The organism is Spirosoma migulaei (assembly GCF_054776855.1).
Genome location: NZ_BAAHBG010000010.1, coordinates 288,357 through 346,027, shown reverse-complemented (window position 1 = coordinate 346,027; position 57,671 = coordinate 288,357). Strand labels below are relative to the sequence as shown.

General features: G+C 48.0%; 45 protein-coding genes and 1 pseudogene (2 of these 46 cut by a window edge). 32 read left to right on the top strand and 14 right to left on the bottom strand.

The genetic code is table 11. The annotated features are described in order from the left end of the window. The 13 genes from ACYVGO_RS12030 to ACYVGO_RS11970 all read left to right on the top strand — a co-directional run. Nucleotides 1-1,852, top strand: the 3' portion of a protein-coding gene (locus ACYVGO_RS12030) for a PSD1 and planctomycete cytochrome C domain-containing protein (protein ID WP_460969477.1). It extends 461 nt beyond the left edge of the window; only the last 1,852 of its 2,313 coding nucleotides appear in the window; the start codon falls outside the window, past its left edge; the stop codon is at nucleotides 1,850-1,852. 97 nt (nucleotides 1,853-1,949) lie between these two features. Next, a complete protein-coding gene (locus tag ACYVGO_RS12025; protein WP_460969476.1) occupies nucleotides 1,950-3,404 on the top strand; it encodes a DUF1501 domain-containing protein in 1,455 nt (484 codons plus the stop codon). A gap of 221 nt (nucleotides 3,405-3,625) precedes the next feature. Beyond that, on the top strand, nucleotides 3,626-5,689 hold the full coding sequence (locus ACYVGO_RS12020) for a c-type cytochrome domain-containing protein (RefSeq protein ID WP_460969475.1): 2,064 nt from the start codon (nucleotides 3,626-3,628) through the stop codon (nucleotides 5,687-5,689). A gap of 257 nt (nucleotides 5,690-5,946) precedes the next feature. Beyond that, complete coding sequence (locus tag ACYVGO_RS12015) at nucleotides 5,947-9,153, top strand: SusC/RagA family TonB-linked outer membrane protein (RefSeq protein ID WP_460969474.1); 3,207 nt, start codon at nucleotides 5,947-5,949, stop codon at nucleotides 9,151-9,153. Between the two features lie 154 nt (nucleotides 9,154-9,307). After that, nucleotides 9,308-10,834 carry a RagB/SusD family nutrient uptake outer membrane protein gene (locus ACYVGO_RS12010; protein WP_460969473.1) on the top strand — a complete coding sequence of 509 codons (1,527 nt, stop codon included), beginning with the start codon at nucleotides 9,308-9,310 and terminating at the stop codon, nucleotides 10,832-10,834. 314 nt (nucleotides 10,835-11,148) lie between these two features. Next, entirely contained in the window at nucleotides 11,149-13,851 is a 2,703-nt protein-coding gene (locus tag ACYVGO_RS12005; protein ID WP_460969472.1) for a c-type cytochrome, read from the top strand. Nucleotides 13,852-13,907: 56 nt separating this feature from the next. Next, nucleotides 13,908-14,687, top strand: a complete 780-nt coding sequence (locus ACYVGO_RS12000; RefSeq protein WP_460969471.1) for a 3-keto-disaccharide hydrolase — start codon at nucleotides 13,908-13,910, stop codon at nucleotides 14,685-14,687. A 99-nt stretch (nucleotides 14,688-14,786) separates the two neighbouring features. Beyond that, nucleotides 14,787-15,848, top strand: coding sequence for an aldose 1-epimerase family protein (locus tag ACYVGO_RS11995; RefSeq protein ID WP_460969470.1), 1,062 nt, complete (start codon nucleotides 14,787-14,789; stop codon nucleotides 15,846-15,848). Nucleotides 15,849-15,861: 13 nt separating this feature from the next. Beyond that, nucleotides 15,862-17,085: a class I mannose-6-phosphate isomerase gene (locus ACYVGO_RS11990; RefSeq protein WP_460969469.1), complete on the top strand. Its 1,224-nt coding sequence runs from the start codon at nucleotides 15,862-15,864 to the stop codon at nucleotides 17,083-17,085. 106 nt (nucleotides 17,086-17,191) lie between these two features. Then, the gene (locus tag ACYVGO_RS11985; protein ID WP_142771343.1) at nucleotides 17,192-18,226 is read left to right on the top strand and encodes a sugar phosphate isomerase/epimerase family protein; all 1,035 of its coding nucleotides are present in this window, start codon (nucleotides 17,192-17,194) and stop codon (nucleotides 18,224-18,226) included. Between the two features lie 116 nt (nucleotides 18,227-18,342). Continuing rightward, nucleotides 18,343-19,506: a Gfo/Idh/MocA family protein gene (locus ACYVGO_RS11980; RefSeq protein WP_460969468.1), complete on the top strand. Its 1,164-nt coding sequence runs from the start codon at nucleotides 18,343-18,345 to the stop codon at nucleotides 19,504-19,506. A gap of 105 nt (nucleotides 19,507-19,611) precedes the next feature. Continuing rightward, the gene (locus ACYVGO_RS11975) at nucleotides 19,612-21,156 is read left to right on the top strand and encodes a sugar ABC transporter ATP-binding protein (RefSeq protein WP_460969467.1); all 1,545 of its coding nucleotides are present in this window, start codon (nucleotides 19,612-19,614) and stop codon (nucleotides 21,154-21,156) included. 157 nt (nucleotides 21,157-21,313) lie between these two features. After that, on the top strand, nucleotides 21,314-22,294 hold the full coding sequence (locus tag ACYVGO_RS11970) for an ABC transporter permease (RefSeq protein WP_460969466.1): 981 nt from the start codon (nucleotides 21,314-21,316) through the stop codon (nucleotides 22,292-22,294). Nucleotides 22,295-22,316: 22 nt separating this feature from the next. Here ACYVGO_RS11970 and ACYVGO_RS11965 read toward each other — a convergent pair whose 3' ends face one another. Beyond that, complete coding sequence (locus ACYVGO_RS11965) at nucleotides 22,317-22,676, bottom strand: helix-turn-helix domain-containing protein (RefSeq protein ID WP_460969465.1); 360 nt, start codon at nucleotides 22,674-22,676, stop codon at nucleotides 22,317-22,319. After that, complete coding sequence (locus ACYVGO_RS11960) at nucleotides 22,660-22,971, bottom strand: type II toxin-antitoxin system HigB family toxin (RefSeq protein ID WP_460969464.1); 312 nt, start codon at nucleotides 22,969-22,971, stop codon at nucleotides 22,660-22,662. The genes ACYVGO_RS11965 and ACYVGO_RS11960 overlap by 17 nt, the downstream gene beginning before the upstream one ends. 236 nt (nucleotides 22,972-23,207) lie before the next feature. Between ACYVGO_RS11960 and ACYVGO_RS11955 the strand changes: the two genes are divergently transcribed. Then, nucleotides 23,208-24,161 (top strand): sugar ABC transporter substrate-binding protein, encoded by a 954-nt coding sequence (locus ACYVGO_RS11955; RefSeq protein WP_460969463.1) that lies wholly within the window; start codon nucleotides 23,208-23,210, stop codon nucleotides 24,159-24,161. Between the two features lie 153 nt (nucleotides 24,162-24,314). Here the strand turns inward: ACYVGO_RS11955 and ACYVGO_RS11950 are convergent, their stop codons facing one another. The 3 genes from ACYVGO_RS11950 to ACYVGO_RS11940 form a co-directional block, all read right to left on the bottom strand. Continuing rightward, a complete protein-coding gene (locus tag ACYVGO_RS11950; RefSeq protein ID WP_460969462.1) occupies nucleotides 24,315-25,181 on the bottom strand; it encodes a sugar phosphate isomerase/epimerase family protein in 867 nt (288 codons plus the stop codon). 109 nt (nucleotides 25,182-25,290) lie between these two features. After that, on the bottom strand, nucleotides 25,291-28,467 hold the full coding sequence (locus ACYVGO_RS11945; protein WP_460969461.1) for a PVC-type heme-binding CxxCH protein: 3,177 nt from the start codon (nucleotides 28,465-28,467) through the stop codon (nucleotides 25,291-25,293). 3 nt (nucleotides 28,468-28,470) lie between these two features. Further along, nucleotides 28,471-29,313, bottom strand: coding sequence for a ThuA domain-containing protein (locus ACYVGO_RS11940; protein WP_460969784.1), 843 nt, complete (start codon nucleotides 29,311-29,313; stop codon nucleotides 28,471-28,473). A gap of 683 nt (nucleotides 29,314-29,996) precedes the next feature. On the opposite strand from ACYVGO_RS11940, the gene ACYVGO_RS11935 reads away from it, so the two are divergent. Both ACYVGO_RS11935 and ACYVGO_RS11930 read left to right on the top strand, forming a co-directional pair. Beyond that, complete coding sequence (locus ACYVGO_RS11935; protein ID WP_460969460.1) at nucleotides 29,997-31,397, top strand: AAA family ATPase; 1,401 nt, start codon at nucleotides 29,997-29,999, stop codon at nucleotides 31,395-31,397. Beyond that, on the top strand, nucleotides 31,394-32,065 hold the full coding sequence (locus ACYVGO_RS11930) for a DUF4276 family protein (RefSeq protein WP_460969459.1): 672 nt from the start codon (nucleotides 31,394-31,396) through the stop codon (nucleotides 32,063-32,065). The genes ACYVGO_RS11935 and ACYVGO_RS11930 overlap by 4 nt, the downstream gene beginning before the upstream one ends. On the opposite strand, the gene ACYVGO_RS11925 is transcribed toward ACYVGO_RS11930, so the two are convergent. Further along, on the bottom strand, nucleotides 32,048-32,767 hold the full coding sequence (locus ACYVGO_RS11925; protein WP_460969783.1) for a pseudouridine synthase: 720 nt from the start codon (nucleotides 32,765-32,767) through the stop codon (nucleotides 32,048-32,050). The two genes, ACYVGO_RS11930 and ACYVGO_RS11925, sit on opposite strands and share 18 nt — an antisense overlap. 203 nt (nucleotides 32,768-32,970) lie before the next feature. On the opposite strand from ACYVGO_RS11925, the gene ACYVGO_RS11920 reads away from it, so the two are divergent. From ACYVGO_RS11920 to ACYVGO_RS11910, 3 genes are all read left to right on the top strand, one after another. Then, complete coding sequence (locus ACYVGO_RS11920) at nucleotides 32,971-33,708, top strand: hypothetical protein (RefSeq protein ID WP_460969458.1); 738 nt, start codon at nucleotides 32,971-32,973, stop codon at nucleotides 33,706-33,708. Nucleotides 33,709-33,732: 24 nt separating this feature from the next. Further along, nucleotides 33,733-34,506, top strand: coding sequence for a helix-turn-helix domain-containing protein (locus tag ACYVGO_RS11915; RefSeq protein WP_460969457.1), 774 nt, complete (start codon nucleotides 33,733-33,735; stop codon nucleotides 34,504-34,506). A 233-nt stretch (nucleotides 34,507-34,739) separates the two neighbouring features. Continuing rightward, nucleotides 34,740-35,096, top strand: a complete 357-nt coding sequence (locus ACYVGO_RS11910; RefSeq protein WP_460969456.1) for a YciI family protein — start codon at nucleotides 34,740-34,742, stop codon at nucleotides 35,094-35,096. A gap of 96 nt (nucleotides 35,097-35,192) precedes the next feature. On the opposite strand, the gene ACYVGO_RS11905 is transcribed toward ACYVGO_RS11910, so the two are convergent. Then, nucleotides 35,193-35,852, bottom strand: coding sequence for a Rossmann-fold NAD(P)-binding domain-containing protein (locus ACYVGO_RS11905; RefSeq protein WP_460969455.1), 660 nt, complete (start codon nucleotides 35,850-35,852; stop codon nucleotides 35,193-35,195). Between the two features lie 113 nt (nucleotides 35,853-35,965). On the opposite strand from ACYVGO_RS11905, the pseudogene ACYVGO_RS11900 reads away from it, so the two are divergent. Then, nucleotides 35,966-36,142 (top strand): annotated as a pseudogene (locus ACYVGO_RS11900) (amidohydrolase family protein); the annotation flags it as partial. 261 nt (nucleotides 36,143-36,403) lie between these two features. On the opposite strand, the gene ACYVGO_RS11895 reads toward ACYVGO_RS11900, so the two are convergent. From ACYVGO_RS11895 to ACYVGO_RS11885, 3 genes are all read right to left on the bottom strand, one after another. Continuing rightward, nucleotides 36,404-37,177: a M90 family metallopeptidase gene (locus ACYVGO_RS11895; protein WP_460969454.1), complete on the bottom strand. Its 774-nt coding sequence runs from the start codon at nucleotides 37,175-37,177 to the stop codon at nucleotides 36,404-36,406. A 57-nt stretch (nucleotides 37,178-37,234) separates the two neighbouring features. Continuing rightward, entirely contained in the window at nucleotides 37,235-38,602 is a 1,368-nt protein-coding gene (locus ACYVGO_RS11890; protein WP_460969453.1) for a DUF4403 family protein, read from the bottom strand. A gap of 168 nt (nucleotides 38,603-38,770) precedes the next feature. After that, nucleotides 38,771-39,328, bottom strand: a complete 558-nt coding sequence (locus ACYVGO_RS11885; RefSeq protein ID WP_460969452.1) for a DinB family protein — start codon at nucleotides 39,326-39,328, stop codon at nucleotides 38,771-38,773. 149 nt (nucleotides 39,329-39,477) lie between these two features. On the opposite strand from ACYVGO_RS11885, the gene ACYVGO_RS11880 reads away from it, so the two are divergent. Both ACYVGO_RS11880 and ACYVGO_RS11875 read left to right on the top strand, forming a co-directional pair. Then, the gene (locus ACYVGO_RS11880) at nucleotides 39,478-40,506 is read left to right on the top strand and encodes a S66 peptidase family protein (protein ID WP_460969451.1); all 1,029 of its coding nucleotides are present in this window, start codon (nucleotides 39,478-39,480) and stop codon (nucleotides 40,504-40,506) included. A 166-nt stretch (nucleotides 40,507-40,672) separates the two neighbouring features. Continuing rightward, nucleotides 40,673-40,909, top strand: a complete 237-nt coding sequence (locus tag ACYVGO_RS11875; protein ID WP_460969450.1) for a DUF3820 family protein — start codon at nucleotides 40,673-40,675, stop codon at nucleotides 40,907-40,909. A 42-nt stretch (nucleotides 40,910-40,951) separates the two neighbouring features. On the opposite strand, the gene ACYVGO_RS11870 is transcribed toward ACYVGO_RS11875, so the two are convergent. Then, the gene (locus ACYVGO_RS11870) at nucleotides 40,952-43,654 is read right to left on the bottom strand and encodes a M14 family metallopeptidase (protein ID WP_460969449.1); all 2,703 of its coding nucleotides are present in this window, start codon (nucleotides 43,652-43,654) and stop codon (nucleotides 40,952-40,954) included. A 185-nt stretch (nucleotides 43,655-43,839) separates the two neighbouring features. After that, the gene (locus ACYVGO_RS11865; protein ID WP_460969448.1) at nucleotides 43,840-45,297 is read right to left on the bottom strand and encodes a serine hydrolase domain-containing protein; all 1,458 of its coding nucleotides are present in this window, start codon (nucleotides 45,295-45,297) and stop codon (nucleotides 43,840-43,842) included. 462 nt (nucleotides 45,298-45,759) lie between these two features. Between ACYVGO_RS11865 and ACYVGO_RS11860 the strand changes: the two genes are divergently transcribed. The 3 genes from ACYVGO_RS11860 (at nucleotide 45,760) to ACYVGO_RS11850 (ending at nucleotide 48,758) form a co-directional block, all read left to right on the top strand. Continuing rightward, complete coding sequence (locus ACYVGO_RS11860; RefSeq protein ID WP_460969447.1) at nucleotides 45,760-47,658, top strand: AAA domain-containing protein; 1,899 nt, start codon at nucleotides 45,760-45,762, stop codon at nucleotides 47,656-47,658. 49 nt (nucleotides 47,659-47,707) lie between these two features. Beyond that, on the top strand, nucleotides 47,708-48,298 hold the full coding sequence (locus ACYVGO_RS11855) for a Crp/Fnr family transcriptional regulator (RefSeq protein ID WP_460969445.1): 591 nt from the start codon (nucleotides 47,708-47,710) through the stop codon (nucleotides 48,296-48,298). A gap of 73 nt (nucleotides 48,299-48,371) precedes the next feature. Next, nucleotides 48,372-48,758: a DUF4267 domain-containing protein gene (locus ACYVGO_RS11850; protein ID WP_460969444.1), complete on the top strand. Its 387-nt coding sequence runs from the start codon at nucleotides 48,372-48,374 to the stop codon at nucleotides 48,756-48,758. Between the two features lie 42 nt (nucleotides 48,759-48,800). Here ACYVGO_RS11850 and ACYVGO_RS11845 read toward each other — a convergent pair whose 3' ends face one another. Further along, nucleotides 48,801-49,343, bottom strand: coding sequence for an REP-associated tyrosine transposase (locus tag ACYVGO_RS11845; protein WP_460969443.1), 543 nt, complete (start codon nucleotides 49,341-49,343; stop codon nucleotides 48,801-48,803). Between the two features lie 245 nt (nucleotides 49,344-49,588). Here ACYVGO_RS11845 and ACYVGO_RS11840 point away from each other — a divergent pair, with 245 nt between their 5' ends. The 4 genes from ACYVGO_RS11840 (at nucleotide 49,589) to ACYVGO_RS11825 (ending at nucleotide 52,306) form a co-directional block, all read left to right on the top strand. Next, nucleotides 49,589-50,380 carry a 3-keto-disaccharide hydrolase gene (locus ACYVGO_RS11840; RefSeq protein ID WP_460969442.1) on the top strand — a complete coding sequence of 264 codons (792 nt, stop codon included), beginning with the start codon at nucleotides 49,589-49,591 and terminating at the stop codon, nucleotides 50,378-50,380. 72 nt (nucleotides 50,381-50,452) lie between these two features. Continuing rightward, a complete protein-coding gene (locus tag ACYVGO_RS11835; protein ID WP_460969441.1) occupies nucleotides 50,453-50,767 on the top strand; it encodes a type II toxin-antitoxin system HigB family toxin in 315 nt (104 codons plus the stop codon). Next, nucleotides 50,764-51,120 (top strand): helix-turn-helix domain-containing protein, encoded by a 357-nt coding sequence (locus tag ACYVGO_RS11830; protein ID WP_460969440.1) that lies wholly within the window; start codon nucleotides 50,764-50,766, stop codon nucleotides 51,118-51,120. The genes ACYVGO_RS11835 and ACYVGO_RS11830 overlap by 4 nt, the downstream gene beginning before the upstream one ends. Before the next feature lie 142 nt (nucleotides 51,121-51,262). After that, nucleotides 51,263-52,306 carry a proline iminopeptidase-family hydrolase gene (locus tag ACYVGO_RS11825; RefSeq protein WP_460969439.1) on the top strand — a complete coding sequence of 348 codons (1,044 nt, stop codon included), beginning with the start codon at nucleotides 51,263-51,265 and terminating at the stop codon, nucleotides 52,304-52,306. Nucleotides 52,307-52,323: 17 nt separating this feature from the next. Here the strand turns inward: ACYVGO_RS11825 and ACYVGO_RS11820 are convergent, their stop codons facing one another. Next, nucleotides 52,324-53,040 (bottom strand): DUF5020 family protein, encoded by a 717-nt coding sequence (locus ACYVGO_RS11820; protein WP_460969438.1) that lies wholly within the window; start codon nucleotides 53,038-53,040, stop codon nucleotides 52,324-52,326. 168 nt (nucleotides 53,041-53,208) lie between these two features. On the opposite strand from ACYVGO_RS11820, the gene ACYVGO_RS11815 reads away from it, so the two are divergent. The 3 genes from ACYVGO_RS11815 to ACYVGO_RS11805 all read left to right on the top strand — a co-directional run. Beyond that, nucleotides 53,209-54,384 carry a beta-xylosidase family glycoside hydrolase gene (locus ACYVGO_RS11815; RefSeq protein ID WP_460969437.1) on the top strand — a complete coding sequence of 392 codons (1,176 nt, stop codon included), beginning with the start codon at nucleotides 53,209-53,211 and terminating at the stop codon, nucleotides 54,382-54,384. Nucleotides 54,385-54,433: 49 nt separating this feature from the next. Continuing rightward, nucleotides 54,434-55,537 carry an alpha/beta hydrolase gene (locus ACYVGO_RS11810; RefSeq protein WP_460969436.1) on the top strand — a complete coding sequence of 368 codons (1,104 nt, stop codon included), beginning with the start codon at nucleotides 54,434-54,436 and terminating at the stop codon, nucleotides 55,535-55,537. 155 nt (nucleotides 55,538-55,692) lie between these two features. Then, nucleotides 55,693-57,671, top strand: the 5' portion of a protein-coding gene (locus ACYVGO_RS11805) for a COR domain-containing protein (RefSeq protein WP_460969435.1). Its footprint extends 781 nt past the window's final position; the window shows 1,979 of its 2,760 coding nt (coding positions 1-1,979); it begins with the start codon at nucleotides 55,693-55,695; its stop codon lies off the right edge, out of view.

Below are 57,671 nucleotides of genomic sequence, written 5' to 3'. Positions count from 1 at the left end.
AAAACAAACCGACTGGCCCAGAAACGAAATTGATTATTTCATTCTGCAAAAACAGGAAGAGAAGGGGATAAAACCCAACGACGAAGCCGATAAAGAGAGGTTGCTGAAGCGGTTAAATCTGGATTTGGTTGGGTTGCCGCCGAGCCTGCAACTAATGGATAGTTTTCTGGCCGATAAGAGTGCTAATGCCTATGAGAAAGTTGTCGATCAATTATTGAAGAACCCGGCCTACGGCGAAAAAATGGCCCTGCATTGGCTGGATTTGGCCCGATATGCCGATTCGCACGGGTATCAGGACGATGGCTACCGAACACAGTGGCCCTGGCGGGATTGGGTGATTCATGCGTTCAACAAAAACATGCATTACAACGATTTCGTGACCTGGCAATTGGCGGGCGACTTGATGCCTAATTCCACAAAAGAGCAACTGCTCGCAACAGGCTTCAATCGGAATCACAAAATAACCGAGGAAGGGGGCACGATTCCCGAAGAATACCGGACCATGTATGTAACGGATCGGAATGATCTGTTCGGCAAGGGATTATTGGGCGTAACCATCGAATGCGCGCATTGTCACGACCATAAATACGATCCATTCTCGCACAAAGAATATTACCAGCTTTTCGCGTTTTTCAATAATGTGAAGGAAGTGGGTATCGAATCGGTGATTGGTGGGCCTGATACCTACGCCAAGAAACCGCTGATGGAAATCTGTGATGAAGACATTCAAAGCATTTTGTCGTTCGTCAATAAACGGGATACCAACCGCCTAATCGTGTCGGTGATGGGTGATCTGGATACAACCCGGAAAACATTTGTACTGAAACGGGGCGCATATGATGCGCCCGGCGAAGAAGTTCAACCCGGAACGCCCAAAGCAATTTTACCCTTCAACGAAAGCTATCCCAAAAACCGACTAGGCTTGTCGAAGTGGCTGTTCGACAAAAAGAATCCGCTGGCAGCCCGCGTCTATGTCAATCATTTATGGCAGGAATTTTTTGGAAAAGGTATCGTTAAAACCTCCGGCGATTTTGGCATGCAGGGTGATTTGCCAACGCACCCTGCTCTCCTCGACTGGCTGGCTGTTGATTTTATGGATCACGGCTGGGATATCAAACGACTGGTTAAGCAAATGGTGACCTCGGCCACCTATCGTCAATCCGCCAAAATTACCCCGGATAAGCTAGCCGCCGACCCCGATAACGTGCTGCTGGCACGGGGGCCACGTTATCGTATTGATGCTGAATTTGTCAAAGATTTAGTGCTGAGCAGCAGTGGCTTATTGAATCCAACCATTGGCGGGCCAAGTGTAAAACCGTATCAGCCTGCCGGATTGTGGGAGGGTGCTACATCGGGCCGAGGGTTGCTTTCTGCATACAATCAGGATCATGGCTCAAGCCTGTATCGGCGCGGTATGTACACGCTCATTAAGCGCACCGTTCCCCCGCCTTCAATGGCAATTTTCGATGCCAGCAACCGCGACCTCTGTGAGGTCAGACGCCTGAAAACCAACACACCTTTGCAGGCTTTAGTCATGCTCAACGACCCAACGGTGTTGGAAGCGTCTCGAGTATTAGCCGCCCGACTATTGCAGGAAAATAGTGCGGTGAACGATAAGATCAATAAAGCCTTTCGGCTGATCGTGAGTCGGAAACCAAACGAAAAAGAAACCGATCTGCTAACGGCGTACTACGAGAAGGAGTTGAAAAAGCTGACGCCAGCAAATACGGAGAAATCGTTGGCGATTGGTGAATACCCCATTCCCGCGCAAATTGATAAGACCAAGCTTGCCGCCCTGATGCGGGTGGTAACGACCATTTATAATCTGGAAGAAACCATTACCAAGTCGTAAGAATTTTCGACAGGATTTACAGGATGAACAGGATTTAAAAAGAGAATGAGAAAATCCTGTTCATCCTGTAAATCCTGTCGAATAATCATTTCCCGATATGGAAAAAGAAATTCTCGAACACGGTCTGAATTTTAACCGGCGTCGCTTCCTCTCCCGATTGAGTTTGGGATTAGGCAGCGCGGCTCTGGGTTCGTTGCTGATTCCCGATCTGTTCAGTGGAAACGGGATGGACGAAGAGGGGCTAACGCCCGGAATCCCACATTTCGCTCCGAAGGCAAAACGAGTGATTTACCTCTTCCAGAACGGAGCCCCGTCGCAACAGGAATTGTTTGATTACAAGCCTAAACTGCGGGAGATGATGGGGCAGGAGATACCCCCTTCGGTGCGCGGGACGCAACGGCTAACGGGCATGACGGCCAATCAGAAAGAGTTTCCGCTGGTGGGTTCGTTTGTTGATTTTAAGCAATATGGCCAGTCACGGGCATGGGTCAGTGATCTGTTCCCGTACACGGCCAAAATTGTAGATGATCTCTGCATCGTGAAATCCATGTTTACGGAGGCCATCAACCATGACCCAGCGCTCACCTTTTTGCAAACCGGTTCGCAGCAGGGGAACCGGCCGAGTATGGGATCATGGTTGAGTTACGGGCTGGGTAACGAAAATAAAAACCTCCCCAATTTCACCGTATTGCTATCGCGGGGAATTGGCAACGGGCAGGGCGTATACTCCAAACTCTGGTCGAATGGGTTCCTGGACTCCATTCATCAGGGCGTTCAGTTCAGCAAGGGCGAAGATCCCGTTTTATACCTCCGCGACCCCGATGGCATGAATCGGCAGGATCGTCGGGATATGCTCGATAATCTGGCTCAACTCAATGATCTGTCGTATCAGGAGTTTGGTGATCCCGAGATAACGGCCAAGGTGAAGCAGTACGAAATGGCGTACCGAATGCAAACGGCGGTTCCTGAAGTCATGGATTTATCGAAGGAGCCGGACGATATAATCAAGCTCTACGGTCCCGATTGCCTTGTGCCGGGTACGTTTGCCGCCAACTGCCTGCTGGCCCGAAAATTATCGGAAAATGGGGTTCGCTTTGTTCAGTTGTACCATCAAGGCTGGGATCAGCATGGAAATCTACCATTTGAGATCGCCAAGCAAGCGAAAGACGTCGACCAGGCATCGGCTGCGTTGGTTACTGACCTGAAACAACGGGGCTTACTGGACGAAACCCTGGTGATCTGGGGCGGGGAGTTTGGCCGTACCAGCTATACGCAGGGCAAACTGACCAAGGATAATTACGGTCGCGATCACCATCCCCGATGCTTCACGATCTGGATGGCGGGCGGTGGGATCAAACCCGGCATCGTATATGGAGAGACAGATGAGATGGGTTATAATATCATCAAAGACCCCGTCCATGTGCATGATTTTCAGGCTACGGTGCTGAACCAAATGGGCCTTAACCATGAGAAGCTGATCTTCAAACACCTGGGCCGTCGATACCGATTGACCGATGTTTCCGGGAAAGTGGTGCACGATATTATTGCCTGATTTTTCTTTGACAGGATTACATGATTAACAGGATTTTCAATGAGTTACTGTTTCCTATCGCTATCCTGTTAATCCTGTAATCCTGTCAAAAAATTGAAATGAATAAAAGGCTCATTGGGTTTGCAGAACAGGCGTTGTTTGCCTCGACAATCTTCATCCTGTTTTTGTTGGTCTTCAACAACAGATTCGTTGTCCCTCTTTGGCTACAACCATTGGGGCGAATGCATCCATTACTGCTCCACTTCCCAATTGTGATTTTGTTTCTGGCCATGATTATGGAAGCTTTCCGCTTTCGGATGGCTAGTGCTGCGAACCCTGCCGTTTCGGAGTTTTATCGGGATTTTCTGAGTGGGTTACTACTTCTTGGCGCGTTATCGGCTGGGGTTACGGTCATTATGGGTTTGTTTTTATCCAAAGAAGATGGCTACAGCGGACAGGCGCTTCAGTGGCATAAATGGTCGGGCGTGGGTATCTTTTTTCTGGCAACGCTTGTTTACTGGATGCGTACTAAATCATGGTACACAGCCCGGATTGCCCAGCTTGGAGCATTAACAACGGTGCTATTTTTGGTTGGGGCAGGACACTACGGAGCCACCTTAACTCACGGCGATAATTTCCTATTCGAACCGGTAAGCAGTCGATTCAAACCGGCTCCAGTTGCGCTTGATAAGGCACTCGTTTATGACGATGTGATTCAACCTATTTTCGAACAGAAGTGTATCAGTTGCCATAATGAAGATAAACTGAAAGGACAGTTGAATCTTGCTTCAGTTGAGGCTATGTTGAAAGGTGGCAAAACGGGTAAGCTATTCGTGGCCGGGAAGCCCGACATGAGCTTACTCCTGCAACGAATTCACCTGCCAATGGACGAAAAGAAGCATATGCCACCGTCGGGAAAAACCCAGCTTACTCCACAGGAAATGGCCTTGTTAGCTCTGTGGATAAAAAGCAATGCCGAACATAAAAAGAAAGTAATCGACTTGCCCCCCACCGACTCGTTGCGCCTGATGGCAACTGCCTTGTTCAAACCTGTTGATCAAGTTGACGAGTTTGAGTTCGATGCTGCTGATGAAGAGCTAGTTAACGGGTTAAATAACGATTATCGCACGGTGGCCCCATTGGCCAGGGAATCCCCTGCGCTGGCGGTCAATCTCTATAATAAAGCGTCGTACACGCCCGAAAAACTGGCTGAACTAAGCCCCGTGAAAGAGCAGATTGTCTATCTGAATCTTAACAAAATGCCGGTTAAAGATGCTGATTTGAAACGGATCAGCGAGTTTGAGAATCTTAGGAAACTTGACCTCAATTTTACCGATATAAACGGGGCCGGTTTGGCCGAACTAGCCGCGCTAAAGCAGTTGCACACGCTTGCGCTATCAGGTACCAACGTGACGTATGATGCGCTGCAAAAACAACTGAGTAGCTTGAAGCAACTGAAAACAATTTCGCTTTGGGAAACAAAATTGACTCCTTCCCAGATCGAGCAATTGCAAAAGGCCAACAAGCGTATTCAATTCATTGCTGGATTTGACGGCGCCAAAAGCGAACCCATTAAGTTGAACCCACCGCAAATAAAAAACAGCTCAACTATATTTACCCAAGCCATAGCGCTCCAATTAAAACACCCGATTAAAGGCGTTGATATTCGCTATACAACCGATGGCACGGAGCCCGATAGTATTCACTCGCCACTATTTACCAATCAAACCACACTTACCCAGCCAACCCTGATCAAGGCGAAGGCCTACAAGACAGGTTGGTATGGTAGCAATGTGGCAACGTTCGATTTTTATAAGAGTACGTATAAACCCGACAGTGTGAATTTGCTCCTGCCACTCAATCCGGTTCATCAGGCCGATGGTGCTCACACGTTTTTTGATGGTCGACTGGGTACGTTCAATGCCAACAGCCCGGCTTGGGCCAATAACTGGGCGGGGTTCCGAAAAAATGACATGGCGCTGGTGTCGGAATTTAAAAAGCCAGTCACGGTATCCTCTGTTGCCTTACGGGTTATGGTTGAGGAAGAAACCGGTATCTTCCCGCCAGGCACGGTTGAGATTTGGGGAGGAAACAGTAGAGAGCATATGAAACTAATCGCCACCTTCAAACCTGACCAACCCATCAAAAAAAGTCCCCCAACATTAAAAGCGGTTAGCTGTTCCTTTAAACCACAAACGCTTTCCTTTCTGAAGATTATAGCCAGACCAGTCAATCCACTTCCCGACTGGCATGCCAACAAAGGAAAGCAAGCCTTACTGCTTGTTGATGAGGTATTTATCAATTAGAGTTAACTAACTTACTCTGCTTAATTCTCCACGTTGTAGTTGATTAGGTGACTGATAATTAGTCGCTAATAACCTCTTGTTTCTTAAATAAGAAAACAAACCATCAAATAGTAATAGATAATTTTTATAAATAATTGCACCAAAGGTGGGTAGGTATGGGAAAGTTGGTGGGGTATGATTGGTAATATTTGGGCATTAAACTGACTTTTTCCTGAATCTTCTTAACTAATTAACCTTATCACCTATCTAATACTTTTATGAAAAGACTCTATCAGTTAGTGGCACTAAGTATGGTGGCCGGCTCATTTTCAAGCTTTGCTCAGGAGCCCAAAGGGGTGTTAAAAAAAGAGCATCTGCTTCCCACAGAGTTACTGGCGCGAAATACCCCAAGCCAACATCGGGAAGTAACGGCCGACATTATCGTATCGGGTAAAGTAGTCGATGAGAAAGGGGCCGGATTGCCAGGTGTGAGTGTAGTCGTTAAAGGCACTACACAGGGTACAAATACCGATGGTACAGGTAGTTTCAAAATTTCAGCGCCCAACACCAACGCGACGCTTGTATTTAGTTTTGTTGGGTATGGCCGGAAAGAAGTAATTATTGGTAATCAAACATCGATCAACGTTACCTTAGCTCCCGATGACCAAACCCTGAATGAAGTGGTTGTGGTTGGTTATGGTAGTCAGATAAAGAAGGAAATTACGGGTGCCGTGCAAACGGTAAGTGCAGCAGAAATTAAAGATTTACCTGTTTCACAGATCGGCCAGAAACTACAGGGCCGATTAGCGGGTGTGCAGATCAACCAGGCCACGGGTAAACCGGGTCAGGGTATCAGTATCCGTATTCGGGGTCAGGTGTCGGTTTCGGCAGGTAGCGATCCGCTGTACGTAATTGATGGTTTTCCAATCACAGGGAATATTGCCCAGCTTAACCCGGATGAGATTGAGGATCTTTCGATTTTGAAAGACGCTGCTTCTACTTCGTTGTATGGTTCGCGAGCGGCCAACGGAGTTGTGCTGATTACCACTAAAAAAGGGAAACCGGGTCAGACAAACATCAGCTTTAGCGCCTATGCAGGTGTGCAGCAGGTACCGATGAAAGGCAGGGTGAAAATGCTGAATGCCGTTCAGTTTGCTCAGTTCAAAAAAGAATACTATGAAGACCAGTTGCAAACCGTACCGGATATATTTAAAAATCCTTCTGACTACGAAGGAAAAAATAACGACTGGTATGATGCGTTGCTGCGGCAGGCGCCCATTCAAAGCTATAACCTGAGTATTTCTAATAATACAGCCAAGTCCAATACATCGTTGGTAGCCGGTATCTTCAATCAGGATGGGGTGGTACTGAACAACAAATACAAACGATACTCGCTGCGTCTTAACTCAAACTATAATCTATCAGATCGGGTAACGGTTGGCTTTAACGTAGCTCCTTCCTACGTGTTCGACAATACACCCCGTACGGATGGTGATCGAGGAACCGGAATTCTGTTCAATGCCCTGCACACCTGGCCCGTTATGCCTATTTACGATGCCAATGGCGAACTAACTAAATTTAATAAATTTCCAGACAATACAGGTAATATTTTTGCTTATCCGAACTGGGTACGAGCCGCCAACGAGCTGATTAACGAGACAAAGAACACCAACCTCTTGGCGAATGCGTATATACAATACCGGCCGATTACGGGGTTGACTCTTCGGTCTACGATGAACATAGAGTACCAAAACTCTAAATTCTTCTTCTTTAACCCATCAACAGCGACAAGTGCTATCAACGTACCGATTCCAACAACGGCTGTTTCGATTCGGCAGGGTTTAGAAAATACCTCTTGGCTGAACGAAAACCTGGCAACCTATACCCGCAGCGTTGGCGAGCATAACTTTGAGTTACTGGCTGGTTTTACCAATCAGTTTTATCGACAGGAATTCAGCCGGATTCAGGCCGATACGTATGCCGATGACCGGCTTCCAACTATTCAGGGAGCGCTCAACATAAACCGGGGTGGTACAAACAATGGTGTCAATCAATGGACATTAACCTCCTACCTGTCTCGTTTAACCTATAATTACAAAGGCAAATACCTCTTTACGGCAGCTGTTCGAACAGATGGATCGTCTCGATTTGGTGCGAACAATCAGTTTGGTACCTTCCCATCGGCTTCGGTAGGTTGGGTATTATCGGACGAAGATTTCATGAAAACAGTTATGCCTGTTTCGTTTGCCAAAATTCGGGCTAGTTATGGTGTAATCGGTAATAACAACATTGGTAACTATACGTCTTATGCGTTGGTGAACAATACAACCAATGCCGTATTTGGTAGCACGGTGGCTACGGGAGCGGTTGTTACGTCGTTAGCTAACCCCAATTTAGGCTGGGAAACTACTCGGCAGTTTGATATAGGGCTTGATCTGGGTTTGTTGAACGACCGTATCCAGTTCATCTACGATTTTTATACGAAACGTACGACGAATCTGCTCTATGCCGTACAGGTGCCGCAGGAATCTGGCTTCACGAACTTCAATGACAACATTGGCGAAATTAAGTTCTGGGGTCATGAATTCTCGCTAACATCCAAAAACACAGTAGGTAAACTGAAATGGACAACCAATGCCAACATTTCGTTTAACCGCAATCTGGTCGTTTCGCTGGCTCCTGGTATCGACCGCGTATATGGTGGCACGGGTTTCCACATTACACAGGTTGGTAAGCCTTTCGGCCAATTCTATGGTTTGGTTAAAGAGGGTTATTATCAGACGGCTGAAGAACTCAAGAGTTCTCCCATCATTCCAGGTCGTTCGGCCATTGGTACAATCAAGTTTAAGGATGTAAATGGCGATGGGGTTATCACGAACGGTGGCGATGCCGACGACCGGACCATTCTTGGAAGCCCATTCCCAAAATTCACCTACGGGATTACCAATGACCTGAAATACGGCAATTTTGACTTCTCGATTACGGGTTCTGGCTCTTATGGTAACCAACTCTGGGTACGCCATTTGTATAGTACGGCTAATCTGGATGCCGTATTCAACATGGTTGAGGGTGTAAAAGACCGTTTCCGGGTTCAAAATACCATGATCAACGGTGTTGGCGTAGCCACCAATGTAATTACCAAAGGAGCAGGTCAGTTTGGTGCAACGAATAATGGTGGGAACTTCACTGGTATTGAGCGCGACTGGCATAGTTCGCAGTTCCTGGCTGATGCATCATTTTTTACCATCAAAAACATAACGTTGGGCTATAATATAGGGGCGGTCAATAAGCTCTTTAAGTCGGCACGGGTCTATGCGTCGGCTCAACAGGTCTATATATTTACGAAATACTGGGGTGGTCCGAACCCAGAAACCAGTGGCAACGGTGCAGGCGATGGACCTGGCGACAATTTGAGTCAGGGCGTTGATTTCTCGAACTACCCAGTTCCACGTACCTATACATTGGGCGTTAACCTAAACTTTTAATTCATCGTCATTCATAGTGAGTAAATGGACAATGAATAATGTAAAATGAATAATCGTTAGTATGCTATTAATCAAGCAGTTGATCGTTATGCATTGTCCATTTTACATTGCCCATTTACTTACTATGAATGACTTATAAACTCGTTCTGAATAAATGAAACGTAACCATATAGCGACCTGGCTTCTGGCAATTGCCTTGACCGGTTGCAGCAAAGATTTCCTGACAGTAGTTCCCGAAACAGCGCTGAGTTCGGCAACGTTTTTCAAAACCGAAGCCGACTTTCAGCAGGCTGTCAATGGGGCTTATGTACCTTTTCGGCAGATGTATAATGAACGCGCCTGGGTGTTGGAAGAAATGCACTCCGATAATACGTATTATGCCCGTAATACGCTCTATGGGGCTGTTGATCCAACAGAAAACGTGGCTGATTTTGCTGTTCCAACGGCCGGTGGCATTACTGCCAATGATAACGTACTGGTGCAGTATCGGTTAAACTATGTGATTATTGCCCGGGCTAACCAGATCCTGTCGCTTATTGACGGCGCTGGTGTAACATTCGCTTCAGAGGCCTCAAAAAATAACCTGAAAGGGCAGGCGCTGTTCCTGAGAGCCTTTGCCTACTTCGATCTGGTTCGGTTGTTTGGTAAAGTACCGCTCCATTTAGTCCCTATTACGGGTCGGGAAGATGCGGCATTACCCCTGGCAACTACGGATGCTATCTATACGCAGATCGAAAAAGACGCGCTCGCGGCCAGTACCGCCTTACCGGCTAAATCCGCCCAGGCTGCCACAGATTTGGGTCGGGCTACGTCGGGAGCGGCTAAAACGCTGTTGGCAAACCTGTACATCACGCAGAAAAAGTGGGCACAGGCAGAACCGATACTGAAGTCGATCGTAACCAACGATGGCTATACGTTGATGCCTGACTATAACGATGCGTTTTCGTTTACCAGCGCCAATAAGAACAATAAGGAGTCTGTATTTGAGATTCAATACATGGAAGGCTCGGCCGGGTATAATGGTAACCAGATTTACCGGTTTCTACCCTCTCCGATCTCAACTGCAGAGATTGCGCCCATTACCGGAACATCGAACCCACAGGGAACTTCTCAGGAGAGCAATAACATCCCAACACCGGACCTTATTGCTGCCTATGAAACCGGTGATAAACGCAAGGATATTTCTATTGGTTACGTTACGTTAAGCGGAAGCCTACGCGCCGACAAAACGTATCCGTATATTAAAAAATACGCCCGACCCCATTCGCAACACAACAATACCGGCCAAAACTGGCCCGTGTATCGTTATGCTGAAGTGTTGCTGTTTTTGGCCGAGTCGTTAAACGAGCAAGGCAAAACGGGTGAGGCTGCTCCCTACATCAATCAGGTACGGGCTCGGGCGGGTTTGGCAGCTACAACGGCATCGGCTCAGGCCGATATGCGAGAAGCGATCTTCAAAGAACGGCGCGTTGAACTGGCCTTTGAAAACAAACGCTGGTTCGATCTGACCAGAACGGGTCGTGTGAAAGAGATCATTGGTGCGTACGGAGCAAAAGTAAAAGCTAATCCAGCTGCGTATTATTTCCCGGCTGGAGCAGTTCCGCCACCCAATGCGTTCACTGTGTTGGATGATTATTATGGCCTGCCAGCGGTTGAGGCTGCCTTAACGCCTAATTTCTAAACTTTAGCGGGTAATGAGGCTTGCCTGCATAGTCTCATTACCCACTAATTCAGTACCCTTAATAGGCGATTCCGTAGTTGTATGAGGGACTCGCCACAAATAGTTTTATGTTGAATATAGGTTGGTAAGAATAAATCAATAGAAGCAGAATCGTTTCGGCTCTGCTTCTTTTCTTTCTCCTTCCAGCCTCCCATAAGCCGGTATATTGCCCGATCTCTACGCTTTATACGGATACAAGTAACAATCTAATCCGCTTTACAATCCGACTAATCGCCTACAAGGCATCGCTATTAATTTACTTACTCAATACGATTATGTTCTTCACGTACAAACCAGCCAGGTTGCTGCTTGCCGTATCGGCCGTCGTTCTGATTGGAGCCTCCTGGGTCAACATGGGCGGAGGTGCTTCCGAAACGGCCAACGCAGACAACCCAAAGATCGACAAACTGAAATTACAACCCGGTTTCAAAGCGGAGCACCTCTATAGCCCTTCCGATAATAAACAAGGGTCGTGGGTAGCCATGACGTTTGATAATAAAGGACGGATGATAACCTCTGACCAGTACGGCTTTTTGTACCGGCTGGAGATTCCACCCGTTGGCTCAGGGAATCAGCAGCCTAAAGTGGAGAAGCTACAGGTTGGTGTTGTTCAACCCGGCGATACCACAGTGGGTATGGGCTATGCCCAGGGCTTATTATATGCCTTCAATAGCCTCTACGTGATGGTGAATAACCGGGTGAACAAAAATTTTAATAAACCAACGGGATTATATCGCCTTCAGGACACCAATGGGGATGACCAGTTTGAGACAATAACCCTGCTGAAAGAGCTCAAAGGGCAGGAAGGTGAACATGGCCCGCACAGTATGAAACTTTCGCCCGATGGTAAGTCTATATACCTTGTTGCCGGAAATCACGTTGATGTGCCGCAAATGGATGCCTATCGCTTGCCATCGAACTGGAAAGAAGATAATCTGTTTCCGCAAATAAAAGACCCCCGTGGGCATGCCAACGACCGTATGGCACCTGGTGGCTGGGTAGCCAACATTGATCCGGAAGGAAAGCGATGGGAGCTGATAGGAGCCGGTTTTAGAAATACATTTGATATTGCCTTTAACGAAGCAGGCGATATGTTTGGCTACGACTCCGATATGGAGTGGGACTTTGGTCTGCCCTGGTACCGCCCAACCCGGATTTGTCATATTACCAGTGGGGCTGAATTTGGCTGGCGTACGGGCAATGGCAAGTGGTTGCCTGGTAATCCGGACAATTTGCCGCCTGTTCTGAACATCGGTCAGGGATCGCCAACGAACCTGATGTATGGCGATAAGGCACGTTTCCCGGAGCGGTATCGCCAGTCGTTGTTTGCCTTTGACTGGAGCTTTGGTATAATCTACTCGATTCACCTCAAACCCAAAGGCGCAACCTACGAAGCGGAGCGGGAAGAGTTTATTTCGGGATCGCCATTACCCTTGACGGATGGTATGTTTGGGCCTGATGGTGCCATGTATTTTCTGACAGGCGGTCGGCGCCTAGAGTCTGATTTATACCGGATTACCTATACAGGTACCGAGTCGGTAACGCCAGTAGCCAAAGCGCCTGTTATTACAAAAGAGCACCAGCTCAGAACGCAACTGGAGCAATATCATCAGGGGGCTAATCCGGCCGCTATTGCCGCGGCCTGGCCTAACCTGAATCACCCCGACCGTTTTGTACGCTATGCTGCCCGGATTGCCGTGGAGCACCAACCCGTAGCCCAATGGCAGGATCGCGTATTTACCGAAACCGATCCGCAACGCCTGACACAATCGGCAATTGCACTGGCCCGCCAAGGCGATCCAACTCAGAAGAGCAAGCTGCTCAGCGCCTTGGTAAAAATTAAGTACGATCAGTTGCCAGAGTCGCAGCAGTTTGATCTGTGTCGTGCCTTCGAGCTAATCTGCCTGCGGATGGGCATGCCTGAAGGAGCTGATAAGGATAAAGTAATTGCGTACCTGAACCCCCACTACCCAGCCAAGACGGCCCTGATGAACCGGGGGCTTAGCCGGGTGCTGATTTCATTAGATGCGCCGGGTGTCGTGAACAAAACGCTGGCTTTGATGGATATAAAAGACGAAGCGGGTAGTCATGATCTTGGCCTCGAAACGTCTACGGCTTCGTCGGATCTTATTCTGCGTAACCCACAATATGGGCTGGATATTGCCAAGATGCTGGAGAAGGTTCCACCCCTGCAACAGACCTTTTATGCAACCATGTTGAGCCGGGCAGATGCTGGTTGGACACCGGAACTTCGGAATAAGTACTTCGGTTGGTTTGCCAATGCGTTCAAATTTCAGGGTGGACGTAGCTATGTCGGGTTCATTGATAGAGCCCGTAAACTGGCGCTGGTACATGTACCGAAAGACCAGTTTGAGAAGTACAACAAATTATCAGGTGCCGATCTGCTGACCGCGTCGGGTAACGATTTTGTTAGCGACTACTCCCCCAAAGGCCCCGGTCGTCGTTGGGAGTTGGATAAGGCGGTTGCGGTTGTCGATAGTGGCTTAGGGAATCGTGATTTTGCAACCGGCCAAAAGATATACTCGGCTATTTTGTGCAGCCGTTGCCACTCAATGGGTGGACAAGGTGGCGATATTGGCCCTGATCTGACGCAGCTAGGCACTCGTTTCTCGAATAAAGACATCCTGGAAGCCATCATTAATCCTGATAAAGCAATTTCTGATCAGTACGTATCCAGCATTTTCACTCTGAAAAATGGAGAATCTGTTTTGGGTCGATTAGTTAATGAAGATAAAACGAGCTATTCGATTTCTCAGAATCCATTTGCGCCGGATCAGCTCCGTAAAATTGCGAAGGCATCGGTGGTTTCGAAGAAAAACTCGACTGTTTCAATCATGCTGCCCGGCCTGATCAATAGCCTGAATCCGAATGAACTGAAAGACTTGGTTGCCTACCTGAAATCGGGTGGTAATCAGGCAAATGATGTCTACAAGGCAACAGGAACGAAAGGTAAATAAAGTGTAGCGCGGACAGGATGTCCGCGCTACATAAAACACGTTAACGTGAAATTGACATGCTAAAAAGAAGAAATCTCAACTTTATCCAGCTAGGATTATTACTGGCGGTTATGGCAACCGCTACTATGAATACATCCTGCGTAGCACAAAAAAAGAAAGACGGCTTTGTTCAGATTTTTGATGGGAAAACGCTCAAGGGCTGGGATGGTGACCCTACATACTGGCGGGTCGAAAATGGGAATCTGGTGGGTGAAATCACGCCCGCTACCTTGCTGAAAACCAACTCCTTCATTATCTGGAAAGGTGGCGAGCCCGCAGATTTTGAATTTAAAGGGGAGTTTAATATTACCGAAGCGGGTAACTCGGGCATCAACTACCGCAGCGACCAATTAACGGATGTGCCCTTTGCCCTGCGGGGTTACCAGGCCGACATTGACGGGAAAGTCCGTTACACAGGCCAAAACTACGAAGAGCGCAAACGGACAACGCTGGCGTATCGAGGACAAAAAACAACGATACCCCCTTATACCGGTGCCGCAACGCCCGAAGCGGTACGCGCAAATGTGAAAAACAATGCCTGGGGCGGCTTGACCGTAACGGGCTCATTAGGTAGCTCAGATTCCCTAAAGACGCTTATCAAAAGCGAAGACTGGAACACGTTTCGGCTAGTTATAAAAGGCAATCGGTTGCAGCATTACATCAACGATGTGTTGATGAGCGATGTCACCGACGAAGACACCGTTAACGGAAAATCAAAAGGGCTTCTGGGCGTACAGGTACACGTAGGTCCACCTATGAAAGTACAGTACCGAAACCTGATGTTGAAGCAGTTGTAAGATTGATTAATGGATAATGAATAATGTAAAATGTATAATTGCCAGTGCCTTACCATTTTACATTATTCATTATCCATTATCCATTAATCCCTACCAATCTTGACTCAACAATCCTGGACAGATAAAGTATCCAATCCGGCCCAGATCGGCGGTATCGAAACGTCGATCATGGACAATGGATCTGGTCGCGGCACCCGAATTGCATGGATCAATACCGGCACGGGCTTGCGTTATAAAGTGGTCATCGACCGGGCAATGGACATTGCCGACGCCTTTTACAATCAACATAGCCTTGCCTGGCTCAGCCATACGGGAGTAACTCCACCCCAACCGTTTTCGGATAAAGGTGCTGACTGGCTTCGGACATTTGGTGGGGGCTTACTCACAACTTGTGGACTCTCGCACGTGGGCGGCCCCGAGCAGGATGCCTATGGCGAACGAGGACTGCACGGGCAAATAAGCAATTGCTCCGCCGAAATCGAATCCATTATCCAACCCGACCCACTAACCGGCAGACTGGACATGAGCATTACCGGACGAATCAAGGAGACGAAAATATTCGGTCCCAGTCTGGAACTGCGACGAACCATCTCCGGTACGTTGGGGCAACCTTATCTTCGGATTCATGACGAGGTGATCAATCGGGGAAATACGCCAACTCCGCACATGCTGCTTTACCATTTTAATTTCGGTTGGCCCTTAGTGGATGAAGGCACCGATATTATCTGGCAAGGTGCCTGGCAAACGCGCGAAGGAGGTATCAATGCCGACATCTTTCAGGAAGGCAACGACTTTCGTAAATGTCCCGCTCCGTTAGATACGCATAGCGGCACGGGCGAAGCGGTTGCCTCGATTGATGCCACCCCCGATAGTTCTGGTCAATGCACGGCTGGGCTCTACAATGCCAAACTGGATATTGCCATGGCCCTGCGGTTTCAGAAAGCACAATTACCCTGGTTGATCAATTGGCAGCATTGGGGAAAAGGCGAGTATGTAACGGGGCTGGAACCAACAACTAATCCCTTGATTGGGCAGGCCAAGGCCCGCGAACAGAACGAATTGCTGTTCCTGGCACCCGGCGAAATCAAGTCGTATGATTTAGAAATCGAAATTTTACATGAGAAAGCCGCTATCAATGACTTTCTCTCAAAACATCGTTAAGCATAACCCCTGTATGGAAACAACGCCAACACTCAGTGTAATTGAAAAAGCATTAGAACAAGGAAAAGGAGTTTTACGGCTGACCCCCACCTGGGTTCCCCGGTCGTTTTGCGTACCAGGCCGACGAATTAAGCTGCATCCCGACGATTACTACGTATTAGGTGGTGAACGGGGCGGCATCGACGAACGCTGGTTCTCCTCAACCACGCCTGCTAAAAATGGTCCGCTAACGGGTGAAAATGAAGGGCTCAGCCATGTTGTCTTTAACGACGATGGCAAGGAGGTTCAGTTTCTGCTGAAAGACGCCGTTAACGAACTGAAAGGCGAATTGATTGGTGATCGGTTGTGGAATGAATATGGAGCCTGGCCAATGTATTCCAAGTTTTTCGACAACATGGGACCCCTGCCGCACCACCTGCACCACAACGATGAGCAGGCAGCTTTGATCGGCCAATTGGGTAAACCAGAAGCCTATTATTTCCCACCACAAGTCAATAACCACGGTGGTGATTTCCCCTATACGTTCATCGGTATCGCTCCCGGTACATCGAAAGAGCAGATTAAAGAGTGTCTGCAAAACTTCACCAAAGGCGATAACAAGATCACCAATTACTCGTCGGCTTACCGGCTGGAGCCAGGAACGGGTTGGGATGTGCCACCGGGGCTGCTCCACGCACCGGGAAGTATGTGTACCTACGAACCGCAGAAAGCGTCGGACGTATTTGCCATGTATCAGTCGCTGGTGAACGAAGCCATTATTCCTGAAGAGTTGCTCTGGAACGGTACCCCTAAAGATCGCATTGGTGATTACGACCAACTGATGGAAGCCATCGACTGGGACTTGAATACCGATCCGCAAATGATGGCCAACCGGTTTATGAAACCGCTTCCTGTTCGGGATGCGGAAGAAATGAAAGCCGCCGGATATAGTGAGGTCTGGGTCTGCTACAAGTCTGATGCGTTCAGCGCTAAAGAATTGACCGTATTTCCTGGGCAAACCGTAACCATCAAAGACAGTGCTGCCTATGGCCTGATCATGATGCAGGGACATGGCAAACTAAACGATTGGGCTGTTGAAACTCCCACCATGATTCGCTACGGTCAGTTGACCAATGACGAGTTCTTTGTGAGTGAAAAAGCCGCGCTGGAGGGCGTTACAATTGTTAACCAGTCGACTACCGACCCAATTGTCATGCTGAAGCACTTCGGTCCAAGCAATCCAGATTTAGTATTATAACTAGTGTATACGGTTTACGGTTTGTGGTTTACCGTTGGCTGACGCGTCGCTATTTATGCGTCAGCCAACGGTAAACCACAAACCATAAATCTTAAACCATACTTTCATGAACGAGAATAATTATCCTAAACTCCACAACGCCATGTGGCCGGGTGTTGTTGGTAAAGGCCCCGATTCCGAGCCCGTTGTTGGTTTTGATACGATGCTGGAGCTAACAGCTGCGGCTGAGGTAGATGGGGTAAAATTCGATGGGGTCGATCTGGCGCTCTTCGAACATATTGATGTCAATATATCGGATGATGAGATTAAAAAACTAGCCGACAAAGTAGGCGGCTATAACCTGAAAATTGGCTCGTTGGTGGCACCAATCTGGGGCGGCCCGGCGATGGGTAGCAAAGAAGACCGCGCCAACTTTGTCGAGATGGTACGTAAATCATGCCACATCGGTCAGAAACTAACCGAACTCGGTATTCGTCCTAGTGGCGTCGTGCGTATCGACTCCGCCAGCTCTCCACACGATTGGGATGCTGACCCAACCGGAAACACAAAACTAATTGCCCAGACGTTCCGCGAAGCCTGCGATGTAGCCGCTGAATACGGCGAAAAGTTGGCTGCTGAGGGAGAAATCTGTTGGGGTGGCATGCACAGCTGGAAAACCATGCTCGAAACGCTGGAAGCTGTCGATCGCCCAAACATGGGTTTCCAGGCCGATATGGCGCATACGTTGTTGTACACAATGGGCTACAACCGCGAACAGGACCGCATTTTACCCCCCGACTTCGACTGGAGCGACCGGGCCGCGCTCGAAGAAGCCCTTAAAACCTTAACGAACGCATTACGTCCCTGGACAATTGACTTCCACGTAGCCCAAAATGACGGAACGGTCTTTGGCTCTGGTTCGCACGATAAGACGGGTCGCCACTGCCAGGCATTGGATCCTAATGGCAAACTCGATGTTGTTCACGATGCGGGCTACTGGCTCCGCGACGAAAACGGCGTGCTGACCAAAGCCTTCAAGCACATTTGCTGGGATGGTTGTATGTTCCCCAATTCGGTGATGACGAATCAGCAGACCTGGAACGATATTCTGGCGACCATGATCAACGTCCGCAAAGCACACGGCTGGTACGAAGCGAGTTAATTAGTTTGAGGTTTGAGGTCTGAAGTTGGCTGACCGCACCGGCGGACCGGCTTCAGCAGTTTGTGCTGGTTTGCCAACTTCAGACCTCAAACTCCAAACCTCAAACCCTATAAAACATGTCAACTAAAAAAGAACTACGAATTGGTTTAATCGGCACCGGATTTATGGGCCGAACACACTCCAACGGCTATAATCGAGTCCCTAATTTCTTTCCCGATCTGGAATACACGCCGGTTTTGAAAGCCGTCTGTTCGCGCAATGCCCAAAAAGTGCAGGCGTTTGCTGACCAGTGGGGGTACGAATCCATCGAAACCGATTGGAAAGCGATGATTGCCCGGGATGATATCGACGCCATCGATATCTGCACACCCAACGATTCGCATGCAGAAATCGCGATTGCTGCTGCTAAAGCCGGGAAGATGATCCTGTGCGAAAAACCACTGGCTCGTACAGTGGCCGAAGCGCAGCAAATGGTTGATGCAGTTGACGAAGCGGGTGTTGCCAATACCGTCTGGTATAACTACCGGCGTATTCCTGCCGTCTCGTTGGCGAAACAAATTATCGATTCGGGTAAACTAGGCCGGATTTTCCATTACCGAGCCAATTTTCTGCAGGACTGGACAATTAGCGCCGAGGTTCCGCAGGGTGGCACGGGCACCTGGCGGATGGACGTTGAAGCAGCCGGGTCAGGTGTAACGGGCGATTTGCTGGCCCACTGCATTGACACGGCTATGTGGCTGAACGGTACCATCAAAGACGTATCGGCAGTTACTGAAACCTTTGTGAAAGAGCGCTTTCACCAGGGAACCGGGAAAGTGGAACCAGTCGGCATCGATGATGCCTGTATCTTCCATTGCCATTTCGAGAATGGTTCGTTAGGCCTGTTCGAGTCGACGCGCTATGCTCGTGGACACAAAGCCCTGTACACGCTGGAAATTAATGGTGAAAATGCTTCCATTCGCTGGGATTTACACGACCTGAATCGCCTGGAGTACTTCGATTATGCCGATGACGGAATTGTACGCGGCTGGCGGTCGATTCACGTAACGGATGGTGATCAGCCCTACATGGATAAATGGTGGGTTCCTGGATTAGGCATCGGCTACGAACACAGCTTTATTCATCAGGTAGCCGATTTCCTGAAAAGTCTGGAAACCGGTACGCCCTGTTCGCCCAACTTCCAGGACGCACTGGAAACCCAGAAAGTCTGTGAAGCCGTCATTGAATCAGCCAACTCCAGAAGCTGGAAGGATACAGGTGTTGAGGAGTTTACGCAGTAAAAGATTGAATTTTTAGGAATAGAAAAGACGTTGGTTTTGTCATTCCGACGAAGGAGGAATCTCAAGTTCCATAATAAGCAAGCTTGAGATTCCTCCTTCGTCGGAATGACAAAACCACGTTTATTTTTGATCAATATTCGCTACGCTATTATGGTTTCTCCCCAAGACTACATCCTTCAGGTACGTGGACTGACGAAGATATTCGCCGGTGTGGTGGCGCTGGATAATGTTCAACTGGACATTCGTAAGGGTGAAGTGCACGCGCTGATGGGGGAGAATGGAGCAGGGAAGTCTACGTTAATGAAGATTCTGATGGGTCTTCTGAAGCCCGATTCTGGCGAAGTAAGTTTTGATGGTAACGACTTAACGACCAGCCATGTCAGGGATGTTATCAAGAAGGGTATTTCCATGATTCATCAGGAAATGCTGGTCGTTCCTGAACTGACGGTCGCGCAAAATATCTTCCTGGGTCGGGAAACAAAAGGCAGGCTGTTTAGCTGGTTGAATGATCGGAATTTAACTGAACAGGCAGGTCAGCTCCTTAAAGAGATGGGAGTGAGTATACGCCCTGATATCCAGATGAAATACCTGAGCGTGGCGGAGATGCAGATGGTCGAAATTGCCAAAGCCATCTCGAACAATGCCAGGGTAATTATCATGGACGAACCCACCTCCGCCCTATCCGACAAAGAAGTGGCTACGTTGTTTGGTATCATCAGCGACTTGAAGCAAAAGGGGATTGCCATCATTTATATCTCCCACAAAATGGAGGAGATATTCACCATCACCGATACGATTACCGTGCTTCGCGATGGAAAATACATTGCTACCAGACCTGCTGCCGACTTCGATATTAATACGCTGATTACAATGATGGTGGGTCGCGAGATCAACAGCCTCTTCCCGACATCCAGCGTACATCCAGGAAAAGAGGTGTTGTCTGTGAAGAGGCTGGGTCGAAAAGGTAAATTCTCCGACATTAGTTTTACGGTTCACGAAGGCGAAATTCTGGGTATTGCTGGCCTGATGGGCGCGGGGAGAACAGAGGTTGCCTGTGCCATTTACGGTCTCGATCCGGCCGATAGCGGTGAACTATATATCAAGGGTGAACAGATTTTTATAAACACACCGCAGGACGCTATTCAACATGGAATCGGCTATGTGAGCGAAGACCGGAAGAAGTTCGGCTTTATTCCCCGCTTGTCGGTTCGGGAAAACATCACGTTAGCCAGCCTGCCGAAACATGCTAAAGGGTTGTTGGTTCAGGCGAAAAGCGAGTCGGAGACTGCCAATACTATGATGGCTGATTTACGGATAAAAGCGTCCAGCTCAAGTCAGCCAGTAACGCAGTTGAGTGGTGGCAACCAGCAGAAAGTAGTCATCGGCAAAATACTGCTTTCGTCTCCGTCGCTTATCATTCTCGACGAACCAACCCGGGGCATCGATATTGGCGCAAAAGCTGAGATTTACAAGCTCATCAACCAACTGAAAGAATCGGGAACGGCAATCATCCTGATCTCATCAGAACTACCCGAACTGCTTGGCATGAGCGATCGGATACTCGTGTTGGCGAAGGGAAAACAAACGGCTATGATATCGGCGAAGGAAGCCACGCAGGAAACGATCATGCACTATGCAATGGAACCTTGATTAAGTGATTCTGGAGAGAGCCTAGACGTTGAGTTTTGTATAACCCCGATGGGGTCAACTATTTATAACATATAGCTTTCTATAAACGTGTGACCCCATCGGGGTCAAATTGGGCAACAGATGATAGAAGCTATATAGACCAGGTTACTTACACTACATGGAAAAAGACTTTACGTTAATTAAGGGCGAAGACTACGGTGGCATACGCATTCGAAACGTTGGTAAATATGTACTCTTGATCGTACTGGTGGCAATTTGTATTGTCCTTTCGATGACCACATCACGGTTTTTTACGGTTCAAAACCTGATGATTATTGTCACGCAGGTGTCCATCAATGCGTTACTGGCCTTTGGCGTTACGTTTGTGATCATTACGGGCGGCATCGACCTGTCGATCGGTTCGATTGTTGCCGTTACGGGCGTGGTAGCCGCTTCGTTTGCACACCCCGACACCTATCCGGTTATCGTTCCCATTGGGGTTGGTTTGCTGGCAGGTTTGCTTTTTGGGGCGTTTAATGGCTTTGTTGTTACCCGTACAAAAGTGCCTCCATTTATTGTCACACTGGGTACGATGACCATTGGCCGGGGATTGGCCCTGATCCTGAGTAAAGGGCGCCCAATCTCTAACCTGTCTGATTCATTCAACTTTATTGGGGGTGGTAAAATATTGGGTGTTCCTACCCTGATTATTATCCTCGTAGTATTCTTCGTTATCTGCACGGTCATTCTGAAGAAGACCGTCATTGGTCGCTACATGTATGCCGTAGGCGGGAATGAGCAGGCGGCTAAAGCATCAGGAATTCAGTTGAGTACGGTAAAGATGATTGTTTATACACTATGCGGAGGATTGGCTGCTCTGGCGGGTATCCTGCTGACATCCCGTATTACAACCGGCCAGCCGAATGCCGGAGCCGGGTTTGAGCTGGATGCCATTGCCGCTGCCATCATTGGCGGAACTAGTACCTCGGGCGGAGCTGGAACCATGACCGGAACCTTGCTGGGTGCGTTATTGATCGGCGTAATTAGCAATGGGCTGGATTTGCTCAACGTAACCTCCTATTACCAGCAAGTGGTGATGGGTATCATTATCATCGGAGCCGTGGTGCTGGATAGTTTGAAACATGGAAAGAATGGTTGAGAAGGCGTCTCTGTGGTAGCTTTTAATAGGCAGTTATCAGGCTTTCTGCAGGAATATGAAGGACGGCGTGAAGTTTGCGAATCATGTCCAGACTAAGTTTCCGTTTTCCACTCAATATTTCTGATTGCCGGGAGCGTGTGCCTAAAATCTTAGCCAATTCGCTTTTTTCCTTTCCTAATTGCTCCAGTCTGAATGTGATCGCTTCAATAGGAGTTGGTGCTGCTATAGGATAGTGTTTATGCTCATAGGCCTCAACAAATAGGGCCAATACATCAAGCTCATCCGATTCTGGGGAATCATCGACCAGATCCAGCTGCATAAGCTCGTAAACGCGTGCTAAAGCGGCTTCATATTCCCGCTCGTTCTTAATCACTTTTAACATAATTGACAGTCTTTACGTCTATTTTGTCATACTCCACGTGCGTACCAATCCAGACGATAAACACAAGCTTTTTTTTGAATTCTATATCGGCAATCAGCCGATAGGAGTTGCCTTTAATGTTGAAGACAAATCGCTTGCCCGTTATTACATCGGCACTTGGATAGGCGCTAATAACATCATTGGGTTTCTCCCAATCGGCTGCTTCAACTTCCTTGTAAAATGCTTCTAAACTAGCTTTTGAGGTTGAATAAACACTGTAGAAACTGACAATGGTTTTCCGGGCGATCAATCTCATTGCAAATGATAGTTTCTCGAGGGTAGGTCGACTGTCTCATAGGCGATAGCTCCTTTGTCTACTATGGTCATTAGAGGTTTTTTTTGATCCCAATATGGGAACAAATATAGGTAATGAAAGTTCATATTGCTTTTATCTAAGCCAAAACCAGGCGATTGTTTATCGAAACTTTATGATAGGTCGGTTAGAGCAGGCGGGTAAGGGTGCTTTATAGAAACAGATAACTTTTGATCAAAATGCGACATACCTACTCGAGCTTTATTAGCTATTCTCTTTTCTTTATAACTCTATTAACAAGCTGTAGTCAATCATCATCCAGCGAAAAAGGGCAGGGTGGTGATAGTAAAAAGCTCGTGGTGGGTGTCTCCATGCTCAGCATGCAGAATGAGTTTATCGTTAATGTTCACGACGCGATGGTGAAAAAGGCTGAAGCTGATGGTGTTGAGCTGATTACAGTCGATGCGGAGCGGTCGGCGTTGAAACAGGTTGAGCAGATTGAAAGCTTCATTGCGCAGAAAGTGGATGCTATTATCATGAACCCCTGCGAAGTAGAAGCCAGTTCGCCCGCAGTGACCAAAGCGTTGGCTGCGAAAATTCCAATCATTAATGTAAACTCAGAAACCAGCACGAAGCCTTCGGCTTTTGTGGGATCGGATGACGTAGAGTCGGCCCGGATAGCCATGAAATACATTGCGGAGAAACTGGGCGGGAAGGGTAATGTATTGATGATGCACGGCTACATGGGGCAGGCCGCGCAGATCAAACGGGAGCAGGGTGCCCGGGAAATTCTGAAGCAATATCCCAACCTGAAACTCCTTGCCCATCAAACCGGCGAATGGGATCGGGCCAAGGCGATGTCGCTGATGGAAAACTGGATTCAGTCGTACGGTTCTCAGATCAATGCTGTTTTTGCGCAGAATGACGAAATGGGCCTGGGAGCTGTAAAAGCCTTAACGGATGCGGGCCTGAAAGACAAAGTGATTGTGGTAAGCATTGATGCTATTCCCGACGGGCTACAGGCCGTTAAGAAAGGAACACTGGACGCCACCGTTTTTCAGAACGCTGAGCAGCAGGGCTCAAAAGCGATTGAAACCGCCGTGAAAGCCGCGAAGGGACAGGCGTATGATAAAGAAACCCTCATTCCGTTTCAGTTAGTGACGAAGGAGAACCTGGCTAAGTTTTTAAAGTAAAGAGAGGGTTTTTAACATAGAGAGCCGTTTTTTTGTCATCCCGACCTTAGGAGGGATCTCAAGCTTGATTTATATGGGAGCTTGAGATCCCTCCTAAGGTCGGGATGACAAAAAAGCCAAGAAACAAAAGTTCAAATACAGCATCCTCTGTGCCTAGCTTGAATACTTCGCCTGCATGGCCTTGATGAATTTGAGGCCGTTTTCAGCAATGTCCCAGGGATCGTTGTACTCGCGCCAGACGTTGATCGAATTGGCGAAATCAACGTCATTGCGGGTAAACGCTTCGATCGTCATCCAGCCTTTGTAGTCGATTTCAGCCAGTGTTCGGAAGGCATCATCCCAGGGGATATGTCCATCACCGGGTGTGCCCCGGTCGTTTTCGCTGATGTGCACGTGCGCCAGTACGGGGGCAATGGTCTTGATTGCTTTCGGAAACTGCTTTTCCTCCATGTTGGCGTGGTGCGTATCGAACATGGCCCGAACATTCGGATGATCAGCCATACGGACTAGTTGCAATAACTGCTCCATGGTATTACAGAGATAGCACTCGAAGCGATTCAGGGCTTCCGGAGCCAATATGATGTTCGCCTGTTTGGCGTAGTCGCCAACGGTATGTAGCACGTCGGCGCTGTGGGCATATTCATCGGGTTGGGGTTCCCGGCGCGTGAAGGTGGCAAAGGCAGAATGGAATGGGCCACAAAGAACCGACGCGTTCATGGCATGAGCCCGGTCAATGACACCCTTTAAAAAGTCGACAGCCTGCTCCCGAATGTTGGCTGATTCGCTGGCCGGATTCGAGTCGGGGCCAACCACCACTACGCAGGTACTTTGTAAACCCAGTTGGTTCAAATGATCGCCAAACTGGCGGTAGGCGGCAACATCCGTATTATCGACAAAGCATTCGATTCCGTCGTAGCCGATGGTTTTAAGACGCTCGGTAATCGGATTCAGTTTTTCGGACATGACGGCCGTCCAGGCCAACACGTTGAAGCCGATAGGTGAAACTAGTGAATTGGGCATTGGTTAAAGGTATTAGGGCACAAGTAAATGAATAATGGATAATGTAAAATGAATAATGATAAGGTCAGTACATTTCCTATCCATTGTTCATTTTACATTATCCATTCGCTTATTTCTCCATCGGATGCTCTTTCAATAACTGATCCGGCGAGTAAAAGTCTTTTTTGCGTTCCGTCGCGGCTCTGACTTGCTTCACCTTTTCTGGCGTGATGGCAGGAGCATTATTACCAAACGAATTCCGGACATAGGTCAACACGGCAGCTACCTCATTGTCTTTCAGCAACCCACCAAAGGGGGTCATCGGAACCTGACCGGGGTAATTCTTTCCAACTACTTCGATGGGCCCCATTACACCTTTTAAGACTATTTTTATCAGCCGCTCCTCATTGCCAGACACCCAATTCGTCCCCGTAAGCGGGGGGAATCCAGAGGCTGCAAGGCCTTTTCCATCAGGTTGATGGCAGGTCGTGCAGTAGCCTTCTTTGGCATAAATTTGCTTGCCCAAATTGTACAAAGCCAGTTCCGATCCTTTTAGCGTTGACTTCTCGACAACCTCTTTTTCCTTCTTCACATTTTCGCCTTTCAGGTGGGCAACGGCAGCGTCGTAGGCGTGAATCATCCAGTCGTCCAATGGCTTTTTCGCGGCTTCGGCCAGGATGGGTAGTCCCTTTTCTTTCCCGATCCAGGATGCTGCCACAATCGCATCTAACCGAACCCGGCTGTTCTCATCTTTAACGGCCTGCATCAGCAGATCGGCCTGATCCTTCACCTGATGGCCCGTATACCGAACCACCTGAACGGCAGCGGCTCTGGCGTGATAATCTTTCGCCTTTAACACTTGCCGGAGCAAGTTCTGATCGACTTTGTCCATGCCCCAACTCACCCATAAACCTTCCAGCAGATGGTGTTCGTAACGGGGATCTTTTTTGTCCAATCCAGCGACCCAGGTTTTCAGCTTGGCCAGAACTTCCGAAACATCCCGGCCTCTGAGTTCACGACGGGTACGGTAGCGGGTGCGGTATTCAGGAAGTTTGAGGTTGTCCAATAGTTGCTCAACGCTAGCACCGTCTATTTTGGCCGGTGTCACCAACGGTCGTGATGGATACGTGATCCGGTACACCCGACCGTGCGAGTGATCGCGCAGCGGATCGCGTGCGTTGTGTTGCATGTGACCGATCAGGATATTGTGCCAGTCGATCAGGTACAGCGAACCATCGGGCGCAAACTCCATATCGACGGGGCGGAAGTTACGGTCTTCGCTCACAACCAGATCGGCGCGGTGATGACTTTTATAACCCGTGCCATCGTCCGTTAAGGTATGCTCTTTCATACCCAGAAATCCGATGGTGTTGTTGATCAGGAAGTCGCCCTGGATATCATCCGGGAAGTGGCGGCTGGACACAAATTCCAGTCCGGAAGTGGGACGAACCCGATGAGCTTCTTCCACCAACTGTACCGATTTATGGGTGGCTTCACCATAACGGGGTAACACAGAGCCGGGCATCATCCAGCGAACATCCGGGCTTGAGGTTTCGGCGAAGAACGGCTGTCCCCAGTCATCAAAGGCAATTCCCCAGGGGTTTGGGATGGAGAGTTGCGCCGTGCGCTCCAGCTTATGCAGTTGTGGCGCATAACGGTAAAATCCACCATTGGTCGCACGAACGGGGCCGTAAGACGTCTCGACGTTGGTGTGCAGGAACACCCCTTCGCCCGAGTAAATGGCACCGGATGGATCGACGCAAAACGCGTGACTATTGTGGTGCGTATCGTGGTCGTCGTAACCACTCATCAGAATCACACTTTTGTCGGCTTTGTCGTCGCCATCTGTATCCGTGAAGAGCTTCAAATTAGGCCCTTGTGAGATATAAACGCCTTCTTTTGCGATTTCGAAACCGAGGGGAAGGTGCAGGTGATCGGCGAAAACCGTTTGCTTATCGGCCTTCCCATCTCCGTTCGTGTCTTCCAGAATCAGGATTTTATCATTGGGTTTGGGATCACCGGGTTTGTAGTGTGGGTAGCTGGGCATGGCTGCCACCCACAGTCGCCCCTTGTTATCGAAGGACATCTGCATGGGTTTGGCCAAATCAGGAAACTCGGCTTCGGAGGCAAACAGCTCAATTTTATAGCCCGGTGGTACTTTGAGTTTGCTCAGTGCTTCCAGCCCGGACAGATACGTCAGGCTACCGTTTTTCTCCGGGTTGAAATTAGTTTTTACTTCGGGCAGTTTTCTCGTTCGTTCATCGGCAGCGGCAATGTCCATTTTCTCTCCTTTAGACGCGGCCAGCCATACCGCTGTGTCCCGAATGGCGGTCATCTGGCGGATTTTCTCGATTTCGGCGGGGTAGTTGTCCGGTCCGAACGGGTTGTACCGACGACCATAGACGTGAACGCCATTGGGAATTTTATAGTCGTTATGGAACATCCAGTCCTTCTCCATAACGGCCTCATAAATCTGTTTCCGCCTGGCTTCGGCTTTGGGAGACGATTTGCCGAAAATCTGATCGGTTAGTAGAACGCCAAGCTTTTTGTACCCTTCGTCCGTAAGCTGAGAGCCATCAATCGTTAGTGGTTCGGCGCTGTCGGTATACCATTGCTGAGAAGGCGTGTAAGCGTCGACGAAGAGAACATTGTTTTGATCGGCCACTTCCTTCATCGCTTTCGCGTACAGGGAAATGTTCTCGTTTTCGACTTTGCCGTTCGGCAGATCAAGAGTTGCGGATAAATCCTCGAACGCGATGGGCGATACAATGGCCAGTTGTGGGGCCGTATTGCCGTTGTACTTCTGGCTAAGTGTGTGTTTGATAAACGCATCCAGTTCAGCCTTGTAATTGGCTAGTCCTGCTTTGCCCTGGAAGGATTCGTTGTAGCCAAAAAAAGCAATGATCACATCGGTCTTAAGCCGCGTCAGCCATTCATCGGGTGATTCAAACTGGCCCTGACTATCCGACGGATTTGCATATTCTGTTTGAAATCGTTCGGCTCCAGGAAATGCCCAGGGCGAGAACCGGCTTGAACGGGGCCTGAAGCCAGGCGTATCGCCCGGATCGCACATGTTACGAATGAAAAGCTGGTCATCGGGGTATCGGATCTGCATTTCGGTTTCAAAATGATCATAATTCATCATCCTCGACCCCAGATTGTTACCTATTAAACTAATGTGCGCCCCCTTTTTCAGCGTGAGCGGATTCGCAAAATAGAACTTAAAGGCGCTAAACACGATGATTCCGACTCCAACGGCAAGGAGCAGTCCATACAGGTTAGTCTTCCTGGAAACAAATGCTTTCATAAATCAGGGTTTTTGGGGGTGGCCATAGGGCACATTGATATCAATTTTTCCTTTCCATCGGTCGGCGCCCCGATTTTTGGGTATTGGCAAGCCCAGCTCCCAGTGAATCGCATTGATGACTAAGTGCTGAAAGGACTCTACCTGAAAATCTTCGGGATGGCCCAGCGTGGTCATAAAGGCTTTGCCACCCCATTCGTTTTTCCAGGTCCAGGCAACGGGGTTTTCGATAGCCGCTTTATCGGGATTGACGGATTTTCCCATCAGCAGCCAGGTCGACCCTTTGGCCGGGTAATCGGGTTGGACACGGTAGAGCCAGGACGAGGCATGGAAACTCGGTTCCACACCAGTCAGGATCGGGTTTTTTGCGGCCTCAGGAATGATACTCACATCGGTCGTGCTTTTGTGGCCGTAGTGCGTATGCTGTGCTTTGCCACCCCATCCTGGAGGAGCGCCAAAGGCAAACTCGCCAAACGAATTCCAACGGATACGTGGATCACCTTCGGGGTAATTAAAGGCATGAGTCGTTGTTCGAAAACCCATCACCGGCTTGCCTGACTTCAGATAGGCGTCAATGTAATTCAGCTGTTCCTGAGGTAGTTGCCGCCAGCGGAGATAGAAAACAGCCAGGTCGGCTTCTTTCAGGGCTTCAAGGCCGGGAATATCTTTTTCACCGTTATAATCGGGGTAGGCTTTCAGGACTTTGGTCCGCATGCCGTAGTTTTTCTCCAGCTCAGCGGCAATAAGCGGCAACGTCAGTTCACCGCTGTATTCATGATCGCCGGTGACAAATACCACCAGCGGTTTCTTAGGGGCTTTTGCCGTTGCCAGGCCTGGTAGGGCACTCAGACTGACTAATCCGGCGACTGTCTGCAGAAAAGTTCTACGTTTCGTATTCACGTCTGGTTTTTATAAGGAAAAGCGAATTTTTGGGTTGGCCTACTATTATTGACACAACGGTTATTGGTATTGACTGGGGGATAGACAGGCAGGTGTACACAAATTCACTGCGAACGCAAAATAAGGAAATGAAGCGCTTATACTTGAACCTGCCCAACCGGAAATAGACTTTTTGTGTTTTTATTGTCAAATATTCTTGTATAGGTTACTTTTAGCCGTACTGACGCTGAATTTTTATTAGCTGCGAGCGCCCTAACCGTAACCCTTACAATGGAAGTAAACTACACTACTTTTTAACAGGAGCTTAAAGACCATATCCTGCAAAGTCGCTACCGGGCTGCCCGACTGGTTAACCGTGAGTTATTGATGCCCCATATACTCTATGGGGCGCTAAAGTAGTTGCTCAATTATCTGCTGACTTGTAAAAGCAGTTGCAGGAGGGTAACAGTTTTCGTGTCAGACTTTAATCCAAGCGAAATTAAAGTCGTCTCTAAATTGATCTTTCTGATATGCTGAGCTACAAGAACTGGTCAAACGTTGTTAAATTGGTACTTTCGCATTCAACTAGAATTTTTACAGTATCCAATGTCTTAGTTGATAGTTGCTGAGAAATTCTAAAAGATATATAGTCTATGATTACTCGAATCGAAATAGATGGCTTCAAGAGTTTTCGAAAATTTCAGATGGAATTTTCACCTCTAACAGTCATTGCTGGGGCTAATGCCTCTGGTAAGAGCAATCTTTTCGACGCCTTACATTTATTGTCGCGGTTGGCTGAGGTAGACTTGAAAACGGCGTTTAGTGGCCTGCGTGGAGAGCCAATAGAACAATTTACATACTACGGAGACGGGAAGTATGCTGAAGAAATGTCGTTCGAGGTGGATTTATTAGTGAATCAACAAGTGCGTGATAATTGGGAGAGTGAAGCTAGTCTCACGTACACACGATTACGATATTCAGTAACAATTCGGCGGTTAGCTGACAGTCAAGATTTAACGATTGTCAATGAATGGCTTTGGCCGATTTTAGCTGGGGACTCGTGGAGTGAGCGCTATTTATCTTCGGTGACTAAATCTGTTTGGATACCAACTAAATATTTAGATTATAAACTTCAGTTAGAGACCAGTCAGAGTGGAGATGAGGTATTAGGCGTTTATGCAGAAGATGGATTATATAAGCCGTTTAATGACAAAAACTTTCAGGGTACAACAGCTAAACGCATCCGTCAAACGTATCTCAGTAGTTTTAATAAGGCAGATACCCCTCACTTTCTAGCAGCTAGGGAAGAAATGCGGAACTGGCGCATGTACAACCTAAACCCAGAAGTGTTACGAATTCCCAGTGGGTATCTGGCTGATAGCACTATGCTGCCAACCGGCGAAAATTTGGCCGCTGTATTGCACCGTATCAAAGTTACCGATTCGTTTTCGTTTGCCAGTATCCGGCGTCGGTTAGCCAATTTGCTGCCTGGTCTGACTGATTTGGATGTTGTTGATGATAAAGCCGATCGGCGCTACATCATTCGCATAAAAAATAGCGACGGTCTCGAGTTTACATCTCGTGTCTTATCAGAGGGGACATTGCGGCTATTGGTGCTTTGTGTGCTGCAATATGACGAGGAACATAAAGGTGTTACTTGTCTGGAAGAACCAGAAAACGGTACGCACCCCTTTCGGTTGAAATTAGTAGCGCAGATGTTGAGCGACTTGAGCGATAATTTCATGGATACGGATTTCCCATTGCGGCAAGTTATTGTTAATACTCATTCGCCCTTGCTGATCAATGAGGTGCTACAGGTGGAGCTACGTCAGTTTGTATCCGTCTGGTTTTCACAATTAGTAACGCAAAATTTTCTACTAAATGATCAGCGAGTAAGTATCCAGGCCACCCGAATACTACCCGTAGATACGGAGAAGGATAGCCATTATTCATCCGTGTCAGAAACCGAAAGGCGGATTTCGCTTCGGCAATTTCAGCAGTATTTACAAAGCGCTGATGTCGAAGATACGCTTAATGACCTATCCCATCTATGAGCCAAATAGTTACAGTAGGCTTCATCACCGAAGGAACCACCGATGTCCGTTTCCTGAGCGGTATCATTCGGCGAACATTCGAAGACCTAACTTGGGAGTGTCAACAAGCAATAGAAGTTTATCCACCAATGGCTTTGGCCGTATCGAAGCTGGGGCTAACTTTCTCTGATTACGTTCTAGAGGCAGCCAAGTCAGCAGAAACTGATAAGCTGATGGTTCTCTGCGTACATACCGATGCTGACGATGATCGCGACACTGAAACATTTAACAATCGAATTGCTCCGGCTTTTGTATATACGCGACTCAAATTAGCTCCACAAATAAATCCTAATATGGTTGCAATTGTTCCTGTTCGGATGACCGAAGCATGGATGCTGGCTGATAAGGATGCATTAAAAGCCGAAATCGGTACGGACAAAACAGACGCACAATTAGGGCTGATACGTTCGCCAGAAAGCGTAGCCGACCCCAAAGAGACCATTAAGGAAGCTATCCGACTCGCGTTTGATCACCGAGCAAGGCGTAGCCGTAATCAGGTTTCTATTAGTGACTTATATGAACCGCTGGGCGCAATGGTTAGCCTGGAGCGTTTGGCATTGTTGCCTTCATACCAAAAATTTAAAGAGGCCGTACGAGAAGCATTCCGGCAGCTAAACTATCTGCATTAATCTTTCGGCTCCCCCAAACAACTCCCCCAACATCCGCTCAAACTCCGCCTGAAAAGGTGCCGTAATGGTAATCTGTTCCGACGTAACAGGATGCACAAACTCAAGCTTCTGAGCGTGTAATAGCATCGTGTTCATCTCAAAATGGGCCTTGAATAACTTGTTCTGCTTATTGCAGCCGTGGGGCCGATCGCCGATAATGGGGTGGAGAATGTGCGCCATGTGCTTGCGCAACTGGTGCATTCGCCCGGTAGTTGGGGTTAGTTCAACCAGCGAATAGCGGGAGGTAGGGTGTTTCCCGAAGGGTAGGGGGATTTCGGTGCGTTGACGTGTTTTTAGGTGGGTAACAGCATCCTGAGATACGCCCGTTTCATCATTTCGAAGTGCATAATCGATGGTCTGTTCATCGGGTGTATAGCCGCGTACGATGGCGATGTATTTTTTGTCTACCAGTGCGCCCATAAACTGCTGCTGCATGATGGAATTCATGGATTCGGTTAGCGCGAAGAGGAGCACACCTCCCGTTTTTCGATCCAGCCGGTGAACGGGGTACACACGTTGACCCAACTGATCGCGGAGAATCTGTACGGCAAATTCACTGGCATCGCTGGCAATCATGGACCGGTGAACCAACAGTCCGTGTGGTTTATTGATCGCGACTAACTCGGGAGATTGATAGAGAATGGGAAGCGGTTTCGACACAATGGCTTAATTTTTTTGACAGGATTAACAGGATTTACAAGATGTAGTGCCTAATTACGACTAAATAATCTGAAACGTCGGCCCGGCTGTAAAATCCTGTTAATCCTGTCAAAAAAACAATGCAGTTTCACCTAAAAACAATGCAGTTTCACCTATTACTCAGAATAGCCATTTTATTGCTATATCTAACTAGTTCAATGGCAAGTATGGCTCAGAAGGCGACCGAAATTCGTCGGTTTCAATTAGCCCAGGTGCAGCAGGGCGTTGCTGTCGATCAGGCACATTTTTACGTTATTAACAACCATTCGCTGACGAAACATACAAAAGCTGACGGAAAGCAGGTTGCGGCCTGGAGCGATACGACGGGTCTGTTAAAGCACATGAACAGTGGGGTCGTGATTGGCCAGAAGCTCTATTGCACCCACTCGAATTACCCCGACGTACCCATGGCGAGTTCTATTGAGATTTTCGATACACGAACGCTTCGACACATTGGGAGTCATAGTTTTGGGTTGTTTCCTGGCTCTATGACCTGGGCTGATTTTCATGAGGGTTATTGGTGGGTAGCCTTTGCCAATTACTCAAACAAGTCGATGGCCGAAGGGCGCGATAATCGCTGGACCACGCTCGTTAAATTCAGTGAGAATTGGCAGCAGTTGGAGTCCTGGGCATTTCCGGCGAATGTGCTGCAAGCCTTTGCGCCTTATAGCACATCGGGCGGAACCTGGGGATCTGATGGCCTGATTTATTGCACAGGTCACGATAAACCCGAACTGTATGTGCTAAAACTTCCTGAGCGAGGACATACTCTGCAATATGTGAAAACCATTCCGACCCTCAGCGAAGGGCAGGCGTTTGCTATTGACCGAAGCAGCAAAAACAAACAGGTGCTCTATGGAATTACCCGGAACGACAATTACGTTATTGTCTCGGTGATTGAGTGAATCTTGTCTAGTTGAAACGCGAAAATGAAAACAGAGCGATTTCTGCCCGTTGATCGTCTGCGACCATTTATCAAGACGTTCATGATCATTGAGAGTGAACAGGGGATGGTTAATAAACTATTGCCCGGCACGTCTATTGTCATGGCGTTCAGATACAAAGGAAACGTTCGATATGCGGAAGGGACGGGCAAAACATCAATGCCAACAGCGGTGATAACGGGCTTACGAAACTCATTGCGTTTGGTCGACTATGCCCAACAAACAGCGACACTGTTGGTCATTTTCAACGAAGGGGGCGCGTCGGCCTTGTTTAAAGAATCCTTGCACGAATTGTTTGGCCTTAGTGCGGCCCTGGAAGAGCTTATTCCGCGTCGGACTGTAAGCGAGTTGGAGGAGCGGTTGGCTGAAGCTAAAACGAATCGACAACGAGTTACGATTGTAGAGCAGTTCCTGGTATCCAGACTGCATGAAACGTTAACCGATCTGCTGATAAGAAAGGCCATTCAACAGATCCAGCTTTCTAAAGGCACTGTTCGTATCAACGACTTACTGGCCGATCTGCCCATTAGTCAGGACCCTTTCGAGAAACGGTTCCGACGAATGGTAGGCACCTCACCGAAACAGTTTTCGAGAATCGTACGACTACGATCGGTTATCAATCAGTATTCGCCGGAGCAGAGTCTTACCGAAATCGCCCATCAGGCGGGCTACTTTGATCAGGCTCATTTCATAAAAGACTTCAGGACGTTTACCGGGCAAGTGCCTCACCTTTTCTTTCAATCGGGAGGATATTGGTGAAAAGGAACGCAGATGACGCTGATTGTTATGATTGATTACGATTTTCTTTCGGTCATAAGATAGCTTTGTTACGAATTATTTATAAAATCATAACTTATCTTTTGAATCATAAAAATCAGCCGGTCCGCCGGTGCGGTTCTATATGTAAGTCAGTGATTTTTTACAATTCTCAGCTTGCTCATGCATCTAGTTTTGTATCAGCCAACCAGGCCGTAAACAAAACGAGAACGAGCATGAACGAGTATGTTTTTTTGATACGATTCGGGATAGGGAAGACCTTAACACCGGAGCAACAAACGCTCAATACCGAAAATTGGGGCAACCTGATTCAGCGATGGACAGAGCAGGGAGTTTTTGTCGGAAGTAGCCTGATTACCCAGCCGGGATTTGTGGTTTCGGGGGCGGAGCGAACCATTAGTCAGGGGTTTGTGGCCGATGCTGATTTTCGAATGTCCAGTGTCATTCGCGTGTTGGCGGCTAATCTGGAGGAGGCCGTAGAAATGGCCAAAGCCTGCCCAACCCTCGATTATGACGCCACCGTTGAGGTCAGGGAAGTGCAAAATCGGCCTTTCCCACTAAAAAATAGTTAACCACAGAGCGGTGCGCCGTTGCGACACAGAGAACACAGAGAAAAATTAAACTCTTTTTTTCTCTGTGTTCTCTGTGCCTCTGTGGTTATTTAAATATTATCGTTTCGCCAAGGCCACAATGTCCTTCACCTCCAGAATTTGCTTTTCGTACCCAATCGTCGCCGATTTGATCATGGCCAGTGCCAGTTCCTGCAAGGTTGAAAAGCCTGCTGGGTAAAGCGCTCTTCCAATAGGATATAGCCAGTCCAGGTATTTATAATAACTCTTCACGTTTTTCTGTCCGGGCGTGGCTTTCATGAATCCCGGCCGCATCATATACGCGTTTTTGAATAGCCGCATCAGCGCATTTTCGGTGGCCCCTTTTACCCGCGCCCACGCCAGACGGCCTTTCTCCGTACTATCGGTGCCACCACCCGACACATACTCGAAGGTCAGATCAGGGTTGAGTTTTGCCAGAAGATTGGCAAAGTTCATGGTCAGATCGTAGGTCATGTGCTTGTATTCTTCATCCTTCATGCCGACGGACGATACCCCCAGACAGAAAAAGCAGGCATTATAACCACTCAGTTGACTCTCGATGGGTTTCAGATTGAAGAAGTCCTTGTGGATAATTTCTTTCAGTTTGGGATGCGATACGCCACCCGGTTTTCGGTTGATCACCAGCACCTGTTCCACATCTGGATGTTGCAGGCATTCCATTAGGACACCTTCGCCGACCATGCCGGTGGCACCCGTTATAATTGCGTTGATTTTCATAAAGCAGATCGTTTTACAGAAGCTAACACTCGTCGGTTATTCGTGCTGAATTGAATAAATTTACCGAGCTGATGGCTATTAGTCAAAATCAGAACCAACCCGAATAGGTTCACAACAAACCAGATTGGGGCACGATCAAAACCGGCAACGTGTCGGACCTGGTGCTGTTGAGTGGCAACCCGTTGACAGACATCACACAAACCAAAAATATTGAAGGGGTGATGATGGGAACGAACTGGCTATCGAAAGCATACATCCAGAACGAGTTGAAAAAGCTGGAGAAGCAGTAGAGTCGTGAACTAGCGCGAGCATTGGCTTGTGCCTTTTCATTTTCACCAGTATTCACTAGTGTAGGCTTCACGTTCTCACGTTCTCGCTTGGCTACGCCGAGTGAGGACTATTGCTTTAACGGCCTCTGGCCGGAGTAACACGTTAAAAACGGGCCAGAGGCCCTTGAAATAATAGGACTCACTTGGCGTAGCCAAGCGAGAACGGACGTCAGCGAATGCTGACTATGTTAAAAGGCACGGGCAAATGCTGGCACCGGCACCCTATTCTTCCAGCGGATTCTGGCGGAAAATCTCTTCCAGCCTTGCGAACAGTTCCGGGTGTTTTTCCTGTAATAAATCAGGACGTTTGAAGAAATACTCGGATACGACGGCGAAGAACTCCGCTTCGTTGGTGATGCCGTAGGGGTTGATATCCGAGTGATTGGCTTTGATGTCGTTGATGCTCTTATGAATCAGTTGCAGCCACGGTTTAATGTGGTCTTTTGTCAAAAGGTATTCTGGTAAGCCATCCGTGGCACCATCAACTTTATCGAGCAGATGCACAAATTCATGGATACCTGTATTGCCTTTGCTGCTTTCGTTAGCAAAACCCTCGTGCAATGCTGGTTTCGATAGCACCATTGTACTTTGCAAGGCACCACCTTCGCCGACCATACCCAGAATATTTCGGCCCTCTCCGGTAGTCTGGTAATCGGCGTTGAAGCTGCCTTCGTAGAGCAGCACATTCGTTAGTGGGTAATACCAGTCGTCGAAGCCGAAGATAGGGATGATGGCACTACTGGCTACTAAAACTTTATCGAGATCATTGACCGTTGTACCTACCCCTTCAATTTTGATATGGTTCAGAAACTGATTGACCCGATCCTCAAATACCTTTTTTCTTTCCGCACTCAAATCCTGATAATAGGATACATGCGCTTGTAATAATTGCGGATAGTTGGTCGGTAAAGGTTGTTCATCTACCTGCTTCCGTTGTAGATACTGCCAGCCAAACCAGCCAATTATCAATACTAGTATACTGATCAGAACAATCATGTTGTGTTTGGTTTTCGCTGGCACGAGCCAATGCTCGCGCCAGCGTTCGAGCAACGTTTATAACTGATTTACCTTCAATAGGACTTTTGATTCTACATTAATCAATGCCTGAATGCCATCGGGCCGAATCGCTATTTTCTGGGGTGTGAACCGAAAAGATTTTATACCCAGATCCGTTTTCTTGCCAGCTCCCCCTTTTTCAAAAGCCTGGTTGATTGTCTGGGGCAACTTGGCAATGTCATCGCCTAAACGGATGATCAGCAACTTTTCCAGTAAGTTGCGTAACCCATCGTGCCATACCGCTCCTGTGCTTTTTGATAGAATATTCCCCGATGCTGCATCGAAATCTAAATTGTTGATTTTTAGGGTATTGGTTAAGGTGTCAAAAGTAGGTTTGCCGCGTAAATAAACGGTTCCGTCCATAAGTCCATCCAGATCAGCTTTTACGATCAGGGAATGTTGCCCTCCATAGACCGATATATGCTTTATCGTCAGGCTGCCCAGCGCCAGTTTCTTGTTTTGAACGGTCAGTTCCAGCATCCGGTTAATGTCGGCGTAGGGGATAAAACTCATGAGGTGCAAATCCGATAGTTGTGAAACTTCGTCTCGCTTTTGTAACAATGGTAACGGTGTCCGCGCGTGTACGGGCGACGTTGGCTTTAGCTCCGTTTTCGTTTCCAAAGCAATCCGAACAGGCGTGGTTAATTGTTTCCCATCGCCACTCACCGGACCAGCCACAACACTGACGGGCCGGGGAGTTAGCCACAGACCGTAATCCTTGTCAATCAGCAGCGGAGTTTGCATATCATGCCAGATGGGAGCCACCATTTTATCGAGTCGTAACTCCTTATAAACCGCCGAATCAATGGCCATTTCGATTGCCGTCTTATGCTTTTCCAGCAGGTTCTGAACCAGTTGCGTCAGCGAAAAGCCGAGAACTTTGGGTTGAACAATCCACGTATAATTTGTGAAGTTTGTATGGCTGGCTAGTCGCCAATTGGGCGTAACGCTCAGTGGACTTTTGAAATTGACATTTATGGCACAAAAAGGATTTTTAGGCGGAGTCGTATCCCGGCTGAACGGTTTTGTGAGCCACATTTGTAGGGGTGCCGAGAGTTTTATCTGCTGATCGGCGTATTCAACATGAACGGGACCCAGGCGTTTGACACGAAACGAAATAATTCCTTTCGTTTTGCCGTCTTTCGACTGATTACCCACCAATACCGGGTCAAGTTCCTTATTGATTTTCTCCTGTAATTCCGTTAACTGAAACGTAATTGGTCCGGCCACATACGACATCGTTTGTGGAATGGGTGGGTCAAACCCCTCGGCTTTGGGCGCATCGGGCTTTTTTGTCTGGCATTGTGTCAGTAGTCCCAAAAGGCTCAGCGCAATGAAATAACAGTGTGATGGTGGTGTTCTCATTAACTGGAAAATAACCAATTGGCTGCAAACCAAATTGTCAGTGTAGGCAGGTTAGCTAATAACCGATGTTTTGTTGTGGATGTTTTCGTCGGCTACCCTTTCCACTTGGTACGCTATACGTTAAAACGATGAAGGCCCGCTAGTGGCGGGCCTTCATCGTTTTTGTGATTAAAACAATTTTTCTTGCGGTGGCTTAACGCCTTTCATCCGAATGTAGATAGTGCATTGTCCCCGATGGTGGGTTTGGTGTTCAAAGGCTTTCGACAGAACGACTTCTTTCGTCATTTCTCGCTGTCCCATTTTCACCGATTCCCCCAATTGCGCATCGGTCATGCCTTTCACGGCGTCGATCATGAAATCGTAGCTGTCCATAACCGCTTTGGTGAGAGCGGCTTTGGTTTTAAACTCAGCCATTTCTTCCAGTTTTTTACCCTGCATCGGATTCGGTTTGCCACTGGCCAATGCACCAAAATTGTAGTTAGCTGCCGACAGGTGCAACATCTGCTCGGCAAAGCTCCGAATTTCGGGAGTTGGTTTGAAGTTTACGCCATCTTCTGGCATCGCATCCAGATACTCTTTCGTGTACTCTTTGGCACGCTGCCAATCGGCAGTTAGTTGCGAGATGGTTGTCATGGGAGCAGCCGCCTGGACCGTAGATAATGCCCCAAGCAGACTCAGGAAAGCGAAAACGAAGCGTACGAATCGTAAATGTGTTTTGGTTAGCATAGCTAGTTTGGTTGGTTTGGTAGTCAGATTGAAAGTAAGTCTTTCGTTATCAACCTAAAAGGTAGATGGATCGCCAAGCTACTTTGTTCGCTTGACCGATAGCCTGTTTTCCGCTATCTTTCAGCAACTGACGAACCTTTTTATAGCCGATGTCTTCACGTCGTTCATTCCTTCAGGCCACGACGCTGGCACCTTTTCTGTCGTTAACCGACACCCAGTCGGCACCTGCGCTTATAAAGCCTAATCGCTTGAAACCCGGTGATACGATTGGGCTATTTTGTCCGGCGGCACCAGCCTACAGTCAGGAAACGGTGAAGATTGCGCAAGAGTCACTGGCTGCGCTTGGGTTCCAAACGAAACTGGGCCCGCACATCTACGACCGCTACGGCTACCTCGCCGGACGAGATGCCGACCGCGCTTCGGATTTACATGCGCTGTTCGATGACCAACGTATTAAGGCGGTCATGGCGATTCATGGCGGTTGGGGCTGCGCCCGATTGCTCCCTCTGCTTGACTACAACCTGATTCAACGCAATCCGAAAATTCTGATTGGCTATAGCGATATTACGGCCTTGCTGCTGGCCATTTATGCCAAAACCGGCCTGGTGACGATGCATGGGCCTGTTGGGTCCGCGACGTTCAATGCGTACACGGTTGACTGGTTCAAGCGGGTACTGATCGAAGGCGAGCTGGTAACCATGCGCAACCCCACCGAAAAAGGCGATAACCTGACGCAGGTTGAGAATCGAATCACCACGATTCATCCGGGTCTGGCTCGTGGTCGACTCGTAGGGGGTAACCTGACTGTATTGAGTCATCTGGTTGGTTCGTCGTATCTGCCCGATTGGAAAAACACGATCTTGTTTGTTGAAGACACGCACGAGGACGTTTACCGCATGGATCGAATGTTGACGCACCTCAAACTGGCGGGTATTCTGGATCAGATTTCGGGATTCGTTTTCGGTAAATGCAGCGAATGTGGCCCCGGAAGCGGTGGCTACGGCTCGTTGACATTAGATGATGTGCTCACCGAGCATATTATTCCATTAAACAAACCGGCTTATTCGGGAGCCATGATTGGCCATATTCGTGATAAATTTACCGTTCCTTTGGGCATCGACACCGAAATTGACGCCACGGCGGGTACGATAAGACTGCTGGAATCGGCAGTGAGCTAATTAGATGTTCTGAAGGTTAGTTCTCGCTTGGCTACGCCGAGTGGGGGCTATTGGTTTAACGGCCTCTGGCCGGAGAAGTACAATAATTGTATCAAACGGGCCAGAGGCCCTTGAAAGAATAGTCCTCACTCGGCGTAGCCAAGCGAGAACGCGAAGAGAACGAAACATGGCAATAGAACCAGCCCACGGCAACCCCGAACTGTTAAAAGAATTACTCCACTATCAGATGCCCTTTGGCAAGTACAAAGGGCATCTGATCAAGTCGTTACCCATTTCGTATTTGGAGTGGTTCGTACAAAAAGGTTTTCCGGCTGGCAAGCTGGGCATGTTGCTGCAAACCATGTACGAAATCAAGCTGAATGGATTAGAGTATTTGCTGGATGGTGTTCGGCGTAGTCTCTGACTGGGAGCGACAGCCCGAAACACTGAACGCCACCCAGTTCACTTACGGCTTCACTGCTACCGCGGGAGCTTTCCAGAACTCCGGCGTTCCGTATGTGCCTCTGGTGATCTCACCACCGTACAGCACTGAATTAAGCAGTACCCGATAGGTTCCCAACGGTTGCCCACGCCACTGAGGTCGGAAACCATGCAGAATGACGTGCCCCTTGCCCTGTTTTACATCCAGCGAAGCGGCATAGCCTTGTAAATACTTTTCACCCAGCAAATAACCTGACCGCAAGGGCGAACCACTCGTGGCAAACTTGGCCAAAGCCTGGCCTTTGAAACCCTCAAGGGTTGTAAAAACGGGACTATCGTCCACAAAAACAGCGGCTCGGGTAGGCATACCGGCCATGACCGGATGCGTGGGATCGGTTTCTACTTCCAGTATCGAACCGCCCGTGAAGAAGTCTTTAGGATTGACACCCGCCACAACGTTTTTCACGGGTAAGTGGAGCGCTTCAATGGCGTAATCGCTGCTCTCATTCAGGCAGACGAGCGTTCCACCCTGGTTTACAAAATTGGCCAGGTTCGCAGCCCCCAGAGTTCCTAACCCACCTTCGTAAGCGGGCGGCACGGCTCCTTTCGCGAAACCATCTTTGATGTTCCGGGGCCGATCGGACGCCATCAGGATTACGTCGAAACGGTCGCTGAGGTCGCTGGCCAGCACGTTGGTATTGTTGATGACGACAAACGGGAATTCGAACTGCTCCAGAATCCACTGCGACCAGCCTTCGTCCATGCTGGCGGTCCAGGGTTTGTAAATGGCAATGCGGGGTTTCACCGTTGCCCCGGCCGTGTTAGCGGTCAGTTCTGCGGTGACGCCTAAGTCCTTAATCCAGGACTCCAAGGTTGTTCTGGCCAGCCCGCTGATAGCATACCGTTGGTTCTCCTTATTGAATTTGACCGACGCGTCTGCTTTCAATGATCGGGTAATTACTTTAAACGCATTATTTTCGGCCGGATTGACCAACACCACCGCGCCCGTACCTGTTAGTTTTCCTTCTGGGGTTTTAATCCCCGCCGAAACCGGGTTCGTGTCAAAGCCGATGCCTGTTACAAAATCCGCTGGAGTTGCATCCTTCTTATCATCGGTTTTCCAGTCTTTACCCGTTCCGTTTACTAGCTGAATAGCGCTTTTCAGCTCGTCAGATAAAGGGGTTATGGCTGGGATTACATTCAGTTCAAATTGCAGGGGAAGTGTCCAGCCGGCGGCATCATACGGTTGTTCAGGTGGGCCGCCGGGAAATTCGCGCAAATCGGGGTACGCCTGTACATCGAGCAGTTGTTTGGTCAATTCACCGTATTCCTGATTCATGGGTATCACCCAGGTTCCTTTAGCGTAATTCCGTCCGTCAAAGGCAACATCTTTCGAGAGCTGACCAATGCGAATTCCGTGAAACGCTAATCGACGGAGAAGCTCTGCGGGTCGGGCAGGATCGCGTTGTTTTTGCGGAATAAAGTACGCATAAGGAGGTTCCTGTTCGTATTTTTTGATCGTGTTTCGCCCCGATTGGTAGCGGTTGTACAGAAGCACATCACCGTATTTGGCGGCATAATCGAGCGTGGCCAGGGAGGCCGTTTCCATGTACGCCATCGCATCACTGATGCGCCACCAGCCACCGGGCCACGGACTGGAATACAACGACTCGACCCGGAACTCTTTTTTGTCCTGCGGAAAATCGCGAACGGTGTAAAAATGGGGGGTCGCGTAGTTGTATAAAGCCGTTTCGGTCCAGAAAGCCGGAATGTTTTGCAGCACGGGCATGTAATCGATATAGCCGGGATACCAGGCATCGAAGCCCGTGCCCATGTGCGTGGCTCCCTTTTGGCCGTTACTTTCCAGTGCCTGCGCCATCGCCATCCCGATCATATTCACTTCTCGGGCAATGATAGGCGGTGTTTGCGACGCAATCGGTTCGGCAAAGGGTGGCAACCAGATGCGTGTTGGGAAAGGCGAGGTTTGGTGGTGCACAAAAATGATATTCGGCTCCCACTCGCGCCAGGTACGCGCCACCACCCGCGACTCGATCATGTTGAGCATGTAGGCGTCGCGGTTGTTGTCATGGCCAACGTATTTCTGGTACAAGAACGGGGGAGGAGCCACCTCGAAAGGCGTGCCCACATTTGATTTGTACCAATCGCCAATCATCGTCTGGCCGTCGGGGTTGAGCGACGGCCAGAGTAGCAGAATCACATTATCCAGAATGTTCCTGATCTTGGGGTCGTCGGCTTTGCTGAGCATGTCGTAGGCCAGCGAAATGGTGTGTTGTGCCCCTGCCACTTCGGATGCGTGCAAACCGCCATCAATATGTACCAACGGTTTTCCTTCCATCGACAGCTTTTTGGCTTCGTCGTCGGTAAGTCCGGCCGGGTGCGCCAGTCGTTGCGCAATAGCCCGGTATTTGTCGATGTTATCGAGATTTTTCTTCGAGGAAATCAGGGCAAAATACCAGGGGCGACCTTCTGAGGTTTCGCCGACATGCACCAGTTTGACCATATCGCTGGCTTCATCGAGTTTCTTAAAATAGGCCAGCGATTGCTCGTAGGTAGCCAGATGGAAATCAGCGCCTACCGGAAACCCAAGCGTTTCTTCGGGTTTGGGAATGGGTTTTTGCTGGGCTATAACGGATGAGGCTGTTAGCCAGCAACAGCCTATGGTCAGGAGGGAAATATGTTTTAGGGCATACAGTGGGGGGATGTTCATTGATGTATAGTTCAGGTTGTAAAGATGGTAATGTTGATGGAGTGTGATGCGTTCTGCTGTGGTATGCCGTGGTGTCGGTTACTCTAACCGACACGTGAGGTTTCTCAAAACCTACTATTCGCACCGTTAGGTTTTGAGAAACCTCACGTGTCAGGTTGAAGAACCTGACATCACGGCTACACGGGTCATTTCCCCGCCACAGGCGGCTTGTCGGCGTCGAAACCATCGGGCAAACGCATCAACCACAGGTTCCGAACACGACCGTTGGAGATACGCAGACCGGCAACGGCATTTTTGGGATTTCGGACAGCGTCGATCGTTGAGGCAAACCACCAGCCTGTCGAGAATTTGTCTTTATCGACAGGCTTCAGCGCTACCTCGCCATGATGCACATGCACCAGTTCGAGCGCATCACCCTTCTGCCGGATGGTGTAAATCGTTTCTAATTCCGGGCTGTAATACCGACCGATATAGTCCGCGTTTACGATCTTATCGGACTTGGTATCCGTTGTGGCTGGTTTGGGTGGAGCTGGAGCCTCTTTGGTTTTCTGTAGATAAGGTGCCAGATACAGGTCGGCCATTTCCAGTACTTTGGCGGTCGGATTCGCTTCGGCCTGATTGCTTAGCACAATGAACCCATAATCTTCTTTTGGGAAATAGCTGATGCTGGATCGGAAACCGGCGTCGGCCCCGTTGTGACCGTAATAGGCTACGCCTTTATGGGTGCCGTGTACCAGCGCAAACGCATAGGGGATGGAATCTCCATTGGTCAACTGGCCACGCTGTAGCATTTGTGTCATCGTGGCGGCATTGCCGATGGTAGGATTCTTGAAATTATTGATCCATTTAGCCAGATCTTCTACGGTTGTGAATAAACTGGTCGCTCCGGCGTTGGCATAGCTGAGTACGCTTTTCTTAAAGAAACCTGCCGACATGTCAAATGATCTATGAAACGAATAGGCTCTGCCTTTTACAATGCGTTCATCATCGTCGTAGAACAGCGTATTTTTCATGCTCAGGGGTGTAAATACCTTCTGTTTCATCCACTCCCGAAAGGGCTGTTTACCGACACGCGCCACAATTTCGGCCAGTAGCGTATAGCCCGTATTGCAGTATAATGATTCGGCTCCGGGTATGAAATTCAGTTCTTTCTGTCGCCGAACGAGGTTGAAAATGTGCTCTTTGGTAATCACGTCGCTCATACCCCAACCCGCCATGGTCAGCAAAGCCCACTGATCGCGCAGGCCACTAGTGTGGTGAATCAGGTGGCGAATGGTGATTTTCTGACCAAAATCCGGCACCTCGGGCAGATATTTGTGAATATCATCATCAAGGGAAAGCTTGCCTTCCTGCGCCAGCAGCACGATTCCATAAGCCGTAAATTCCTTGGAGACAGATGCTACGTGGAAAATCGTTGTGGGCGTAATGGGCGCGCCCGTTTCAATGTCGGCATCGCCGAAACCTTTGGCATAAATCAATTTGCCACCATGCACAACACCCACAGCCGCGCCAGGGCGTCCGGTCCCGTTCCATTCCGAAAATAGCTTATCGACTTTGGCGGCCAGGGTATCGGGTGGGGCTTGCGCGAAAGATATAGGGCTGGTTAGTAGGGCGCAGGCGAGTAAGAGAAGCGGTTTGGTCATAATGAGGAAGGTGTTTTGTAGAGACGCAATCCCTTGCGTCTCCTCATGCGTCAGCAAAAACCATCCGGTCAGGGAGACGCAAGGGATTGCGTCTCTACACAGGTTACTTGCTCACAGGCAGAACAACCTCGTGCTATCCCGCATTGGCTCCTTTTTCGTGTAGTTATTTCTAAACTAGGTTGAATCTGGCGTTTGTGCAGACGAGCACACTGATAGGAGTATCAGTAGCAGACAACAAAGTCGATTCATGATTGTATTCTAGCTTTTGGAAGATTCTACACAAGTATAAGCACAACAACTGTAATTTCACTTTGAATCGACTAAAAGCAGCCAAACAGAAGCGAAAAAGAAGTGTAAAATTTGCTCTATTTGAATTTTATTGATAGAAAATATCGGGATGCCAGTTTCTTGCGATGTGTTGGATTCTGGAAGGCTAGTCCCGCGAAGTCGCTACCTTTGTGAATGGATTATTTTAAAAATCTGCTTGATTTACTCAAGGTTGAACGAGAAGAAGACCGTACTCAATACCGTAAACTCACCGAAACAACCTCCGTTGCTGAACGTCGGGCCAACGGATTAACCTGGTATCCAATCGCTATCCGGGGTTCAGAAATGAGCCGGGGTGATTACCTGACGGTAGAAGTTGAACGGACGACGCATCAGGATATACCGCACCAGCTCCGATTTGGCATGCCCGCCGTGTTTTTTAGTAATCACGACCCTAAAACCGACCGGGTCGAAGGAACGATTTCGCACCAGAGTGGCAATCGGCTCAAAATAACCCTGAAGGTAGATGAACTGCCCGACTGGTCGCGGGATGGGAAACTAGGCGTTGAAGTGCTGTTCGATGATAACAGCTACAACGAAATGGAGGAGGCCCTTAAACAGGCTAACGCCCTGGGTGAGAAGTCTGATAACCGTTTGATTTCGATTCTGACCGGAGAGAAATCACCTACTTTCCATCCAGAAATCCCGACCTTACATTTACCAAAACTGAATCCCAGTCAGGTTTCGGCAGTTGGTAAAATACTGTCGGCCAATGAGCTGGCTATCGTGCATGGGCCTCCAGGTACGGGCAAGACCACAACGCTGGTGCAGGCAATCAAAGCCCTGATCGCGCAGGATCATAAGAAGATTTTAGTAGTTGCCCCCAGCAATACCGCCGTCGATTTGCTGAGTGAAAAGCTGCACGACGAAGGGCTAAACGTGCTTCGGGTGGGCAATCCGGCTCGTGTATCGGAGCGATTAATGGCGCTAACGCTGGATCATAAAATGAGCGAGCATCCCTACATGAAGGAGGCCAAGAAACTGAAAAAGCAGGCCAATGAGTTCAAGAATATGGCGCATAAGTACAAGCGCAATTTTGGCAAAGCCGAACGTGATCAACGCAAAGCCCTGTTCGATGAGGCCCACCGGATTATGAAGGAAGTCGGTAATTCGGAACAGTACATTATTGATGATCTGGTGGCAAAAGCACAGGTGATTACGGCAACATTGGTTGGGGCAAATCATTATACAGTTCGGAATCTGACCTACCATACGGTTGTGATTGATGAAGCTGGGCAGGCGTTGGAACCCGCCTGCTGGGTACCCATTCTGAAAGCGCAGAAAGTTGTGTTAGCGGGCGATCACTGCCAGTTGTCGCCCACCATCAAATCGGCCGAAGCGGCCCGGAAAGGCTTGAGTACAACCCTGCTCGAAAAATGCGTGACGCTGCACCCCGAAGCGGTTACGCTACTGGACGAGCAATACCGAATGCACGAGCACATCATGGGCTATTCGTCGCAGGTATTTTACGAGAACAAGGTACGAGCGCATGCTTCTGTGGCCCGCCATTCGTTGTTCGATGGCGATACATCCCTGGTATTTGTGGATACCGCCGGTTGTGGTTTCGACGAAAAACTGGAAGGTACCAGTTCGACAAATCCCGAAGAAGCCGCGCTGTTGATCAAGCATTTAACCCAATTGGTAGAAGGCCTCAGCACGCGCTATTCGAAACAGGACTTTCCGACGATCGCTATCATTTCGCCCTACAAACAACAGATAAATATTCTGAAAGACCAGTTGTTGAGCGCCCCTGATTTGCTGACTTATGGGGATAAAATCTCGGTGAATACGATTGATAGTTTTCAGGGACAGGAACGGGATATTGTCTACATATCCATGACCCGAAGCAATGCCGAAGGGGAAATTGGTTTTCTATCCGACATCCGCCGAATGAACGTAGCCATGACTCGCGCCCGCAAGAAATTGATCATCGTCGGCGACAGTGCTACGTTAGCCGGGTTCCCGTTTTACGCTGATTTTATTGCGTATTCTGAAGGGCTCGATGCGTACCAAAGTGCCTGGGAGTGGATGTAAATTACTGGCGCGAGTGAATACTCGCGCCAGATCGACGCCATAGAAATCCATGAACACAGACTACACAGTATTAACGCGAGCTATCCGTCATTGGATAACTGTTCCTCAGGCGGAAGAGTCGATCATTTCTTCGCTGTTTGAACCTCGGCATATACCGGCTAATGATTTTTTTCTACAAGCGGGCGATGTTTGTCGACATGTTGGGTTTGTGACGCAGGGGCTGTTGCGTTATTATATTCTTGATGACGGGCAGGAACATACGTATGATTTCTCGCCCGAGCAGCAGTTCACCTGCAATTACGAGAGCTTTCTAACCAAGACGCCTTCAACTCGATTCATTCAGGCCATTGAAGATACCTCGCTGCTGGTTATCAGTTACGATAATCTCCAACGGCTGTATGATCGACTGCACGAAGGGCAAAAGTTTGGGCGGCTGGTTGCGGAGGAGTTATTCGTCGGTATGTTGCAAAAGCTTACCTCGTTTTACAAAGAAACCGCCGAAGAACGCTACGATACGTTTCTGCACAGTTTCCCCGATTTGCAGGAGCGAGTGCCCCAATACGTTATCGCTTCGTATGTCGGGATTAAGCCGCAGTCACTCAGTCGAATTCGGGCCCAGCGGGCGGGCAAACAGTATTGATCGATCTTCACCTAGGTGAATGCATACGTCTGTACGGACTAGGACCTTTGTTGCGTCACTAATTCATACAACGATGCTTACAGAAAAACTGCCCCTCTGGGCCAAACTCATCGGCTATTTCTTCGGTGCCGCACTTATCTTTATTGGCGGCCGTTTTTTGCTCCTGCCCGAGCAGGCTGAACTCGGATTCGGACTCCTATACGCCCAACCGAATGAATCGTTTCATTACATTAAAGGCATTCGCGATCTGACGTCCGGCTTGTTTTTCACAGCGTTCACCATAGCGGGTTGGCGCAAACCCCTCGCTACTCTGTTTTTAATTGGATCGTTGACGCCGGTTGGCGATATGATCATTGTGCTGACATCACCAGCGGCAGTGTTAACTACGGCCTGGATTCATGGCCTGACGGCGTTAACTGCCTGGATAGTTGGTTATTTTTTGTTGTGGCAGAAAGGTTAGTTACACGGGCCTCCGGCCCGTATCTGCCCCGTATTTCATGTATCAATAAGCGTCCAGAACAACCAATGGAGATTCAGGACAGGCACTGCTGAACAAATATTGATGAGGCTCCAGAACAATACCCGCTTTCACCGGATTCCAATGAATATAGCTGAGTTTCTGGTCAATCATTTTCCTGGAAAAAAGCTCCATCGGGTGCGATGTCTTTTGCCAGAACATAAGCTCACGATTTTGTTTTTCAACGTTTGCATAATACTTGAACAAATGCATCAGCCATCCCTTTCGACTTTCTTCGGGATTTTCATCAATCAACTTGATGAGCTTTTTGGCCGTCGCACTTTTGAAATCTCGTAGCAGATTACTCAATAAGCCATGTTGTACCTGCCGCCGAACAATCATGTGGATATGACTTGACATAATGACGTACGCGTAAATTTCTAAGCCACGTTCCTGCTGGCAAAACTGTAAGTTTTTGATAAGCTCATAGCAATACGTTTGCCGAGTGAAGATGTCTATCCAACCTACAGTTGTTAACGTGATAAAGTAGGGTGCATCTTCTGTATTAGCTTTTAAAAATTCAGACATGTTTTTTAGGTTTTAATAGTAGTGATTTACGGGCCGGAGGCCCTATGATAGGACACACTCGGCGAAGCCAAGCGTGAACATGGAGGCTTGGTCTCTCGATTAGAGTTTAACGATACGCAACGTTCACGCTTGGCTTTGCCGAGTGTGTCCTATCATAGGGCCTCTGGCCCGACGCTTTGGCGGGTAAATTCTAAGACGGATATCCTTACAGGAGGACACGTTACTATCAAATCAAATTTGCCCTTATGAAACTCTTCAGAAATACACAGTTTGCTGTACTGCCTGCCTTACTGCTTCTGGGCGCCAGCGTAGCTATGATTCCCAACGCCAAAGAGCCGGTTGGCGTTGGGGTCAAAGTGCCCAAAGGTGCCGAAGTGCTCTTCGATGGCTCGAAGAAGATGCTCGATGAAAAGTGGACGTACTGGGAAGGGCCTCGGCTTAAGGCCAGTCTGCCCATCAAGTGGAAGATTGAGCAAGATCCGGCGGGTAGCGGTACGGTCATGAATACGAATGATCCGGCAGCTGCGGGTGGCCTGTATGGTGCGGCCGACATTGTGACCAAAGAAACCTTTCGGGATTTCCGGCTGCATGTGGAATTCTATGTGAGCAAAGCGGGCGGCAACAGCGGTGTCTATCTGCAGAACCGCTACGAGATTCAGATTTTCGATGGCGATACCACCAGCCACGGCTTAGGTGCGGTCATCAACGAGTCCCCCTCGCCCTACAAACTGTACAATGGTATCGGGAAATGGAATGCCTATGATATCGAATTCCGGGCCGCTCGTTTCAAAGACGGTAAACGCACCGAACCGGCAATGGTGACGCTGTATCTAAACGGTAAAAAAGCACATACCAACCAAAAGATTACGCAGGTTTGGGGTGGCCCGAACTCCGGCATCGACGGGGGGAACGATGGCGGCAAAGGCGTTACCGATACGCCGGGCGGACTGAAACTCCAGGCCGAAGGGCATGATGTGCTCTACCGCAACATCTGGATCAAGAAGATGGATATCAAAGAGGCCAACACGGATTTTTAAGAACTAATGAATGGTTCTAAAACATCTTGATGTAAATTTGTTCACTATAGGTAAACTTCTGTTCTTGGATAGATGTTCAATGTAATAGCGCGTCGTACGCTACTGGATTATTGCAAACTGTACCCTCAGGCAGCTAATGCATTGAAACAGTGGTATGCAGAGTTGTTGGAACAGGAGTTTACTAATTTCAATGAATTGAAGTCCGTTTATGGCCATGTTAGTATCGTCGCCGATGATCGGGTTGTCTTCAACATTATGGGTAATAAATACCGTTTAGTAGTCCGAATGGTATTTGAGTATAAAGCTATCCAGATCAAGTGGTTCGGTACACACGCGGAGTATAATAAAATTGATGTAACAGCGGTGCAATTTCCAAAGAAACCATGAAGTTGAAGACGATTAAAACCGAGCAGGAATACGACGAGATGATGGCCTGGGTAGATGAACACTTCGACCGAAACGTACAGCCAGATAGTTCGGAAGGAGAGATTTTACAAGTTGCTCTATTGCTGGTGAAAGCCTATGAAGATGAGCATTACCCAATACCTGCCCCAGATCCTATTGATGCGATTCGCCTTAAAATGGAAGAAAAAGGAGTCAGGAATAAAGACTTTGTGGGGAAACTGGGTAGTAAAAGCTATATATCAGCTGTATTGAATAAACGTAAGCCATTAACGCTAGAAATGGCCAAGTTTTTTCATAAAGAATTAGGTATACCAGCAGGTGTGTTACTGGCTTAATATAGTGCTTACATGTCGGTAACGCCTTTAACGCCCTTGTTACCGTTTTTGCCGTTGGCAAGGCTTAACTAACGCCCAATGAAGGAAAAGAGGCTAATCGTGTGTATACTTGTCAAGTGACTCACTTTTAGCCTCTTTCTATATGAAATTGCTCTCCGTCCTTCTATTTTGTGTGGCTTCCCTGTTCTGGGCCTGCCAGTCTGCCGAAACGAATACCACAACCTTAACCGCCTACTTTGCTTCGGATACAAGCGGAGTGGCTAATGGGGGTGTTCGGGTGATTCCGATCAAGACGCTTAATCGCACGTTTAACGTCTGGACGAAGCGGTTTGGCAACAATCCCAAAATTAAACTACTGCTGCTCAACGGCGGGCCCGGCGCTACGCATGAATACTTCGAGGTAATGGAAAGTTTTCTGCCCGCCGAAGGCATCGAGTTTATTTACTACGACCAACTGGGAACGGGCAATTCCGATAATCCAAAGGATACCACCTTCTGGAGTTTGCCCCGCTACGTGGAAGAAGTAGAGCAGGTTCGTGCCGCCCTGAACCTCACGCCCGACAATTTCTATTTGCTGGGCCACTCCTGGGGTGGGATTCTGGCGATGCAGTACGCGCTCAAATACAACAATAACCTGAAAGGGCTGATTATCTCGAACATGATGGCCAGTTGCCCCGACTACGGTAAGTATGCCGATGACGTACTGGCGAAGCAGATGGACCCGGCGGTGGTAAACGAAGTGAACGCCATTGAAGCCAAAGGTGCGTATACGAGTCCCCGTTACATGGAACTCCTCCTGCCAAACTTCTACGCCAAACACATCTGTCGCATTCCCCTCGACCAGTGGCCCGAACCGATGACACGCGCGCTTAACAAGATAAACCAGTCATTGTACGTCACTATGCAGGGGCCCAGTGAATTCGGGATTGCGGGGAATTTAACCAATTGGGATGTCAAGGCCGAACTACCGAAAATTACGGTCCCTACGCTAACCATTGGGGCTCAACATGATACCATGGACCCCGCACATATGAAATGGATGGCCACCCAGTTTCCCAACGGCAGCTATCTCTATTGCGCAAACGGCAGCCACATGGCTATGTACGACGATCAAAAGACGTACATGAGCGGTCTGATCAAATTCATAAAGGGCGTGAATGCCGGGGAAAAGAAAGGCATCCTCTGAGGATACGGCACTGTCGGTCAGAATTGATTTTTCAGGCCTAGGGTGGGGTAAATCTGCAACCGGTTTTCGGGTGTCAGCACGTGGTAATACAGATAAGCCCTTGATCCAACAGAAACGGTTTTGGTGATTTTAACCCAGACCTGAGGATCAGCGAAAAAGGCGATTTTCTTACCACGTTGGCTACTGGTCAAATCGGTACCCTGATTCCGATTCTCACTCCACCCAACAAAACTCCCGGCTAGCATGAGCTTGTACTGAAAAAATCCTTTTCCAAAATAAAAGGTGAGCTGCGGATCATGACTCGGCTTCAGAAAGGTCGTATATCGGTAATTAACACTGGCGCTTAGCCAGGCCCCTTTCCATTGAAACGGGTAGGCGGCTCCAACGCCAAATGAATTCGTTAGGTAATACCCGTACGAAGGTGGTGCCACCCCCAAACCTCCACTGTACAGCAAAGACAGGTAGATTTTAGGGCGCCAGTACCGTAGATTTTTAGAGACTTGCACAAATAGCTGACCGATGTTGTTCGTTTCGCCATTAAAGTCGGTTTGCATTTTTAACAGAAACGAGCCACTGGAATCGTTACTTTTAAAATACTCGAACGTGAGCGAAGCAAAATTTTGTTTGTTCAGACCGGGGTCAATGGAATGCCTGAAATCATAATGGAGTTGAAGCTGTTGCGCCTGATTGGGCAAGGCGGAAACAAGTAAACAAAGCAGGAGTATGGTTTTCATACAATTGGGGTTGTAAAACGATTTTTTGACAAAACTTCGTCTTACAGCCCTGAAAGGCCGGAATTCAGGCAGAAACGTTACGGAATTCAGGTTTCCGGTTGTTGTATAAACAAATAGCTTCGAGACGGGCTTATCCGGTTTGACGGATTGATAGATGCCATACTGTATATGGATGAGTTTGATCGGCGGGCATTTTCCGCTCTTTTTACTAGGGTGATTGAAACCTGTTTTGGCCAGCCGCTGCAAAGCCCGCTTTCCGAATCAGAAAGCAAGCATTTAAGTAATGAGATTGAGGAACGCACCGGGCTGGTTGTAGGGTGGAGAAGCCTAAAAAACTATGCTGCTTTTCTGCTTAACCCCAGCGCAGGTAAACAGGAAAATCCGTCCGTAGCCACCCTCGATACACTGGCCCGGTACGTATTTAAGGCTCCGGCCACCACGGAGGCAGACCGGAAAAAGAATGAAGAGCATTTTCCGTACTGGTTCCGGTATCGTGAACAGTTTATTCTGCCACCTGCCCCTGAACGCGTTGAACCCAAACCCCGGACCAGGAAGAACGTCGTTGGGCTCGTTGCGGGCTTTTTAGGGCTGGTTGTAACAGGCTGGATTCTGTTCGTACGGGAAGCGGCATTAGAGCAGGTAATCGACGATTTCCGCACGACAGATGCCTCGGCACTGAGTCGTACGGGCTGGATGCTGCATGATCCAAATGCGGCTTACTGGAATCGGCGGGGCGAAAAGCCGGGTCAACTGACCTTGTTTACACTCAGGGGAGATAACTGGCATAAGACAGGTGAGGCCCCGCAAATTCAGAATTTGCTGTTCCGGAAAATCCAGAATGACTGTTTCCGTACCGAAGTACATTTTACCGATTTTGTACCCAATGCAAACTGGCAGCAGGCGGGGTTAGTGCTATTGGAGGATACGTTATTTGCCGGAAAAAGTATCCGTATATCGCTGGCCTATAATGACTTCTTTGGGGGCTATGTCCGACCCGGCGAAATTCTGATTCAGGCAGTGGCGTCCTACGGTAGAGGCTACACCAATCTGGAAGAAATTGCCCATGAGCCTCTGTTTCCACTGGGCAGCCCGGTCAATCAGCGTCTCGCGGTGAATAACCTCAAAAACTTCGCGTTCAGGGTTGAGAAACAGGGCCAGAAATTTCGGTTCTTATATTCGGCCAGTCCGGTTGACAACTTCTCGTTTAAAGAAGTGGCCACCTACGAGTTTGGGATCAAACCCAAGTACGTGGGCCTGTTTGCCTTAAAAGGATTTGTCGATTCAACGGCTGTGATGCCGGTTGCGGTCCGGTATTTTCGTTTAGATGGGCAACGGTGCGAGTAGTAGTAAAAACGGCTGCTCTCTTCCTTCTATCGCCATGAACCGACTTCCTATGAACCGTCTCGCTGTACCGTTTCGTCATTTCGTCTATTCGCTCCTGTTGTTGGGGGCTTTTGTTGTCCTGTCTGCTACGCAGGGATATAGCCAGACCAGCGCTGTCAAGGCGGGTAAGGTCGAACGCATTAAAGTACATGGCAAAGGGCTGGAGGGCAATCTGGCGGGGGATTCACCGGATCGGGATGTTTCAGTCTATCTGCCACCAAGTTATCAAACCGATAAAAAGCGGCATTATCCCGTCATCTATTTCCTGCATGGGTTTACTGACAGCGACGATAAGTGGTACGGTTTCACGAAGCACTGGATCAACCTGCCTGCGGTGGCTGATAAGGCGTTGGCGGAGGGGAAAACGAAGGAGTTTATCATCGTGACGCCCAATGCCTACAACCGGTTTGCCGGGAGCATGTATTCCAATTCAGTGACGATTGGCAATTGGGAAGATTTTGTGGCCGATGAATTAGTGGCCTATATGGATAAAAACTACCGCACCATTCCACAAGCCAGTAGCCGTGGATTGGCGGGCCACTCGATGGGTGGCTACGGCACCATTCGCATCGGGCAGAAGCACCCCGAAATCTTCTCCAGTTTATACCTGCTCAGTCCTTGCTGCATGGTGCCGAACATGAGTGGATCGATGAGTGCGGAGCGGGCGGCTCAGGCGGAGGGTGTCAAGACGGTGGCTGATTTGGAGAAAGCAGATTTTGGCACAAAAGCCATGTTTGCTTCGGCGGCTTCGTGGTCGCCCAACCCAACGAACGGGCCCTTCTTTCTGGACTTGCCCGTTAAAGATGGGCAGCCACAGCCACTGGTTACGGCCAAATGGGCCGCCAATGCCCCCCTGGCAACGCTGGATCAGTACATTGGCAACATCAAACAACTGCACGCGCTGGCCTTCGATGCAGGCTCGAAGGATGCCAGTATTGCCGCCAACAACAAAATCCTGGACGGCATCCTCACCACCTACCAGATTCCGCATACCTACGAAGAGTACGACGGCGACCACATCAACCGAATCGCCGAGCGCATCGAGCTAAAAATGCTTCCATTTTTCACGGCTAATTTATCGACGGAGCTGGTGAAGGCCGGGAAGAAGAAGTGAGTGTGGGGTCTAATTTAGAGTTGCTTGGGTTGTTCGGCGTAGTAAGTACTATGCTCAATGGGAGTTTTTTGATAAAAAAAGTACTTGTCTATTGTTTAATACTTTAAGAAAAAAAAGCTATTATTTGAAATATAGCAGAAAATAAATTTCAGGATATGGCAAAGGTAAAAACGGGGAAAAAAGTAAAACCTTTAGAGATTTTAGAATTAGAACGTATTTATTATACAATTTTTAATGAAAGCCGCAATGTAAGAGATCTAGATATTCCTGAAAATACTTACATATTAAATGATAAAAATGAGGTTACGCACCTCTCAATAGGAGAAAACACTGAAATTCGTTTAGAAAGTATTAAAGTTTTTTCTGATTTGAAGCAGCTTTCAATAACTTCCAATAAAATAAAAGATATATCTTCATTAGCGTCAATTCTTAGTTTAGAACAACTTTTTTTGGGAGGCAATAAAATAATAGATATAGCCCCTTTGTCTAATCTTAAAAACCTTAAAGAATTAGCTATATGGGGAGATCCTATTAATGACCACAGCCCCATTTCTTCTCTTTTAAATCTTGAGCAGTTGTATTGCCAATTCTCAAATATTTACTCTATTGATTTTGTTCAAAAACTAAAAAAAATGAAAATACTTTATGCAGATAATAATAAAATAAATGACATAAATCCTTTGCGGTTTCTTAATAAATTACACACAATAACTTTGAGTAGAAATTTAATAAATGACATTTCGCCGTTAGAGTATTTGCCAAACCTAAAATCAATAGATTTGTCGGAAAATTTGATTAAGGTTATACCCAAAAACGTTGCTGAAAAACTAATATTGCATAATGAAAATAATCAAGATTATATTCAAGATCGAGAGGGATTAAATAGTTCGAAAAACCCTTTAGAATTTCCTCCTAGTTCTGTTATTGAGTTGGGTGTAGAAACTATAAATAATTATTATGAAACATCAGAGCAATTTGGTCATGCTCCTCTTTCAGAAGGCCGTATCATATTTATAGGTGACGGTAGTGCTGGAAAATCTAGTTTAATAGAAAGAGTTTTATATGATACATTTAGTTTAGGTAAAAGCCAAACTAATGGTGTAAAAATTGAGCAATGGAGATTGCCACATATAGATGGTAGAGAGTTGTCTTTTCATATTTGGGATTTTGGTGGTCAAGAAATTCAACATGCGGTACATAAATTTTTCTTTACAGAAGGTTGCCTGTATGTTTTAGTACTTGATAATAGAAAGGAAGAAGAACCCGAATATTGGCTACAGCAAGTTGAAAGCTTAGGTGGAAGCGCCCCCGTACTAGTAGTATTTAATAAACAAGATGATAACGCTATAGAAATAGCTGATCGTAAATTTCTGAAAGAAAAATATCCTAATATAGTGGGGTTCTATAATACTAGTTGCATGAATGGGTTAGGAATCAACACGTTTAGAGAAAACTTGAAAATTCAAGTCATGGATCTCAGAACTGTTGAAGAACAATTTCCTAATAATTGGTTTAGAATTAAGACAGCCATTGAAGAGTGTACCTCTGGAGAACAACATTATCTTACTTATAATGTCTATAAAGATATATGCAACAAAAACAATGCTGAAACTATAAATACACAGAAGTTATTATTGAGATACTTTACCACGATAGGTGCAATTACTTGGTTTGGCGATACCTATTTAAATTTTTTACATGTGCTAAGCCCAGCATGGATCACGCAAGGGGTATATAAAATAATTACTTCAAAGAAAACGGCCGACTTTTTTGGACATATAAACATAAAAGATTTTAAATTACTGTTACATCCAGTTGTTGAAGGAGACTACTTATATGAAGAGAGTCATTATGGATATATTCTAAGTATGATGAAGAAGTTTGATTTATGTTATACTGCTGATGATGAAAATCTACTTTTGCCATCTGCTTTTGGAAAAGTACCAAAAATAGAATATAGCGAATTTAGAGGGGATCAAATACGGACTTATATTCTACAATTTAAAGATTATATGCCAATGGCATTAATGCATCGTTTTGTTGCTAAAAAGTTATCTGATGTGTATGATGATAATTACTGGTACTCTGGTATTGTAATTAGAGATAACAAAACTAATTCACTCGCAATGGTGCA

Bases quoted from the DNA above. Each gene is read 5' to 3' on its own strand.
- ACYVGO_RS12025 (WP_460969476.1), top strand. From the start codon at position 1,950: ATGGAAAAAGAAATTCTCGAACACGGTCTGAATTTTAACCGGCGTCGC.
- ACYVGO_RS12020 (WP_460969475.1), top strand. From the start codon at position 3,626: ATGCATCCATTACTGCTCCACTTCCCAATTGTGATTTTGTTTCTGGCC.
- ACYVGO_RS12015 (WP_460969474.1), top strand. From the start codon at position 5,947: ATGAAAAGACTCTATCAGTTAGTGGCACTAAGTATGGTGGCCGGCTCA.
- ACYVGO_RS12010 (WP_460969473.1), top strand. From the start codon at position 9,308: ATGAAACGTAACCATATAGCGACCTGGCTTCTGGCAATTGCCTTGACC.
- ACYVGO_RS12005 (WP_460969472.1), top strand. From the start codon at position 11,149: ATGTTCTTCACGTACAAACCAGCCAGGTTGCTGCTTGCCGTATCGGCC.
- ACYVGO_RS12000 (WP_460969471.1), top strand. From the start codon at position 13,908: ATGCTAAAAAGAAGAAATCTCAACTTTATCCAGCTAGGATTATTACTG.
- ACYVGO_RS11990 (WP_460969469.1), top strand. From the start codon at position 15,862: ATGGAAACAACGCCAACACTCAGTGTAATTGAAAAAGCATTAGAACAA.
- ACYVGO_RS11985 (WP_142771343.1), top strand. From the start codon at position 17,192: ATGAACGAGAATAATTATCCTAAACTCCACAACGCCATGTGGCCGGGT.
- ACYVGO_RS11980 (WP_460969468.1), top strand. From the start codon at position 18,343: ATGTCAACTAAAAAAGAACTACGAATTGGTTTAATCGGCACCGGATTT.
- ACYVGO_RS11975 (WP_460969467.1), top strand. From the start codon at position 19,612: ATGACAAAACCACGTTTATTTTTGATCAATATTCGCTACGCTATTATG.
- ACYVGO_RS11970 (WP_460969466.1), top strand. From the start codon at position 21,314: ATGGAAAAAGACTTTACGTTAATTAAGGGCGAAGACTACGGTGGCATA.
- ACYVGO_RS11965 (WP_460969465.1), bottom strand. From the start codon at position 22,676: ATGTTAAAAGTGATTAAGAACGAGCGGGAATATGAAGCCGCTTTAGCA.
- ACYVGO_RS11960 (WP_460969464.1), bottom strand. From the start codon at position 22,971: ATGAGATTGATCGCCCGGAAAACCATTGTCAGTTTCTACAGTGTTTAT.
- ACYVGO_RS11955 (WP_460969463.1), top strand. From the start codon at position 23,208: ATGCGACATACCTACTCGAGCTTTATTAGCTATTCTCTTTTCTTTATA.
- ACYVGO_RS11950 (WP_460969462.1), bottom strand. From the start codon at position 25,181: ATGCCCAATTCACTAGTTTCACCTATCGGCTTCAACGTGTTGGCCTGG.
- ACYVGO_RS11945 (WP_460969461.1), bottom strand. From the start codon at position 28,467: ATGAAAGCATTTGTTTCCAGGAAGACTAACCTGTATGGACTGCTCCTT.
- ACYVGO_RS11935 (WP_460969460.1), top strand. From the start codon at position 29,997: ATGATTACTCGAATCGAAATAGATGGCTTCAAGAGTTTTCGAAAATTT.
- ACYVGO_RS11930 (WP_460969459.1), top strand. From the start codon at position 31,394: ATGAGCCAAATAGTTACAGTAGGCTTCATCACCGAAGGAACCACCGAT.
- ACYVGO_RS11920 (WP_460969458.1), top strand. From the start codon at position 32,971: ATGGCTCAGAAGGCGACCGAAATTCGTCGGTTTCAATTAGCCCAGGTG.
- ACYVGO_RS11915 (WP_460969457.1), top strand. From the start codon at position 33,733: ATGAAAACAGAGCGATTTCTGCCCGTTGATCGTCTGCGACCATTTATC.
- ACYVGO_RS11910 (WP_460969456.1), top strand. From the start codon at position 34,740: ATGAACGAGTATGTTTTTTTGATACGATTCGGGATAGGGAAGACCTTA.
- ACYVGO_RS11905 (WP_460969455.1), bottom strand. From the start codon at position 35,852: ATGAAAATCAACGCAATTATAACGGGTGCCACCGGCATGGTCGGCGAA.
- ACYVGO_RS11895 (WP_460969454.1), bottom strand. From the start codon at position 37,177: ATGATTGTTCTGATCAGTATACTAGTATTGATAATTGGCTGGTTTGGC.
- ACYVGO_RS11890 (WP_460969453.1), bottom strand. From the start codon at position 38,602: ATGAGAACACCACCATCACACTGTTATTTCATTGCGCTGAGCCTTTTG.
- ACYVGO_RS11885 (WP_460969452.1), bottom strand. From the start codon at position 39,328: ATGCTAACCAAAACACATTTACGATTCGTACGCTTCGTTTTCGCTTTC.
- ACYVGO_RS11880 (WP_460969451.1), top strand. From the start codon at position 39,478: ATGTCTTCACGTCGTTCATTCCTTCAGGCCACGACGCTGGCACCTTTT.
- ACYVGO_RS11875 (WP_460969450.1), top strand. From the start codon at position 40,673: ATGGCAATAGAACCAGCCCACGGCAACCCCGAACTGTTAAAAGAATTA.
- ACYVGO_RS11870 (WP_460969449.1), bottom strand. From the start codon at position 43,654: ATGAACATCCCCCCACTGTATGCCCTAAAACATATTTCCCTCCTGACC.
- ACYVGO_RS11865 (WP_460969448.1), bottom strand. From the start codon at position 45,297: ATGACCAAACCGCTTCTCTTACTCGCCTGCGCCCTACTAACCAGCCCT.
- ACYVGO_RS11860 (WP_460969447.1), top strand. From the start codon at position 45,760: ATGGATTATTTTAAAAATCTGCTTGATTTACTCAAGGTTGAACGAGAA.
- ACYVGO_RS11855 (WP_460969445.1), top strand. From the start codon at position 47,708: ATGAACACAGACTACACAGTATTAACGCGAGCTATCCGTCATTGGATA.
- ACYVGO_RS11850 (WP_460969444.1), top strand. From the start codon at position 48,372: ATGCTTACAGAAAAACTGCCCCTCTGGGCCAAACTCATCGGCTATTTC.
- ACYVGO_RS11845 (WP_460969443.1), bottom strand. From the start codon at position 49,343: ATGTCTGAATTTTTAAAAGCTAATACAGAAGATGCACCCTACTTTATC.
- ACYVGO_RS11840 (WP_460969442.1), top strand. From the start codon at position 49,589: ATGAAACTCTTCAGAAATACACAGTTTGCTGTACTGCCTGCCTTACTG.
- ACYVGO_RS11835 (WP_460969441.1), top strand. From the start codon at position 50,453: ATGTTCAATGTAATAGCGCGTCGTACGCTACTGGATTATTGCAAACTG.
- ACYVGO_RS11830 (WP_460969440.1), top strand. From the start codon at position 50,764: ATGAAGTTGAAGACGATTAAAACCGAGCAGGAATACGACGAGATGATG.
- ACYVGO_RS11825 (WP_460969439.1), top strand. From the start codon at position 51,263: ATGAAATTGCTCTCCGTCCTTCTATTTTGTGTGGCTTCCCTGTTCTGG.
- ACYVGO_RS11820 (WP_460969438.1), bottom strand. From the start codon at position 53,040: ATGAAAACCATACTCCTGCTTTGTTTACTTGTTTCCGCCTTGCCCAAT.
- ACYVGO_RS11815 (WP_460969437.1), top strand. From the start codon at position 53,209: ATGGATGAGTTTGATCGGCGGGCATTTTCCGCTCTTTTTACTAGGGTG.
- ACYVGO_RS11810 (WP_460969436.1), top strand. From the start codon at position 54,434: ATGAACCGTCTCGCTGTACCGTTTCGTCATTTCGTCTATTCGCTCCTG.